31 protein-coding genes and 1 tRNA gene (1 of these 32 running past the window's edge) are annotated in these 42,038 nt (G+C 68.9%); 24 read left to right on the top strand and 8 right to left on the bottom strand.

Annotation, left to right across the window (positions count from 1 at the left end; all coding sequences use genetic code 11):
- The 4 genes from MFF06_RS20465 to MFF06_RS20480 form a co-directional block, all read left to right on the top strand.
- Positions 1 to 2,143, top strand: the 3' portion of a protein-coding gene (locus MFF06_RS20465) for a xanthine dehydrogenase family protein molybdopterin-binding subunit (RefSeq protein WP_238207511.1). 110 nt of this gene lie to the left of the window's left edge; 2,143 of the gene's 2,253 nt are visible here — the last part of the coding sequence; the start codon falls outside the window, past its left edge; the stop codon is at positions 2,141 to 2,143.
- A gap of 378 nt (positions 2,144 to 2,521) precedes the next feature.
- Positions 2,522 to 3,133 carry a carboxymuconolactone decarboxylase family protein gene (locus tag MFF06_RS20470; RefSeq protein ID WP_238207513.1) on the top strand — a complete coding sequence of 204 codons (612 nt, stop codon included), beginning with the start codon at positions 2,522 to 2,524 and terminating at the stop codon, positions 3,131 to 3,133.
- 34 nt (positions 3,134 to 3,167) lie between these two features.
- A complete protein-coding gene (locus MFF06_RS20475) occupies positions 3,168 to 3,599 on the top strand; it encodes an EamA family transporter (protein WP_238207515.1) in 432 nt (143 codons plus the stop codon).
- Positions 3,600 to 3,652: 53 nt separating this feature from the next.
- A complete protein-coding gene (locus MFF06_RS20480; RefSeq protein WP_238207517.1) occupies positions 3,653 to 3,805 on the top strand; it encodes a hypothetical protein in 153 nt (50 codons plus the stop codon).
- A 118-nt stretch (positions 3,806 to 3,923) separates the two neighbouring features.
- On the opposite strand, the gene cynS is transcribed toward MFF06_RS20480, so the two are convergent.
- Entirely contained in the window at positions 3,924 to 4,412 is a 489-nt protein-coding gene (cynS, locus tag MFF06_RS20485) for a cyanase (protein ID WP_238207519.1), read from the bottom strand.
- Positions 4,413 to 4,648: 236 nt separating this feature from the next.
- On the opposite strand from cynS, the gene tsaE reads away from it, so the two are divergent.
- From tsaE to MFF06_RS20505, 4 genes are all read left to right on the top strand, one after another.
- The gene (tsaE, locus tag MFF06_RS20490; RefSeq protein ID WP_370876764.1) at positions 4,649 to 6,238 is read left to right on the top strand and encodes a tRNA (adenosine(37)-N6)-threonylcarbamoyltransferase complex ATPase subunit type 1 TsaE; all 1,590 of its coding nucleotides are present in this window, start codon (positions 4,649 to 4,651) and stop codon (positions 6,236 to 6,238) included.
- A 150-nt stretch (positions 6,239 to 6,388) separates the two neighbouring features.
- Positions 6,389 to 7,126 carry a nucleotidyltransferase family protein gene (locus MFF06_RS20495; protein ID WP_238207520.1) on the top strand — a complete coding sequence of 246 codons (738 nt, stop codon included), beginning with the start codon at positions 6,389 to 6,391 and terminating at the stop codon, positions 7,124 to 7,126.
- Positions 7,127 to 7,154: 28 nt separating this feature from the next.
- The gene (locus MFF06_RS20500) at positions 7,155 to 7,937 is read left to right on the top strand and encodes an SDR family NAD(P)-dependent oxidoreductase (protein WP_238207522.1); all 783 of its coding nucleotides are present in this window, start codon (positions 7,155 to 7,157) and stop codon (positions 7,935 to 7,937) included.
- Positions 7,938 to 8,120: 183 nt separating this feature from the next.
- Positions 8,121 to 8,336, top strand: coding sequence for a hypothetical protein (locus MFF06_RS20505; protein ID WP_238207524.1), 216 nt, complete (start codon positions 8,121 to 8,123; stop codon positions 8,334 to 8,336).
- A 237-nt stretch (positions 8,337 to 8,573) separates the two neighbouring features.
- Here the strand turns inward: MFF06_RS20505 and MFF06_RS20510 are convergent, their stop codons facing one another.
- Positions 8,574 to 9,851: a polyhydroxyalkanoate depolymerase gene (locus tag MFF06_RS20510; protein WP_238207526.1), complete on the bottom strand. Its 1,278-nt coding sequence runs from the start codon at positions 9,849 to 9,851 to the stop codon at positions 8,574 to 8,576.
- Between the two features lie 235 nt (positions 9,852 to 10,086).
- Between MFF06_RS20510 and MFF06_RS20515 the strand changes: the two genes are divergently transcribed.
- From MFF06_RS20515 to purQ, 5 genes are all read left to right on the top strand, one after another.
- Entirely contained in the window at positions 10,087 to 11,481 is a 1,395-nt protein-coding gene (locus MFF06_RS20515; protein ID WP_238207528.1) for an ActS/PrrB/RegB family redox-sensitive histidine kinase, read from the top strand.
- A 36-nt stretch (positions 11,482 to 11,517) separates the two neighbouring features.
- Positions 11,518 to 12,117: an ActR/PrrA/RegA family redox response regulator transcription factor gene (locus MFF06_RS20520; RefSeq protein ID WP_238207529.1), complete on the top strand. Its 600-nt coding sequence runs from the start codon at positions 11,518 to 11,520 to the stop codon at positions 12,115 to 12,117.
- A gap of 95 nt (positions 12,118 to 12,212) precedes the next feature.
- Positions 12,213 to 12,440, top strand: a complete 228-nt coding sequence (locus MFF06_RS20525) for a hypothetical protein (protein ID WP_238207531.1) — start codon at positions 12,213 to 12,215, stop codon at positions 12,438 to 12,440.
- Between the two features lie 150 nt (positions 12,441 to 12,590).
- The gene (gene purS, locus MFF06_RS20530) at positions 12,591 to 12,830 is read left to right on the top strand and encodes a phosphoribosylformylglycinamidine synthase subunit PurS (RefSeq protein WP_238207533.1); all 240 of its coding nucleotides are present in this window, start codon (positions 12,591 to 12,593) and stop codon (positions 12,828 to 12,830) included.
- Complete coding sequence (gene purQ / locus MFF06_RS20535) at positions 12,830 to 13,510, top strand: phosphoribosylformylglycinamidine synthase subunit PurQ (RefSeq protein WP_238207535.1); 681 nt, start codon at positions 12,830 to 12,832, stop codon at positions 13,508 to 13,510. The genes purS and purQ overlap by 1 nt, the downstream gene beginning before the upstream one ends.
- A gap of 382 nt (positions 13,511 to 13,892) precedes the next feature.
- Here purQ and MFF06_RS20540 read toward each other — a convergent pair whose 3' ends face one another.
- The 3 genes from MFF06_RS20540 to MFF06_RS20550 form a co-directional block, all read right to left on the bottom strand.
- Positions 13,893 to 17,057: a multidrug efflux RND transporter permease subunit gene (locus MFF06_RS20540; protein WP_238207537.1), complete on the bottom strand. Its 3,165-nt coding sequence runs from the start codon at positions 17,055 to 17,057 to the stop codon at positions 13,893 to 13,895.
- A gap of 13 nt (positions 17,058 to 17,070) precedes the next feature.
- Positions 17,071 to 18,339 (bottom strand): efflux RND transporter periplasmic adaptor subunit, encoded by a 1,269-nt coding sequence (locus MFF06_RS20545; RefSeq protein WP_465263231.1) that lies wholly within the window; start codon positions 18,337 to 18,339, stop codon positions 17,071 to 17,073.
- 147 nt (positions 18,340 to 18,486) lie between these two features.
- A complete protein-coding gene (locus tag MFF06_RS20550) occupies positions 18,487 to 18,930 on the bottom strand; it encodes a hypothetical protein (protein ID WP_238207539.1) in 444 nt (147 codons plus the stop codon).
- A 184-nt stretch (positions 18,931 to 19,114) separates the two neighbouring features.
- Between MFF06_RS20550 and MFF06_RS20555 the strand changes: the two genes are divergently transcribed.
- The 3 genes from MFF06_RS20555 (at position 19,115) to MFF06_RS20565 (ending at position 20,616) form a co-directional block, all read left to right on the top strand.
- A complete protein-coding gene (locus MFF06_RS20555) occupies positions 19,115 to 19,675 on the top strand; it encodes a L,D-transpeptidase (RefSeq protein ID WP_238207547.1) in 561 nt (186 codons plus the stop codon).
- 122 nt (positions 19,676 to 19,797) lie between these two features.
- Positions 19,798 to 20,013, top strand: a complete 216-nt coding sequence (locus MFF06_RS20560; RefSeq protein WP_238207549.1) for a cupin domain-containing protein — start codon at positions 19,798 to 19,800, stop codon at positions 20,011 to 20,013.
- Between the two features lie 105 nt (positions 20,014 to 20,118).
- Complete coding sequence (locus tag MFF06_RS20565) at positions 20,119 to 20,616, top strand: ATPase (RefSeq protein WP_283207298.1); 498 nt, start codon at positions 20,119 to 20,121, stop codon at positions 20,614 to 20,616.
- A 10-nt stretch (positions 20,617 to 20,626) separates the two neighbouring features.
- Here the strand turns inward: MFF06_RS20565 and MFF06_RS20570 are convergent, their stop codons facing one another.
- Both MFF06_RS20570 and MFF06_RS20575 read right to left on the bottom strand, forming a co-directional pair.
- Positions 20,627 to 21,670 (bottom strand): MaoC family dehydratase, encoded by a 1,044-nt coding sequence (locus tag MFF06_RS20570; RefSeq protein WP_238207554.1) that lies wholly within the window; start codon positions 21,668 to 21,670, stop codon positions 20,627 to 20,629.
- A gap of 12 nt (positions 21,671 to 21,682) precedes the next feature.
- On the bottom strand, positions 21,683 to 21,985 hold the full coding sequence (locus MFF06_RS20575; protein WP_238207555.1) for a YggT family protein: 303 nt from the start codon (positions 21,983 to 21,985) through the stop codon (positions 21,683 to 21,685).
- A 122-nt stretch (positions 21,986 to 22,107) separates the two neighbouring features.
- Here MFF06_RS20575 and MFF06_RS20580 point away from each other — a divergent pair.
- Positions 22,108 to 22,183 (top strand) — tRNA-Ala (locus MFF06_RS20580).
- A 227-nt stretch (positions 22,184 to 22,410) separates the two neighbouring features.
- Here MFF06_RS20580 and MFF06_RS20585 read toward each other — a convergent pair.
- The gene (locus MFF06_RS20585) at positions 22,411 to 23,031 is read right to left on the bottom strand and encodes a phage protease (protein WP_238207557.1); all 621 of its coding nucleotides are present in this window, start codon (positions 23,029 to 23,031) and stop codon (positions 22,411 to 22,413) included.
- Positions 23,032 to 24,436: 1,405 nt separating this feature from the next.
- Here MFF06_RS20585 and MFF06_RS20590 point away from each other — a divergent pair.
- The 7 genes from MFF06_RS20590 to MFF06_RS20620 all read left to right on the top strand — a co-directional run bounded on the left by MFF06_RS20590 (position 24,437) and on the right by MFF06_RS20620 (position 41,860).
- Complete coding sequence (locus MFF06_RS20590; protein ID WP_238207559.1) at positions 24,437 to 33,610, top strand: peroxidase family protein; 9,174 nt, start codon at positions 24,437 to 24,439, stop codon at positions 33,608 to 33,610.
- A 69-nt stretch (positions 33,611 to 33,679) separates the two neighbouring features.
- Positions 33,680 to 35,446 carry a type I secretion system permease/ATPase gene (locus tag MFF06_RS20595; RefSeq protein ID WP_238207561.1) on the top strand — a complete coding sequence of 589 codons (1,767 nt, stop codon included), beginning with the start codon at positions 33,680 to 33,682 and terminating at the stop codon, positions 35,444 to 35,446.
- Complete coding sequence (locus MFF06_RS20600) at positions 35,443 to 37,983, top strand: calcium-binding protein (RefSeq protein ID WP_238207563.1); 2,541 nt, start codon at positions 35,443 to 35,445, stop codon at positions 37,981 to 37,983. The genes MFF06_RS20595 and MFF06_RS20600 overlap by 4 nt, the downstream gene beginning before the upstream one ends.
- Positions 37,984 to 38,001: 18 nt before the next feature.
- On the top strand, positions 38,002 to 39,348 hold the full coding sequence (locus MFF06_RS20605) for an HlyD family type I secretion periplasmic adaptor subunit (RefSeq protein WP_238207565.1): 1,347 nt from the start codon (positions 38,002 to 38,004) through the stop codon (positions 39,346 to 39,348).
- Between the two features lie 137 nt (positions 39,349 to 39,485).
- Positions 39,486 to 40,022, top strand: coding sequence for a methanogen output domain 1-containing protein (locus MFF06_RS20610; RefSeq protein WP_238207567.1), 537 nt, complete (start codon positions 39,486 to 39,488; stop codon positions 40,020 to 40,022).
- Entirely contained in the window at positions 40,003 to 41,193 is a 1,191-nt protein-coding gene (locus MFF06_RS20615; RefSeq protein ID WP_238207568.1) for a sensor histidine kinase, read from the top strand. The genes MFF06_RS20610 and MFF06_RS20615 overlap by 20 nt, the downstream gene beginning before the upstream one ends.
- The gene (locus MFF06_RS20620) at positions 41,186 to 41,860 is read left to right on the top strand and encodes a response regulator transcription factor (RefSeq protein WP_238207571.1); all 675 of its coding nucleotides are present in this window, start codon (positions 41,186 to 41,188) and stop codon (positions 41,858 to 41,860) included. Before MFF06_RS20615 ends, MFF06_RS20620 begins: the two co-directional genes overlap by 8 nt.
- Positions 41,861 to 42,038: the final 178 nt, after the last annotated feature.

Consider the following 42,038-nt stretch of genomic DNA (forward strand, 5'->3'; position numbering starts at 1 on the left):
GTTCACCGCCCCCGGCCTCACCCACGGCTATATCGTCACCAGCACCATCGCCCGGGGCCGGATCACCGGCTTCGACACGGCGGCGGCCGAGGCCGTCCCCGGCGTAATCAAGGTCCTCACCCACGAGAACCGGCCGGACATGGCCGAGGACCCGGACGGCTACAAGGACATGGTCGGCCCGCCCGGCGTGCCCTATCGCCCGCTCTTCGATGCCACGGTCATGTTCTCCGGCCAGCCGGTGGCCGTGGTGCTGGCCGAGGATTTCGAGACCGCCCGCTACGCGGCCTCCCTGGTGAAGGTCACCTACGCGGCCGAGACCCCGAGGACCGACATCGACGCGCTGCTCGGCGAAGCCTACGACCCGCCGACCAAGCGCGACGGCATCAAGCCGCCGCCCAAGCCCTGGGGCGATGCCGACGGCGCCTTCGACAAGGCGCCGATCCAGCTTCGCCAGCAGTACCGGATGGCCAACGAGCACCATAACCCGATGGAGCCCCACGCCACGACGGTCGTGGTCGAGGCGGACGACAAGTACACCGTCTACGACAAGATCCAGGGCGTCGCGAACACCCAGATGTACCTCACCGGCGCCTTCGGCCTGAAGCCCGATCAGGTGCGCGTGCTCAACCCGTATCTCGGCGGCGGCTTCGGCGGCGGTCTCCGTCCGCAGTTCCAGGCCTTCCTGGCGATGCTCGCGGCCCGCGACCTCAACCGCTCGGTGCGGATCGTGCTCACCCGCGAGCAGATGTGGAGCTTCACCTACCGGGCCGAGGCTGTGCAGACCGTGTCGCTCGGCATGGAGCGGGACGGCAAGCTCCAGGCGCTCAAGCACGATGCCGTGCACGGCACCTCGCATTACGAGGATTACCAGGAGAACATCGTCAACTGGTCGGGCACGCTCTACGCCTGCGACAACGTCAAGCTTACCTACAAGCTCGCCAAGATCGACACGGCGACGCCGGGCGACATGCGCGCGCCGGGTGCCGTCTCCGGCTTGTTCGCCCTCGAGAGCGCGATGGACGAGCTGGCCCACGACCTCGGCAAGGACCCGATCGAGCTGCGGCTCATCAATTACACCGACCGGGAGCCCATCGAGGACAAGCCCTTCGGCTCGAAGGCGCTGAAGTCCTGCTTCACGCAAGGCGCCGAGCGGTTCGGCTGGGCCAAGCGCACCCCCGAGCCCCGCTCCATGCGGGACGGGCGGGAGCTCGTCGGCTGGGGCGTCGCCTCGGGCATCTGGGAGGCGCTGATGATGCCCTCCAAGGTGCGCGCGGTGCTGACCGGCGACGGCAAGCTGGAACTCGGCAACTCCACCGGCGACATCGGCACCGGCACCTACACGATCCTCACCCAGATCGGCGCCGACACGCTGGGTCTCTCCATGGAGGACGTGACGACGAAGCTCGGCGACACCGACCTCGCCGAGGCGCCGGTGGCGGGAGGCTCGTGGACGGCGGCCTCCTCCGGCACGGCGGCGATGAAGGCCTGCCGCGAGATCGCCAAGCAGGTCTTCGTGCTCGCCCGGCAGATGGACAACTCGGCCCTGGCCAACGTCGATTTCGAGCGCGTGGTCTTCTCGAACGGGCGGATCTCGGTGGCCGACGACCCCTCCCGTTCGGTCGCTATCGTCGACGCGATGAAGGCCGGCGGCTTCGAGCGGATCGAGGTGACGGGCGAGGCCGGGCCGGATTCGGACTTCGCCAAGGAGTTCGAGTGCTTCACCCACCAAGCGGTGTTCGTGGAGGTGAAGGTCGATGAGGAGCTCGGCCAAGTGCGGGTGACGCGGGTGGTGTCGGCCATCGCGGCGGGCAAGATCCTCAACCCCAAGACGGCCCGGAGCCAGATCATCGGCGCCACCGTGATGGGCATCGGCTCGGCGCTGCACGAGGAATCGATGCTCGACCACCGCCTCGGCCGGTTCATGAACCGCAACTTGGGCGAGTATCACGTGCCGGCGCACGCCGACATCCACGACCTCGACGTGATCTTCGTGGACGAGGAGGACAAGGCCAACCCCCTCGGCGTGAAGGGCGTCGGCGAAATCGGCATCGTCGGCACGGCGGCGGCCATCGCCAACGCGGTGTACCACGCCACCGGCAAGCGCGTGCGCGACATGCCGATCACCATCGAGAAGCTGCTGTAGTCGTCCGCGACCTGCTCGCCTGAGGGGGACCGCCGGGCCCCCTCAGGCCTCGACCCTCGCCCTCGTCGTGAGAGTCTGGCCGGAACGGTCGTCGCCCCCTCCGTCTTTGCGAGCGCAGCGAAGCAATCCAGGGATGCGCCACGGTCGGAATCGGCCCGCTGCCCTGGATTGCTTCGCTGCGCTCGCAAAGACGAGGAGGGCTTCATGAGCCGCCACGACCTTTCCGGCTCGACACTCAGGATGAGTGAAGGGGGTGGGAGGACTTCCGCAACGATCACCTGACGGGGCGAGCCGATTCGTCCCGTGGCGACGGGTTTCCGCCCTCGCCTTGGGATTGTGCATCGGCCAGAAGCGCGGGTCCCCTCAGGAAGGTGCCCCATGCAGATCCGCCTCGCCGCCCTGCTCGTTCTGATCCCCGTCGCCGCCCACGCCCAGGACCGTCTGCCGACCATCCCACCCGCCCAGTACGACGCCGACCAGAAGAAGGCCGCGGAGGAGTTCGAGGCGGCCCGGAAGACGCCCGTCTTCGGCCCCTTCGAGCCGCTGATGTACTCGCCCGAGGTGATGACGCTCGCCCGATCCATGGGCGACTACCTCCGCTACAAGCCGAAGATCGGCACCAAGCTGTCGGAACTGGTGATCCTCGTGACCGCCCGGCGCTGGACGCAGGACTACGAGTGGTACGTGCACGCGCCCATCGCCAAGAAGGTCGGGATCGCGCCCGAGGTGATCGAGGCGATCCGCGACGGGCGGCGGCCCACCGGCATGGGCGAGGACGAGACCATCGTCTACGACTTCACGTCGGAGCTTCAGGAGAACAAGCGCGTCTCGGACGCGACCTTCGCCAAGGCCGAGGCCCGGTTCGGCAAGCCGGGCACGGTCGATCTCGCGGCGATCGGCGGCTACTACACCTTCCTGGCGATGGAGCTGAACGCCGCGCGCTACCCGCTGCCGAAGGACGGCACGCCCCTGCCGCGCCTGCCGGAGTGAGGCGGGGCGGGCGCCCGGATCGGAGGTTGCGGTGATGCTGCTTCAATCCTGGCGGTTCTGGGCGATCCTCTCCGCCATCTTCGCGGCCTCGACCGCGATCCTCGCCAAGGTCGGCGTGTCGGGCGTGGCGTCGGATGTCGCCACCCTCGTGCGGACGGTGGTCATCCTGGCCTTCGCCGCGGCCGTCGTCGCGGCGACGGGGCAGGGGGCCGCGCTGGGGGCGATCTCCGGGCGCAGCCTCGTGTTCCTGATCCTGTCCGGCCTCGCCACGGGGGCCTCGTGGCTCTGCTACTTCCGCGCCCTGTCCCTCGGCGATGCGGCGCGGGTCGCGCCCCTCGACAAACTCAGCGTGGTGCTGGTGGCGGTCTTCGGGGTGAGCCTGCTCGGCGAAACCCTCAGTCCCGCCGCCTGGACGGGCGTGGCGCTCATCGCGGCCGGCGCCGCCCTCGTGGCGTCGGGGTGGTAAGCCGGTTCGTAACCTTTCGGGCCGATCCTCGGGTCTCAACGCGGAGGATCGCCATGGAATGGGTCTATCGCGGCTTCGAGACGTCGCTCCTCGCCCTAACGCTGGGCCTCGGCCTCGCGGCGCTGGCCCTGCTCGGGCCCGTGAAGCCTCTGGAGGGCGGGTATTCCGTGACGCTGCCCATGCTGACCGTCACGGCGCCGAGGTAGGCGCGGGTCCCTCCGTGCCGTCATTGCGAGCCTCGACGAAGCAATCCAGGGTCGCGGGACGCTTCCGGCTGTGGCGGATCCCTGGATTGCTTCGCGTCGCTCGCAATGACGAAGAAGGCTACCCCTCCTTGAACCCATATTCCGGCGTGTCGTCGTCGTTGCCGTAGTATTTGTACGGCAGGAACTTGCCCGACATGGTGAGCTTCACCCGGTCGCCCTTGTTGTTGGCCTCGCGGGCCATGTCCATGTTGAAGTCGATGGCCGACATGATGCCGTCCCCGAACTCCTCCTGGATCAGCTCCTTGAAGGTCGTGCCGTAGACCATCACCAGCTCGTAGAACCGGTAAATCAGCGGGTCCGTGGGCGGCATGGAGGGAATCGAGCCACGATATGGCGCTTCATTGAGCATCCGCTGCTCCGCCTCGGTCAGTCCGAACAGCGCGGCCGCGCGTTGTGCCTGCGCTTTAGGCAGTTTCATCTGTCCCATGCACGCGGCCGTGATCAGGAAGGGTGAGAGGCCGCCGATCTCCTCGTGGATGTGCTTCCAGCTCCAGCCCTTCTCCCGTTTGATGTCGAGAAGCTTCTCGGTCAGGTGCTCGCGCTTCATTCTTGTTCTCCGCGCCATGGCGTGCCGATCATGCGATCGGGCGCCGTTCGGCAATCTGCGTGCCAGCGCGGCCAAGGCCACAACCTGCGGTCCTGCGATCCGGGCCGTGTCGCGGCGGCATCCGTCGGCGTGGTTTGCCTGCACCGCCCTGCGGCGATACGGCAGCGGAGGCGGGAGGGGGCTTGCATCGGCTTCCGCTTTACGGACCATGCGTTTCGGGGCGCGCGGAGGCGGTTTTGAGCGGCGACGAGCGGGATGGGCAGAGGGTGGACGAGGAGGGGGCCCCCGTGGCGGCGGCATCCCCGGCTCCCGCCTGGGAATTCGTGCTGCCCGACGAGGAGGCCACCGAGGATCTCGGCCTCTTCCTGTGCGAGCTCCTGCTGCCCGGCGACCGGGTGGCCCTGGCGGGCGAACTCGGTGACGGCAAGACGACGCTCGCGCGGGCGATGATCCGCGAGCTGACCGGCGAGCCCGGCCTGGAGGTGCCGAGCCCGACCTTCACCCTCATCCAGCCCTATACCGCCCGTGACGGCCGCGCGGTCATCCACGCGGACCTCTACCGCCTGCGCGACGCGGACGAGCTGCTGGAACTCGGCTTCGACGAGATGACCGAGGGCGCCATCACCCTCGTCGAGTGGCCGGACCGGATGCCCGCCCATCCCGGCCCCGTCCTCACCGTGGGCCTGTCCCTGCGGCCTGAATTCGGTGAGGGCGCGCGCCTCGCCCGCATCGCCGGCACGGGCGGCATGGAGGCGCGGATCGACCGGGCGCGGGCCGTGCGCAAGCTCCTCGCCCGCGCCGGCTGGGACGATGCCGAGCGCATCCTGATGCAGGGGGACGCATCCTCCCGCGCCTACGAGCGCCTGCGCAAGCCTGACGGGACCAGCGCCGTCCTGATGATCTCCCCGGCCAAGGCCGACGGTCCGCCGGTGCGCGACGGCAAGCCCTATTCGGCCATCGTCCATCTCGCCGAGAGCGTCCACGCCTTCGTCGCCCTCGACCGGGGCCTGCGGGCCCTCGGCTTCTCGGCGCCCAGGATCTACGGCGAGGATCTCGCCGAGGGGCTGCTGATCCTGGAGGATCTCGGCAGCGATCCGGTGGTGGAGGGCGGCGCCCCCCGGCCGGAGCGCTACGCGGAGGCCGTGCGCCTGCTCGCCAAGCTCCACGCCACCGACCTGCCGGCGACGCTCCCCGTCGCGGAAGGGATCGACCACGTCATTCCCGCCTACGACCGCGAGGCCCTTCTGTTCGAGGCGGAGCTGATGCCGGACTGGTACGCCCCGGCCATCCGCGGCGTGACCCTGGACGAGGGCGCGCGGGCGGAGTTCGTCGCCCTCTGGCGGCAGGCCCTGGAGGCGGCGATCCCCGCCCGGCCGACCTGGACCCTGCGGGACTACCATTCCCCCAACCTGATCTGGCTGCCGGGCCGGGAGGGGCTGGAGCGGGTCGGCGTCATCGACTTCCAGGACGCGGTGATGGGCCATCCGGCCTACGACGTCGCCTCGCTGCTGCAGGACGCCCGGGTCGATGCCACCGCCGACTTCGAACTGCGCCTTCTCGGCCTCTACGTCCGCGAGCGGCGGGCGCGGGATGCGAACTTCGACATGGGCGCCTTCGCCACCGCCTACGCCCTGCTGGCGGCCCAGCGGGCGACGAAGATCCTCGGCATCTTCGCCCGGCTCGACAAGCGGGACGGCAAGCCGGGCTACCTCGCCCACCTGCCGCGGATCGAGGGCTACCTGCTGCGCAACCTCGCCCACCCGGCCCTCGCCCCCCTGCGGGACTGGCACGCGAGGCATCTCCCCGGCCTCCTGCCGGAGGCCTGAGGGTGTCCAGGGGACGAGTCCTCTGGTGGGTGCGGGGCAGCGCCCTGCAAGTGGCCAGGGGCTTCGCCCAAGATGCGTCCATTGGACCCCGCCAAAGGACTCGTCCTTTGGGATCCCCGATTGTCTCGAACCAAACCGGACTGCTCTGCCATGGGTGAGGCTTCCTCGATCACGCGTGCCTTCGTGCTGGCGGCGGGCCTCGGCACGCGGATGCGGCCGGTGACGGCGACCCTGCCGAAGCCCCTCGTGCAGGTCGCCGGCAAGGCGCTCCTCGACCACGCCCTCGACCGGGCGGCGGAGGCCGGGCTCACCGAGGCGGTGGTGAACGTCCACTGGCTCCCCGACCAGATCGAGGCGCACCTCGCCCGGCGGGGGCGGGCTCCACGCATCACCGTCTCCGACGAGCGCGAGGCGCTGCTGGAGACCGGCGGCGGCATCCGCAAGGCGCTGCCGCTCCTGGGCGAGGCGCCCTTCGTGGTGCTGAACTCCGATTCGTTCTGGTTGGAAGGCCCGGTGCCGAATCTGTCGCGCCTGATCGCCGGGTGGGACGGGGAGCGCATGGACGCGCTCCTCCTCGTCGCCCCCACCACCACCAGCCTCGGCTACGAGGGGGCGGGCGACTTCGTGATGGACCCGGACGGGCGCTTGGAGCGCCGGGGCGAGCGCCGGATCGCGCCCTTCATCTACGCGGGCGTCGCGATCCTGACGCCGGCGCTCTTCGCCGGCACGCCCGAGGGCTCCTTCTCCCTCAACCGCCTGTTCGACGAGGCCATCGCGCGCGGCCGGCTGTCCGGCATGCGGCTCGACGGGCAGTGGTTGCATGTCGGCACCCCGGAGGCCATCCGCGCCGCCGAGGAGCGGGTGCAGGCCAGCACCCAGACCCCCTGAGACCCCTCATCGCGACGGAGATCGCACCGTGCAGGACACCCACCACCGCACCGCCCTCGTGACGGGGGCCGCCCGGGGCATCGGCCTCGCTGCCGCCGAGCGCTTCCTCGAGGAGGGGTGGCAGGTCGCCCTCCTCGACATCGACGGGCCGGGCGTGGAGGCGACGGTCGCCCGCCTCGGGCGGCCGGAGGCGACGCTCGCCCTCACCGCCGACGTGTCCGATCCGGCGCAGGTCCGGGCGGCCGTCGAGCGCACGGCCACGCGCTTCGGCCGCCTCGACGCCCTGGTGAACAATGCCGGGATCGCGATCTTCAAGCCGCTGCTGGAGACGACCTTCGAGGATTGGTCGCGGGTGCTCGCGGTCAACCTCTCCGGCCCGTTCCTCTGCACCCAGGCCGCCGCGCCCCTCATGGCAGCGAACGGCGGCGGGGCCATCGTGAACATCACCTCGATCTCGGGCCTGCGCGCCTCGACGCTCCGGGTCGCCTACGGCACCAGCAAGGCCGGCCTCGCCCAGCTCACCAAGCAGCAGGCGATCGAACTCGGCGAACTTGGCATCCGCGTGAACGCCGTCGCCCCCGGCCCCGTCGACACGGCGATGGCCAAGGCGGTCCACAGCCCCGAAATCCGCGCCGCCTACCACGACGCCGTGCCGCTCGGCCGCTACGGGCTGGAGAGCGAACTCGCCAACGTCATCGTGTTCCTGTGCTCGGAGCGCGCCAGCTACGTGACCGGGCAGGTCGTGGCGGTGGATGGCGGCTTCGATTCCACCGGCATCGGCCTGCCGGCGCTGCGGGCCACGAAGCGGTAGGACGGTCGCCGGGTTGGGGGCGGGCACTCCCGTCCCCACCCTCATCCTGGGAGCCCTCTACCCATCGCGGTGCGGTGCGAATTCCGCAAAGATGGTGCGGTGCCACCGGCCGGACAACGTCCTATCAAGGTTCGGCCGTTATTGAGGATGATCTAACCAGTATCGTCCGACCAGGATTATTCCGTGAATTACACCGTCACCGCCCGTTGCGCCGCCGGCCGCCGCGCGCATGGCCATGCCTCGCTGCTGGCGGCCCTCGATCAGGCGCTGAGCCTCGCCGCCGCCGGCCTCGCCGAGGTCGCGATCATCGACGGGGACGGCCGCTCGCGCACGCCTAGCGCCCTGTACCAAGCCCTCTTCGGGCCGCAGGTGGCGCAGCCTCAGGCGAAGGTGGCTTGAGAGGCTTCTGACCCTCTCCCCGCTTGCGGGATCCTTGCGAAATTCCCGCCGCTCTCGACCTCATCCTGAGGTGCCGGAGCAAAGCGGAGGCCTCGAAGGAGAACTCCAGGGATCGCGGCGCGCTCTGGAGACCTCCTTCGAGACGGCTTCGCCGCACCTCAGGATGAGGTTGCGGGCAGGATCAGAAGGGATGACCGGGTCTCGCGACGGTTCCCGGCTGCGGGGAAAGGCGGACCCTCACCCCACGCTGCGCAGGTACGGCGTGCGCCGCCCGGCCTCGGCGCTCATCTCGCGGATGAAGCTCGCGATGCGCGGGGCGATGATCGCCCGGTAGCGGGACCCGTTGAACACGCCGTAATGGCCGACCTTCTCCTGCAGGTGGTAGGCCTTGCGCGCGGGCGAGAGGTTCGGCGTCAGGTCGAGGGCCGCCTTGGTCTGGCCGACGCCGGAGATGTCGTCGTTCTCGCCCTCGACCGCCAGGATGGCGCAGCGGCGGATGGCGGCGGGGTCCACGGGCACGCCGCGCCACGTCATCTCCCCCTTCGGCAGGGAATGGTTCACGAACACCGTCTGGACGGTCTGCAGATAGTACTCGGCGGTCAGGTCCATCACCGCGAGGTACTCGTCGTAGAACTCCCGGTGCTTCTCGGCCGAATCGCCGTCGCCCTTCACCAAGTGCTCGAACATGTCGGTGTGGGCGGTGACGTGCCGGTCGAGGTTCATCGCCATGAAGCCCGACAGTTGCAGGAAGCCGGGATAGACCCGCCGGAAGGCGCCCGGATAGATCCCGGGCACGAGGCTGATCGTGTTGCGCTCGAACCAATCCTGCCCGCGCTCCTGGGCGAGGCAGTTCACGGCGGTGGGCGAGCGGCGGGTGTCGATCGGGCCGCCCATCAGCGTCATGGAGGTCGGGATGTGGGGCTGGTCGTCGGCCTCCATCAGGGCGACGGCGGCCATCACCGGCACGGCGGGCTGGCACACGGCCATGACGTGGAGGTCGGGGCCGAGTTCGGCGAAGATGTCGCGCAGGTAGTCGATGTAGGTGTCGAGGTCGAAGGCGCCTTCGAGCAGCGGCACCATGCGCGCGTCGATCCAGTCGGTAATGAACACCTGGTGGTCCGGCAGCATCGCCTCCACCGTGCCGCGCAGCAGCGTGGCGTAGTGGCCGGACATCGGCGCGACGATGAGCAGCTTCGGCTGCGGCTCGGCGGGCGGCTGGCGGAAGGCCCGGTCGAAGGCGATCAGGCGACAGAAGGGGCGCTCCCACACGATCCGCTCGGTGACGGGCACGCGGCTCCCCCCCACCACGGTCTCGGAGAAGCCGAAGGCGGGCTTGCCGTAGCGGCGGGTGACGCGCTCGAACATCTCGCAGCCCGCCGCGATGGAGCGGGCATAGGGCGAGTAGGCCAGCGGGTTGGCCGGGCTCGTCATGCTGTGGCGGGTGAGGTCGGCGGCCAAGCGCGCCGGCGCCATCATCATCCGGGCGCCCTCGAACAGTCCGTAGGCCAGCAGCATCGCAGTCTCCCTCGCGGCGTATCGCGGCGCCGTAGAACGGGACGCAACGGCCCGTCCAGAATGAACGTTCCGCATGAACCTTGGCGGAACGGCGCGGCGCAGCGTCCCGCCCCCGCGGCGGGACGGCAAGGCGCACTGGAGCCACAGCCGCCGCCCCGCGTTCGACATCCCTCCGCCTACGGTGTTTCCGCACAGGCGGATTTCCGATTTCCCGATCCGACCCTAGAGTTTGGGGATGCATACGATTCAGGAGCGCATTGCAGGGCTTGACGGACGCGCCCGGCAGCTGCGCCTCGACACCTTCGTGCGGCTGCGCTGGCTGGCGATCACCGGCCAGAGCGCGGCGGTCGTCGGCGCGCAGTTCGGCCTGGGTCTGAACCTGCCCTTCGGCTGGTGCTTCCTCGTCATCGCCGCCTCGTCCTGGCTCAACCTCGCCCTGCGCATCCGCTTCCCGGCGAGCTACCGGCTGAACGCCGATTCGGCGGCCCTGCTGCTGGCCTTCGACATCGTGCAGCTCGCCGCCCTCCTCTTCCTGACGGGCGGGCTCCAGAATCCGTTCTCGCTCCTGTTCCTCGCGCCGGTGCTGATCTCGGCCACCGCCCTGCCGCCGGAGCGGACGCTGGCCCTCGGCCTCCTGGCGATCGGGCTCGCCACCCTGCTCGCCCTGGTGCACCGGCCCCTGCCGTGGTTCGCCGACGGGCGGATCGAGCTGCCCTTCCTCTACGTCTCGGGGGTGTGGACGGCGATCCTGCTCGGCACCGCCTTCACCGGCGTCTACGCGTGGCGGGTCGCGGAGGAGGCGCGCCAGCTCGCCCAGGCGCTGGCCGCCACGGAACTCGTCCTCGCCCGCGAGCAGCACCTCTCGCAGCTCGACGGGCTGGCGGCGGCCGCCGCCCACGAACTCGGCACTCCGCTCGGCACCATCATGGTGGTCTCCAAGGAGCTGATCCGGCAGCTCGGTCCGGAGGCGTCGCCCACGGTCGCGGAGGATCTCGCCCTCCTGCGCGAGCAGGTGGACCGGTGCCGCAGCATCCTCGGCAAGCTCACCTCCCTCGACGGCGACGACGGCGGCGGCTTCCTCACGACGGTGACCTTCAGCCATCTCGTCGAGGAACTCGTGGCCCCCCAGCGGGCGATGGGCGTGGTCATCGATGCGACGAGCCGGGGGGAGGGGCCGGAGCCCTCCTGCCGCCGCAACCCCGGCGTGATGTTCGGGCTCGGCAACATCCTCGACAATGCGGTCGACTTCGCCAACGCGCGGGTAGTGATCGACGGGAACTGGAACCACGAGCGGGTCTGGATCGAGATCCGCGACGACGGGCCGGGCTTCTCGGCCGAGGTGCTGCTGCGGGCGGGGGAGCCCTACGTCTCCACGCGCAGCGCGCCGCAGACGCAGCCGGGGGATTCGGCCCCCGTGGGCCTCGGCCTCGGCCTGTTCATCGCCAAGACGCTGATCGAGCGCTCGGGCGCGCAGATCGCCCTCTCGAACGCCGTCGGACCGGACCGGCACGGGGCCATCGTCCGGGTCTCCTGGGCCCGCCACATCTTCGAGCGGGGGGCAGTTCCGTATCTTTCGCCCGACGATACTGCCGTCGAGACCCTGCCGCCGCGCGACATCGTGCCTATATAGTGGTCTGAACCCACAACGTGGTGAAAGGAGCTCCCGATGCTCACGCACTCCGGGACTGCCGCGGCCGCGGAGGCCGCTTCTTCGAACGACACCGATCCGCTGGCCGCCTTCACGGATCGCTCCCTGCTGATCGTCGATGACGACAAGCCGTTCTCCACCCGCCTCGCGCGGGCGATGGAAGGGCGGGGCTACCATGTGCAGGTGGCCGAGAGCGTGGCCGAAGGGGTCTCCGCCGTGGAGTCCCACGCCCCCGCCTTCGCCGTCATCGACATGCGCCTGGGCGACGGCAACGGCCTCGACGTGATCGCCCGCCTCAAGGAGCGCCGCCCGGAAGCCCGGGGCGTCATCCTCACCGGCTACGGCAACATCGCCACGGCGGTGACGGCCGTGAAGCTCGGCGCCTTCGACTACCTCGCCAAGCCCGCCGATGCGGACGAGATCCACGGCACGCTCATGGCGCAGCCGGGCGAGCGGGCGGACCCGCCGGAGAACCCGATGTCCGCCGACCGGGTGCGATGGGAGCACATCCAGCGCGTGTATGAGTTGTGCGGTCGCAATGTCAGCGAGACGGCGCGGCGGCTCAACATGCACCGCCGGACGCTGCAACGCATCCTGGCCAAGCGGGCGCCGCGCTGAGGCGGTTCCTCGCACGGGGGCGCGGCTTGCGCCCCCGCCCCCGCCTGGGTTAGCAGGCGGCACGGACCCGCAGAGCGGGCGGGAAGGGCGCTACAGTGAACGCACGCAACGCGGTCACCATCCTGAGCATGATGGTTCTGGTCGGCACGGAGGTCTTCGCCGTGGCCATCGCCGCGGGCTGGGCGCTTGCCGGCCTCTTCGACCTCGGCGACCGGGTTGGGCACGTCCTCATGGGGGTCTTCAGCCTCTTCGCCCTCTGGATCATGGTGCAGCTCTGGCGCCGTGCCACGAGCATTGAACCCCTGACGACCAAGCGAACCTGAGACGCGGCGGGGGCGTCGTCCCCACCGGGACGGGGTCCGTGCAGGACGGATCATCGTTCGACAAGCTGGACCGCCTGCTCTAATAATCGCAGGTGCCATGTGCGACGCGCCGAAGCGGTGAGCTGTCGGCCAGTGATGAGTTACATCGCGATGAAAGCCCGAATCACCGTCACCCTGAAGACCGGCGTGCTGGATCCCCAGGGAAAGGCGATCGAGGCCGCGCTGAAGTCGCTGGGCATTTCCGGCGTCGAGGGCGTCCGGCAGGGCAAGGTCTTCGACCTGGAGGTGGCGACCTCGGACGCCGCCTCGGCCGAGGAGACGCTGCGCGCTGCCTGCGAGAAGCTCCTGGCCAACACCGTCGTCGAGAATTACGCGATCGAGATCGCCTGATGCACGCCGCGATCGTCGTTTTCCCGGGCTCGAACCGTGAGGGGGATGTCGCGCGGGCGCTGCGGCTCTCGGGCGCGAAGGTCTCGATGGTCTGGCACGCCGACACGGCGCTGCCGCCGGGGACCGACCTTGCCGTCCTGCCGGGCGGCTTCTCCTACGGGGATTACCTGCGCTGCGGCGCCATCGCCGGCCGCGCGGCGGCCATGGACGCGGTGCGCGCCCACGCGGCGCGGGGCGGCTTGGTGCTCGGCATCTGCAACGGCTTCCAGATCCTGTGCGAGTCGGGCCTCCTGCCTGGCGTCCTGATGCGCAACGTCGATCGTCGCTTCATCTGCCACCGGCAGGCCCTGCGCGTGGAGCGGACGGATACGCGCTTCACCCGCGCCTACGCCCCCCATCAGGTCATCGACGTCTGCGTCGCCCACGGCGAGGGCAACTACTTCGCCGATCCCGAGACCCTCGCGCGTCTCGAGGGCGAGGGCCGCGTCGCCTTCCGCTACTGCGATGCGGCGGGGAACCTCACGGTCGAGGCGAACCGCAACGGCTCGCTCAACAGCATCGCCGGGGTCTTCTCCGAGGGGGCCAACGTGCTCGGCATGATGCCCCATCCGGAGAATTTCGTCGAAGGGCTCATCGGCGGCACCGACGGGCGCGGCCTGTTCGACAGCCTCGCCGCCTGACGGGTCTCCGGCCGGTCGCATCGTGGCGATCCCCAAGGGTCGCGCCGTAGGATTCGCGGAAGGGCCGACCGTCTCGATTCCGGTCGGCGACTGCCTGAACTGATCGGCCGCGCTTAAGTGTGCATTAAGGTTCCCAATTCATAAAGAGCGCATCCAGTTTTCTGGATGTCGAGTGCGACGCGTCTGTCCACTCTGTTTGATGCCTCCCTGATGACTCTTCCAGCCGCCCTTCGGGGCGGCTTTTTTCTTTTCAGACCGTCGCCTCTCCCGTCTTTGCGAGCGAAGCGAAGCAACCCAGGGCAGCGGGACCTCCCACAAGGAGGCGCGTCCCTGGATTGCTTCGCTGACGCTCGCAAAGATGGGCAGCGGAACTCCGCTCCCCTCACTCCGCCGCGGTCGCGTGGGCCCGGGGGGCGGAGGCTTCGGCCGCCGCACCCTGCTCGCCCGCGATCACCGCCTTCCGGCGGAAGATCCGCATCACCACCACGAAGAAGACCGGCACGAAGAACACCGCGAACACGGTGGCCGTGATCATGCCGCCCATCACGCCGGTGCCGATGGCCTGCTGGCTCTTCGAAGCGGCGCCGGTGGCGATGGCCAGCGGCACCACGCCGAAGATGAAGGCGAGCGAGGTCATCACGATCGGCCGGAACCGCAGGGTCGAGGCATCGACCGCCGCCCGGATGACCGAGGTGCCGGGCTTCCACAGGTCTCGGGCGAATTCCACGATCAGGATGGCGTTCTTGGCGGAGAGGCCGATGATCGTGATGAGCCCTATCTTGAAGTACACGTCGTTGGGCATGCCCCGCAGGTACACCGCCGCCACGGAGCCGATGACGCCCAGCGGGATGACGAGCAGCACCGAGACCGGGATCGCCCAACTCTCGTAGAGGGCGGCGAGCAGCAGGAACACGATCAGCACGGACAGGGCGAGGAGCAGGCTCGCTTGGCTGCCCGCCTGCTTCTCCTGATAGGATTGCCCGGTCCAGGCGTAGCCGAACCCCTTGGGCAACTGGAGCATCAACCGCTCCATCTCGTTGATCGCGTCGCCCGAGGTGTAGCCCGCCTGCGGCTCGCCGGTGAAGCGCACCGATTGGTAGCCGTTGAAGCCCACGATCTGGCTCGGGCCGACGCCCCATTTCAGCTCGGCGATGGAGGACATCGGCACCATGGTGCCGGAGCTGTTCTTCACCGCGTAGTTCAGGATGTCGGCCGCGTTGAGCCGCTGCAACTGCTCGGCCTGGACGTAGACGCGCTGCATCTTGCCCCGGTTCGGGAAGTCGTTGGTGTAGACCGAGCCGAGGTTGACTTGGATGGCGTCGTTGATGTCCTCGAACTTGACGCCGAGCGCCGCCGCCTTCTCACGGTCGATCACGAGCTCCGCCTGGGGCGTGGCGGGCAGGCCCTCGATCTTCACGTTCTTGAGAACCGGGCTGCGCCGGGCGAGCGACAGGAGCTGCGCCTGCGCGGAGGTGAGCGCCGCGTAGCCCCGCTGCGCCCGGTCCTGCAGGCGGAAGGAGAAGCCCGACGCGTTGCCGAGGTTGTCCACGGGCGGCGGCTCCTGCGCGTCGATCAGGGCGTCGCGGTAGCCGGAGAGGGCGTCGTTCGTGCCCTTCACCAGGGCACTCGCGGAGTTGGCCGCGTCGCGCTCGCTCCAGGGCTTCAGGGTCACGAAGGCTTGGCTGGTGTTCGGCCCCTGGCCCGAGAAGGAGAAGCCGTTGAGGATCGTCACCGTGGCGACGCCGGGTTGGGCGAGGAGATGCTCCTCCACCTTGCGCACCGCCGCCATGGTCCGGTTGAACGAGGCGCCGGGCGGCGTCTGCACATCGACGGTGAAGAAGCCCTGGTCCTCCACCGGCAGGAAGCCCTCCGGCAGGTTCACGAAGGCGTAGGCCGTGCCCGCGACCAGCGCGAGGTAGACCATCATCACCCGGCCCGACTTACGGATGAACCACGCCGTCCCCCGGCCGTAGCGGGCGGTCTCCCGGTCCACGAACCGGTTGAACATCCCGAACACGCCGCCCTTGGCGTGGCCGTGGCCCTTCTCGATGGGCTTGAGGAAGGTCGCGCAGAGCGCGGGCGTCAGGGACAGGGCGAGCAGCGCCGAGAAGGCGATGGACGTGACCATCGCGATGGAGAACTGCCGGTAGATGATGCCCACCGAGCCGGGGAAGAACGCCATCGGCACGAACACGGCCATCAGCACCAGGGTGATGCCGATGATCGCCCCGGTGATCTGGTCCATGGCCTTCCGGGTCGCCTCCTTCGGCGGCAGCCCCTCCTCGTTCATGATGCGCTCGACGTTCTCGACGACGACGATGGCGTCGTCCACGAGGATGCCGATGGCGAGCACCATGCCGAACATGGTCAGCACGTTCACGGAGAAGCCCGAGAGCCACATCACCGTCACCGTCCCCATCAGGGCGATCGGCACGACGATGGTCGGGATCAGGGTGTAGCGGATGTTCTGGAGGAACACGAACATCACGATGAAGACGAGCACCACCGCCTCGACGAGGGTGTGCATCACCTTCTCGATGGACGCCTTCACGGCGGGAGTGATGTCGTAGGGGATGTCCCACTTCAGCCCCGGCGGGAAGAACTGGGACAGCTCCTCCATCTTGGCGCGGATGGCCTTGGCCGTTTCCAGCGCGTTGCCGTCGGGGGCCAGCGTCACCGAGATGCCGGCCGCCTGGCCGCCGTTGAGGCGGGTCGAGAACTGGTAGGCGTCGCCGCCGAGTTCGATCCGCGCGACGTCGCGCAGGCGCACGTTCGAGCCGTCCGGGTTCGCCCGCAGGACGATGGCGCCGAAATCCTCCACGGTGGAGAGCTGGCCCTTCACCACGATGGGCGCGGTCAGCGCGTTGGTGGAGGGGCTCGGCTGCGCGCCGACGGCGCCCGAGGCGATCTGGATGTTCTGGTTGCGGATCGCGTCGCTCACGTCGCCGGGGGTGAGCGACAGGCCCCGCAGCTTGTCGGGATCCACCCAGACCCGGAGCGAGCGCTCCGTCGAGTAGAGGGTCGCGCGGCCGACGCCGGGGATGCGGCGGATCTCGTTGATGACGTTGCGGATGAGGAAGTCGCCGAGGCCGACCTCGTCCATCCCGCCGTCCGTGGAGACGAGGGTGATGATGTTGAGCGTCGCGGCGGAGGCTTCCTCCACCAGAATGCCGTTCTGGCGCACCTCCACCGGCAGGCGGGCTTCCACCCGCTTCAGGCGGTTCTGCACCTCCACCGAGGCCAGCGACGGGTCGGTGCCCGGCTGGAAGGTGGCGGTGATGTTGACCGAGCCGAAGGAATCGGTGGTCGACTCGAAGCTCATGATGTTGGCGGCGCCGTTCAGCTCATCCTCGATGAGCCGGGTGGTGCCGGTGTAGAGGCTCTCCACCGACGCGCCGGGGAAGGCGGTCGAGAGGGCGATGGAGGGCGGCGCGATCACCGGGTACTGCGCCACGGGCAGGTTCGGAATCGCCAGCGCCCCGCCGAGCATGATGAAGAGCGCGACGACCCAGGCGAAGACCGGCCGGTCGATGAAGAAGCGAGCCATGGACCGAGGCTCCTCAGCGACGCTGCGCGGCGGCTTGCGCCCGCTGCTGGGTGTCGGCCTTCTCGGTCGCCTCGTCGGCGTCCGGCTTCGGGGCCTCGCCGCCGGTCTCGGCATGGGGGGGCGTCTGGTCCTTGGGCTTCACCGTCATGCCGACGGTGACCTTCTGGAACCCGTCGACGATCACCCGCTCCCCGGCCTTGAGCCCCGAGCGGATCAGCCAGTCGTTGCCGACCACCGGCCCGACCTCCACCGGCTGGCGCATCACGGTCTGGTCGTCCCGGATCACCCACACCTCGGCGCGGCCGTCATCCGTGCGCTGGATCGCCTGCTGCGGCACGGCGATGGCGTCCGAATCGATGCCCTGCTTGATGCGGGCGCGGACATACATGCCGGGGAAGAGCTCGTCGTGCGGGTTCGGGAACTGCACCCGCAGCGTCACCTGCCCGGTGCTCGGGTCGGCGGTCACGTCGGAGAACAGCAGGCGGCCGGCCAGCGGGTACAGGCTGCCGTCGTCCATGATCAGGTGGACGTTGGCGGAATTGTCCTCCAGCCGGGCGAGTTCGCCGCTGGCGAGGTCGCGCCGCAGGCGGTTCAGCTCACCCACCGACTGGGTGATGTCCACGTAGATCGGGTCGAGCTGCTGGATCGTCGCCAGCGCCCCCGTCTGCCCCGGCTCGATCAGGGTTCCCTCCGTGAGGAGCGCCCGGCCGATGCGGCCGGTGATCGGCGCCCGCACATCCGTCCAGTGCAGGTTGAGCTGCGCCCGGTCGCGGGCGGCCTTGGCCCCGGCGACCTCGGCCTCCGCCTGCTTCTTGCCGGCGAAGGCGGCATCGTACTGCGCTTGGCTCGCCGTGGCGCGGGAGAGCAACTGCTCCAGCCGGTCGGCCGACTGGCGGGCCAGCACCAGGGCCGCCTCCTGGCGGGCCAGCGCCGCCTCGGCGCTGGCCAGCTCCACCTCGTACGGGGCCGGATCGATCTTGTAGAGGATGTCGCCTTCCTTGACCTGGCTGCCCTGCTCGAACAGCCGCTTGATCACGAGCCCCGACACCCGGGAGCGGACTTCCGCGATCCGCATCGGCGCCACGCGGCCCGGCAGGTCGCGGAGATAGGGAATGGCCTGCGGATGCACGCTGACGAAGCCGACCTCGGGCACGGGCGGCGTCGGCGCGGCGGCCTCGCGCTTGTTGCAGGCCGAGAGCGACACCGCGAGGGCCACCGCCGGCAGGACGGCCAGGGCGGAGCCGAAGGGGCGGCGGAGGCGGAAGGGGCGGAGGACGGGCAAGCGAATCACAGGTTTCAGCGCTCCTGACTGGCGTCTCGCCGGGGCGGACGACGTCTGACGGGCGGGCAAGCCGGGAATGAGGCGGAACGGGGCGAGGGGCAGGGGCGGACGACGCGGACCGCGGCTCGCGCGTCGCACCTCACCGGATCACGCCGCCCGGGGAGGCCGCAGGGGCGATCCCGCCGGCGCCGCCGGGGGCGGCGACACCGGCGCCTCGCGGAAGCCGGCGAGACCGAACCGGCGGGGCGTGGCCGCGACGGAGGCGGGGCCGGGCATGGCCGGGTCCGACACGAGTTCGACATCGGCCGCGACGGCCGTGGTCTCGCGCTCGATCTTCAGGACCGCCGTGGCCTTGTCCTGCGTAGCCTTGGGCGCCGCGGCGGAGACCACCGCGAAGACGGGGCGAAGCGAGGGGACCTGGGACGGCGTCCGCCCCCCGCCCACGCTAGACACGAGGCCGGCGGCGGCGACGCCGATCACCAGAAGGGCAAACACCGCGAGGCCCGGGGCGAAGGCCGCGAGGATGCGGCCAAACCCGAAGGCCGGCAAATCCGCGTCGCGGCGGTCCGGTAAGGCATGCGGACTGATCACGTCCCTGTGATAAGCATCCCGCTGGCCGGATTCAATGGAAGCGGCGCCGCATGGGTGTGGCTGTGAGCGCACACCCGGCGGGAAAGGCGCGGGGCGGTCCGTTCCGCCTCATCCCTGCCCCGAACGGGATGCCCGTTCCGATAGAGGGCCACGAGAGCCTGTAAGCAGAGGTTGAGGATACCGCATGTCGGGACGTATCGCGGCGCTGGCGATCGCCGGAATGATGATGGGGGCCGTCCCCGCCCAGGCCGATTTTCTCGACCGGGGACCGATCGCCGACTTCATCAACGGGTTCAAGACGCAGGCGATCCCCCGGGAGACCGTGGCGTGGTCGGGCAAGGAGAAGCCGGGCACGGTGGTGGTCTCCACCAAGCAGCGGCGGCTCTACTACGTGCTCGGCGGCGGCGCGGCGGTGCGCTACGGCGTCGGCGTCGGCCGCGAGGGCTTCTCGTGGTCGGGCGTGAAGACCGTGACCATGAAGAAGGAATGGCCGGATTGGCGCCCGCCGCAGCAGATGCTGGCCCGCCGGCCCGACCTGCCGCGCTATATGGCCGGCGGCCAGGACAACCCGCTCGGAGCCCGGGCGATGTATCTCGGCTCCTCCCTCTACCGCATCCACGGCTCGAACGAGCCGGAGACGATGGGCGCGGCGGTCTCCTCCGGCTGCATCCGCATGACCAACAAGGATGTGACGGATCTCTACGACCGGGTGAAGGTCGGCACCAAGGTGATCGTGCGGGATTGATCGTCCTCCGCCGGGGGCGCCCGATGCCGTGCGGCCCCTGGCGGCGCGGCATCGGGATCGTTACATCGGCATCCTAGCGAGGCGGGCTCCCGAACGGAGTGGGGCCGGCACGGAGCGTCGCCATGATGCTGTTCGAGCAGGTCCGGAAGAACGAATCGGCCGTCAGGCAGGTTGGAGCCCGTGCCATCGATGCGGCCCGGCGGGCCGGTGTCGCGGCCTATTACATGGATCCCTCCCTGGGCGAAGGCATCATCAAGGAGATGCCTGACGGGTCTCGTCATCGCCTGAAGCCCGGAACGACGGATGAGGTCGTCGAGAGCTTTGGTCCCCGCGCCTGAAGGCCGCCTCCCGGTCTGTACGGTCATTGCCGGACCCAATGGATCCGGCAAATCGAGCATCTTCGGTCTGCTGCAGCCGGCCGGTGAGTTCATTAAGCCGACGAGATCGCCCGCGCCACCGGATGCGGCAAGGCCCGGGCGGCGAGGCTTGCGATTTCCCGTCTCGATCGCGTGGTCTCGACGCGCGGCGATTTCGTGTTCGAGACCACCCTGAGCAGCCACCACGCGATCGCCCTCCTGCGTCGGGCGCGGGCCTGCGGCTACGAGGTCGGCCTCGTCTTCGTCGCGCTGGCGACGCCGGATCTGAACGTCCGTCGCGTCGCCGAGCGGGTCGCCCGCGGAGGGCACGATATTCCCGAGAGCGATATCCGGCGGCGCAGCCCGCGGTCCTTCGCCAAACTCGCGAGTGCCCTGCCGCTCGCCCACGGCTCCCTCATCTACGACAACAGCGAACGCGTTCCGACCGTGGTGCTTCGCGTCGAGGACGGCTGCATCGTGGAGAACCGGTTCGAGGAGGACCGACCGCACCACCGAGCGATCGCAGCCGCCGTGGCCGCCGCGTTCGGAACCGGCGCTTTCCGGTACCCTCGGTCGGCGCCGTGAGGGCTCAGACCTACTTCGGCACGAAGGCCCAGTAATCCAGATCGAGGATCACGGCGGGGTCGTAGCCGTCGTTGTGCTTGTCGGGGAAGTCGGTGCAGGGCTGGTTCTTGGTGGCCACGGTGCGCAGGCGCAGCAGGCCGACATCCGGCCGGCCCACATCGGCCGTCTCCAGCACCTCGCTCCAGGCATAGACCGTGTCGCCGGCGAACAGCGGGCCCACGTGCCGCCCGGCATTGATGCCGGCCAGCGCGAAGGCGTTGGCCAGCCCGTTGTAGCTGAGCGCCCGGGCGAGGGAGATCACGTGGCCACCGTAGATCAGCCGCTTGCCGAAGCGGGTGTCCTTCGCGGCGAGCCCGTCGAAATGGACCTTGGCGGTGTTCTGGAACAGGCGCGTGGCGATCTGGTGCTCGGCCTCCTCGACGGTCATGCCATCGACGTGGTCGATTCGTTCGCCCGCGGCGTAGTCGCCGAAGCGGTGGGGGCTGCCGGAGAGCGCGGTGTCGTAGGCCCCGGCCTGGAGGGGGGGGAGGGCGTTGGCGAGGTCCTTGGGATCGACCGCCTTCGCCAGCGTCGGCACGTGCTCCTGGGCGATCGCCGCCTCTGGGTCGCGCTTTCGCACCAGCACCCAGCGGCAATAGCTCAGCACGGTCTCGCCGCGCTCGTCCGCACCGGTGGAGCGGACATAGACGACGCCGGTCTGGCGGTTGGAACTCTCCTTCAGGCCGATCACCTCGGAGACGGTGGAGAGCGTCTCGCCCGGATAGACCGGGCGGCGGAACCCGCCCTCGGCATAGCCGAGATTGGCGAGCGCGTTCAGGGAGATGTCGGGGACGGTCTTGCCGAACACCACGTGGAAGACGAGCATGTCGTCCAGCGGGCTCTGCGGGTAGCCGATCGCCCGGGCGAAGGCGTCCGAGGACTGCACCGCGAAGCGCGGCCCGTAGAGGCCGGTGTAGAGGGCCACGTCCCCGGTCGTGACGGTGCGCGGCGTGGCGTGGCGGATGGTTTCGCCGAGGCGGAAATCCTCGAAGAAGCGGCCGGGATTGGTTTTCACGACGGCTGCTCCTCAGCGGGTATAGATGTAGGTCTGCGGCACGGCATATTCGTGCAACAGGCGGCTGATGAACAGCAGCAGGAGGATGAGGATGATCGGCGAAATATCCACGCCGCCGAGGTTCGGGAGCAGGTTGCGGATCGGCCGCAGGGCGGGCTCGGTGATCCGGTAGAGCACCTCTCCGATCTGGGCGACGATGGGATTGCGCACGTTCACGACGTTGAAGGCCACGAGCCAACTCAGCACCGCGCTCGCGATGAGCACGTAGATGAAGAGCTGGACGACCGTATCGAAGAGCCAGATCAGGGCGTTCATGCGGGCTGCGCGATGTCCGGAAGGGCACGCCCGCCTGCCGATCCCGACAGAAGACGGGACAGACTTGCGAGACGGGAATTGACAGGCTGAAGCGACCGCGCCTACAAGGCCGTCGCCTCGACGGGGCTGTAGCTCAGATGGGAGAGCGCCGCAATCGCACTGCGGAGGTCAGGGGTTCGAATCCCCTCAGCTCCACCAAGGTTTCTTACGCAATCGGCGTGAGCCTGGTGGTCGTCGAAGGTTTCGTCTTAACAATGACTTAGCTCGACCGCTTTGAGGCGGGTGTGTCGTTTCGTCTTGTGAGATCACTGGCCATTCCGGCCCCGGTCTCCCCAGGCCTCATTTCCGTTACCTGCGATGCTACCCGCGGCGCTCGATTGGTTCTTCCGCAACCGCACGAGCGAGCGCATCTGTAGCGCGCAAAATCACATGGCACCGCGCGCAGCTTCACCTGTCATCACCTCCACGCCGCGCCCCACCCGCGTGAAGCGCGCTTGAACCGCCCTCTCACGGCCCTCGGGCGCGTGGCGTCCGTCGAGGCCGGAGGGCTGGAGGCCGGGCGCGGTGGCCGCGGGCATGGCGGTGACGCCCGCGAGCCCCTCATCGGTCGCGCAGAGTTTTTCCAGGTGCTCCCGCTGGGCGGGGACGATCTTGCGCTCCTTCAGCGCGCCCTCGATCAGCGTCGCGATCTCGCGGCCCCGGTCGAGCCAGTCGACCTTCAGCTGGAGCCCGCCGTCCCGCTCGCGCAATTCGACGCCCCAGCCGACCGCCGGGGCCTCGCCGCCGAACAGCCCGGCGGCGTCGGTGGCGTGGTTCACATCGACGGGGATCTTGATCGCGTCCTCGGTGAAGGCCGCCATCAGGGTCGCGGCGGAGACCTCGAAGGCCCGCCCGTCGCGGGTCTCGACCCGGCCGACCTTCGGGAACACCGTCACCCACTCGGGCGCGCTGCCGTCCTCCGGCAGGGCCACGGCGGCGGCGAACAGGGCGACGCCCGCAGCGTCGGCGTGTTCGATGAGGCCGGGGAAGGCGTGGCGCGGCGGCATGACCGCGTTGTGCTGCAGTCAACGGAGGATCGCACCCGGAAGCGGTTCCGGGGGGAGATCGGGGGCGGTGCCTACCGGTGTGTCGCTTATGGCAGAGTGCGGTCGGCTTGACGATGGGCGGGGCCGGTTTCGACCCAACTCAGCCGCCAGGATCACTGTCGGAGCTTCTCCAAAGCGGCCGGCCTTCAGCCATCCGGTAATTTCGGCTCGGGGTGGGCATCGGGCTTTGGATGCGATGCCCACGCCGGTTTCCCCGGCCGATGGTCGGGACCCGAGGTTTTGGGTCTGGTGTCGACCCATTTCCACCGTCGCGAGAGTTGTTGCTTCCTCCCGAAAGCGGTCCCTCTCGGTCGTTGGGCGATGTTAGTTGAGATCGCGCGGGTATCGAACGTCAGGCTAGGATGCGGACGTACTCTTGTCCACGCTGATAACCTCGCGTGAGAATCCTATGGACTTGGAACTCTCCGATCTTCGCGAACGTCGCGCGCACATCTGCGACCAAGGCCAGTGGGTTTTCCGTGGCCGCGAAATGGCCGCCCTTCGGGGGCTCGTTGTGATGACGCAGGTCCGCGAAGCGCTTTTCCGCCCATCGCCGTGACAACCGCATCACCTCGCCGGGGAACACTGGAGGCCGGGGAGCGCCGGTTGGACGGCGATCCGCGGGCCATGCGGGTCCGGCGCCAGACGGTCGAGCACCTCTTCGGCACGCTGAAGGCGCTTTTCCGAAGCGGCCGTTGGTCCATCCTTTGCCAATCTAATCCAAGGTAGTCGGCACCGGCTGGGAAGGCGTCATGACCTTCTCGAACTGGAATGCATCGTTCTCGCCAGGCAGATCATTCTGCCCGTCTGGCGACGCGGTGGCGAGGTTTCAACCTGTCCTCGACCGGCAGCTCGACGAAGGAAAAACCTACACTCGCATGCTTTTTCCGGAGCAGCGGGGGTTAATTTTTCCTTACTTGCGAGTGCTGATGTGCATGATGTCCCGAACGGTCAGGGTTCATCCAGCCGGGCACAGTCGAACCCCAGTCTCATCTTACGGGATGCGTCCGATGGGTAATCGATCAGGGAATTCGCCGCGACCGACGCCACGCTCGCTCAAGCCTCCGTCGAGGCCGGCCATCGTGCCGGATCGAGCCGAGGGCAGTGGCCTGCATCAGCGCGGTAAGCCGCCACCTTCCGAGTGCATCGATCCAGTCGAAGGCATCCGCCGAGACTGGAAAAATTGATGCAAAAACAATGATCTAGTGCAGTCACGCATAAACGAAGTGAGTGCGTCACTGCACGAGAGATACCGGCAGATCGACCCGGCAAGCCGAGCGTCGACGCTTGATCCGAGGTCCTCCCCCTTTTCCGGGGCGCGCGAGCGCTGCGTCCCGCCCTTCAGCCATGGGCAATGGAGACGATCATGTCCGTCACGTTCACGGTCGACACCAACGACCTCCGCCACATCCTCAAGCAGATCCAGATCGCCGAGGAGTTCACGGCACCCGGGAACACCCGGACCCTGCAGGACATCATCGGCCAGTCCGCCGCCCTGCTGCCGTTCGGGTTGCGGGCGGTGGACGGCAGCAACAACAACCTGTTGCCGGGCCAGAGCTCGCTGGGCGCGGCGGACCAGCCGTTCCCCCGACTCCTGCCGGCGCAGTACACCACCGGAAGCGGCTCGTTCGACACGAATGGCCCGGCCCCCGGCGGCAGCGTCTCGAACAACGACTATTCCAAGCCCGGCACGGTCATCGACACCAGCATCCGGACCGCCAGCAACCTCATCTCGGACATGAGCCCGCACAACCCGGCGGCCATCGACGCCTGGAGGTCCAACCCCATCGCTCAACAGGCGTATGCCGACGCCCACAACGGCGAGGCGCCGCCTCAGGGCTACGTCCCGACTGCGGCCGAACTGGCCTTCATCCCGAACCAGTCGCCGGACATCGGACTGTCGCCCCCCTTCAACGGCTGGATGACCCTGTTCGGGCAGTTCTTCGACCACGGGCTCGACCTCGTCACGAAGGGCGGCAACGGTTCGGTCATCGTGCCCCTGATGCCGGACGACCCGCTGATCGCGGGCGCGGACGGCACCTTCGGCACGGCGGACGACCTGCCAGAGGCCCAGCGCTTCATGACGCTGACGCGGGCGACCCCGGTGCCCGGGCCAGGTGCCGACGGCGTCATCGGCACGGCCGACGACACCCGCGAGTCCATGAACACCACGACCCCATGGATCGACCAGAACCAGACTTACACCTCGCACCCATCCCACCAAGTCTTCCTGCGCGAGTACGTCCGCGTCGACCCGACCCCGAACGACGGCATCGCCAATCCGCTCATATTCGCGACGGGCCGGCTCCTGAACGGCGGTGCGGACGGCAAGGCCATCGCCAACTGGGCGGAGGTGAAGGCGCAGGCCAAGGCGATGCTTGGCATCGAGCTCGTCGACACGGACATCCACAACGTGCCGGTGCTGAAGACCGACCCCTACGGCAAGTTCATCCCCGGGCCGAACGGCTACGCGCAGATGCTGATGCAGCCGGATGCGACCCACGCGACCACGTGGTTCAAGGAGGGCACCGCCGAGGGCATCCGTACCACCGGCGCCGTCATGACCGGCCACGCCTTCCTCGACGACATCGCCAACACCGCCGATCCCGTGGTGCGCGGGCGGCCCGTCGCGGCGGATGCCGACACCGACATCGGCAACGCCATCCCGGTCGGCCCCGACGGGACCCGCGCGACCTACGACAACGAGCTGCTCGACCGCCACTTCATCACCGGCGACGGGCGCGGCAACGAGAACATCGGCCTCACCGCCGTCCACACGATCTTCCACTCGGAGCACAACCGGCTCGTCGAGGCCAACAAGGCGACGATCCTCGCCTCCGGTGACCTCGCCTTCATCAACGAGTGGCTGCGGGTCGACGTCACCTCTCTTCCCACCACGCCGGAACAGGTCGCCGACCTGCAATGGGACGGCGAGCGTCTGTTCCAGGCGGCGAAGTTCGTGACCGAGATGCAGTACCAGCACCTCGTGTTCGAGGAGTTCGCCCGGACGGTGCAGCCGAACGTCGATCCGTTCGTCTTCACCAACAGCGCCGATCTCGATCCGGCCATCACCGCCGAATTCGCGCACGTCGTCTACCGGTTCGGGCACTCGATGCTCGGCGATACCGTCGACCGCCTCGGCTTCGACATGCAGCCGGTGGATGCCGACCCGAACGCGCCGGGCAACCAAGAACTCGGCCTGATCGAGGCGTTCCTGAACCCGCTCGCCTTCACCGCCAGCGGCATCGACACCGACGCCGCCGCCGGCGCCATCATCCGTGGCATGACACGCCAGATCGGCAACGAGATCGACGAGTTCGTGGTCGACTCCCTGCGCAACAACCTGCTCGGGCTCCCCCTCGACCTCGCCGTCCTCAACATGGCGCGGGCGCGTGAACAGGGAGTGCCGTCCCTCAACGAGGCGCGCGCCGAGTTCTACGCGATGACCTCGGACGTGAAGCTCAAGCCGTACACGAGCTGGGTCGACTTCGCGCAGAACATCAAGAACCCAGCCTCCGTCATCAACTTCATCGCGGCCTACGGCCAGCACGACCTCGTCACGCAGGAGACGACGCTCGCGGGCAAACGGGCGGCGGCGACCGCCCTGGTTTTCGGAACCCCGGTCAACGTGCCGGACGACCCGGCCACCCCCAACGTCAACGAGGCCCACACCATCCAGCCGGCCGCCGACCGCCTCGACTTCCTGAACGGCACGGGCGCGTGGAACGCCGCCAATTCCGGCCTGAACAAGGTCGACTTCTGGATCGGCGGCCTCGCCGAGGAGAAGATGGAGTTCGGCGGTATGCTGGGCAACACCTTCAACTTCGTCTTCGAGACGCAGATGGAGAACTTGCAAAACGGCGACCGTTTCTACTACCTCAGCCGTACGCAGGGCATGAACCTCCTAAACGAACTGGAGGCCAACACGTTCTCGGCGCTCGTCCAGCGCAACACCGACCTGGGCACCGAGGGGTCCTCGCACCTGAACGGTTCGCTGTTCGACCGAGCGGACCACATCCTGGAACTCAACCAGTCCAAGCAGATCGGGGACGACCCGACGCAGGACGACGCCCTCCTCCAGATCATCGACCCGAAGGTCGTGCGCGTGGCGCCCGGGGCCGATGTCGACGGCGACGGCCATGCCGACGGCGGCACGCTCAAGTTCAGCGGCGGCGAGCACGTCGTACTCGGCGGCACCGAAGGCAACGACCGCCTGATCGGCGACAAGGGCATCGACACCCTCTGGGGCGACGGCGGGGACGATTACCTCAACGGCGGGATGGAATCCGACCAGATCTTCGGCGGGGACGGCGACGACGTCATCGAGGACCCGTTCGGCGACGAGTTCATCCGCGGCGGCGAGGGCAACGATGCCATCTCCAGCGGGCCGGGGCTCGACATCCTGTTCGGCGGCGGCGGCAAGGACTTCATCACCCACTCGACGGACCCCGTCGAGGTGTTCGCCGGGCGCGGCGACGACTTCGTCCTCGGCGGCAGCGCCGGCGACGGCCTGATGGGCAACGAGGGCGACGACTGGATCGAGGGCGGCGAAGGCTTCGATAGCCTCTCGGGCGAGAACTCGCAGCTGTTCTTCAACAGCATCATCATCGGCCATGACGTCCTGAACGGCCAGGGCAACGACACCGACTACGATGGCGAGTCCGGCGACGACATCATGGTCCAGGGCCCCGGCATCCAGCGCAACAACGGGATGCTCGGCTTCGACTGGGTCATCCAGAAGGGCGACCCCAACGACGGGGTGATCGACCTCGGCATCTCGCAATTCGCGACGCAGCCTGCCCTGATCCTGCGCGACCGCAACGACTCCGTGGAGGCGGCCTCGGGATGGAAGCACGACGACACGCTGATCGGGACCGACAGGCCGACGGGGGCGAACGGCCCCGGCCTCGCCGGCATCATCAACGCCCCTCCCACCGACAGCATGCTGCTGTCGCAGAACGTCGCCCTGATCGACGGGCTTGAGGCGCTCCTGAAACTGACGCCCGCCGCGCTCCGGGGACAGACGACGGGTGGCGACGCGACCGCGTTCGCTGCCCTCCCGCCGGACACGACGGTATTCGACCCCCAGACCGGCAACGACATCCTCCTCGGCGGGGCCGGCGGCGACACGTTCACCGGCAAAGCCGGCAACGACATCATCGACGGCGACCGGTGGCTCAACGTGCGGATCAGCATCCGCGACGCCGCCGGCACCGAGATCGCGACGGCCGACAGCCTTGCCGGCAAGATGTTCACGACCCCTGCCGGGCTCGCGAGCGGGACAGGACCCCTCTACCTCAACGGAATGACCCTCAAGGAGGCCCTGATGACGAGGGCCGTCAATCCGGGGCAACTCAACATCGTCCGCGAGATCGTCGACGCCGGCCAAGGTCAAGACGTCGATACGGCGGTGTTCTCCGACGTGCGCGCCAACTACACGTTCACGGATATTGGCGACGGCAGCCTCCGCGTGGAGCATACCGGTTTCTCGGCTCGCGCCGTGACCAAGCTCTCCGATGGAACGGACACGCTCCACAACATCGAGAGACTACAGTTCGCGGACGGCACGATCGATGTGAAGCTTGTCCTCGACCAGCCCTTCGCACGGTTCAACCTCGTCGCCCCGGACGGGGACGTCGGGGCGTTCAACGCTGCCTTCACCGGCTTGGCCGCCGGCCGGCCGGTGACGGTCGCTTGGCAGGTTCTCAATGCCGACGGGACCTGGCGGGCCGCCACCGCAGGGGACGGGACCGTCGCGGACGCGCCCGGGGGCGTGCCGGGCGACCGATTCGTGCCGATCGTCCCGAACGTCGAGGTCCGAGCCGTCGCGACCTGGACGAGCACGCTCGCAGGCGTGACGGGGCCGCAGCAGACGCCGACCGCTGAGACCGGCCTCGTCGGCACCGCCGGCAACGAGAACCTCGACGGCTCGACGGGTGCCAACGTGATCCTGGGCCTCGCGGGCGACGACAGGATCAGGGCCGATGCGGGCAACGACGTCGTCGACGGCGGCGACGGGAACGACCGACTCGACGGGGGCGCCGGCAACGACGTCCTGCGCGGCAACGACGGCGACGACATTCTCGTCGGCCGTACGGGTGACAACACGCTCCAGGGCGGGACGGGGGACGACCAACTCTCGGGAGGAGCCGGCAACGACGTCGTCGACGGCGGTGCGGGGACCGATACGGTGCTCGTCACCGGCCCGGTCGAAGCTTACGCGTTCGAGCGCGCCGGCGCGGTCATCACTGTGACGGACAACCTCGGCGCGGCGGGTGACGGACGCGATACCCTGACCGGGGTCGAGTTCCTGCAAGACGGGGGGGGAGACGTGTTCGCCATCGGCGCGGCAGGGACGGCCGGGGCCGACATCGTGGTGGGCTCCGCCGCCGGGGAGACCCTCGCCGGCGGAGCGGGGGACGATCTGGTCTTCGCCGGCGGCGGTGCCGACACGGTGACGTGGGGACCGGGCGGCGGCCGGGACTTCGTCGATGGCGGTGCCGGGGTCGACACATTCCAGGTGAATGGCGGTGCCGCGGCCGAAACCTTCCGCGTCTACTCGCGTGCTGCGTGGGTCGGCGTCGCGGGGAACGTGGCGACCGCCCTCAACCCCAACACCGAGATCGTGATCACCCGCAACGGGACGGACGCCGCAAGCATCGTGGCGGAACTCGACAACGTCGAGGAGATCCGCGTCAACACCCTTCAGGTGACCTCGCCCGGCGGGGCCGCCGGGGGGACGAGCGCCGGCGATGCCATCCGGGTGATCGGCGATTTCACCCCGACAAGCCTGAACTTCAACACCATCACCATCGACGGCACCGTGGGCGACGACACCGTCGACATCTCCGGCCTCACCTCGGCCCACCGCATTGTGTTCCGCTCGGGCGGCGGGGTCGACACCCTCGTAGGCACGCTGCGCCCGCAGGACGTGATCGAATTGGCGCCGGGCACGACACGGGCCGACTACACCGAGAGCCATGCCAACGGCATGACGACGCTGACCCACGGTACGCACAGCGTCACCTTCGCGAGCACGGGGACGCCGACCTTCGGCACTACGCCCGCCGCTGGTGGCGGGGGCGGCGGAAGCGGCGGAACCGGGGATGGGGCCGGCGCGGTTGCCAGTTTCACGCTGACGGCCACGGACCTCGCCGGCCTCAAGGGTCTCGTCACCGGGCAGCCGGTCGGTGGGGGCGACGATGCCGAGGGTGCGGCGGGCGTCCGCCAGCTCTCCGGGGCTGGCAACAATATCGCTCATCCCGAATACGGATCGGCCGACCAGCCGTTCATCCGGCTCACGCAGGCGCATTACGGCGACTACGATCCGGCGACCAATAACGGTAAGGTCAACCCGATCTTCGCCGGCCTCGACCCGCGCGCCATCAGCAACATCCTCGGCACCCAGGAGGCCAACCTCCCCAAACAGGCCGACGGCGCGAACATCTTCTTCATGGCGTTCGGCCAGTATTTCGACCACGGCCTCGACTTCCTGCCGAAGTCCGCAACGAACGGCACCATCGAGATCGGCGGGCCCGGCTCGCTCCGGAGCCCGACCAGCGACAACCCGGTCGACTTGACCCGCGGCGCGGTCGCCTCCCTCGACGCGAATGGGGTGCCGCGACACCTCAACAAGACCTCGCCGTTCGTCGACCAGAACCAAGCCTACGGATCGCACGAGCTCGTGGGCCAATTCCTGCGGGAGAGCGACGGACACCAGGGCGTGGGGGCACACCTGCTGGCCGGGCCACCGGACCCGTCCAATCCCACCTTCAGCCTACTGCCGACGCTGCGCGCGGTGATCCAGCACCACTGGGACGCGAACACGGTGTTCCACGACCCGTCGCTGCCCGGGGGCTCGGTAAGCTTCCGGGACTACTACTCGAACTACGTCGCGGCGGGTCAGCCCGCCGCGTCCTTGGTCGATCCGGCGACCGGCGCATTCAACGCCGGGATCGTCAAGGCGATGGCCGCCGACTTCATGGGCAGTGGCCATGCGCTCCTCCTCGACGCGAACCCCTTCGTGAACCTCCTCGACCATTACGTCGCCGGGGACGGTCGCGCGAACGAGAACGTGTCTCTCACGGCCATGCACACGGTCTGGGCGCGGAACCACAACTTCCACGTCGAGAACCTCCTGCAGTCGGGCTTCCAGGGCACGGACGAGGAGGTGTTCCAGGCTGCGAAGATGATCAACGAGGCGGAATACCAGCGCGTCGTCTTCACGGAGTTCGCGGACCACCTCATCGGCGGCATCAAGGGAAGCGGCAGCCATGGCGACGCCGGGTACAACCCCTCGGTCGACGCCCGCATCTCGGAAGAGTTCGCGTCGGCGGTCTACCGCGTCGGCCACTCGCTGATCGGGCAGACGCTCACCGTGATCGGCGCGGACGGACAGCCTCACCAGGTCGCCCTCGTCGACGCCTTCCTCAATCCGACGAACGAGGCCGGCGCCTTCACGGGCCCCCTGCCTCCCGGCTACGTGCCGCAGCCGGGCTACGCTCAGCTCGGGGCGGGCGCCATCCTCGCCGGGGTGGCGACGCAGCCGGCCGAGGAGGTCGATTTCAATATCGTGGACGCGGTGCGCAACGACCTCGTGCGCATCAACGCCGACCTCTTCGCCTTCAACGTGGCGCGGGGGCGCGACGTCGGGCTCGGCACCCTGAACCAGGTCAGGGCCGACCTGAAAGCATCGAGCGACCCCTACGTCCGCGAGGCCGTGGGCTATGCCGGTAACCTCGACCCCTACACGTCCTGGGAAGACTTCCAGGCCCGCAACGGGCTGAGCGACGCGGTCATCGCGCAGTTCAAGCAGGCCTATCCCGATCTCGCCCTCGCCACGGCGGCCGAGCAGGCATCCTTCGCGGCGGTGAACCCGGACATCATCCTGCATGACGGGCCGAACGGGACCAAGATCGTCTCCGGCATCGACCGGGTCGACCTCTGGGTCGGCGGCCTCGCCGAGAAGCACATCAACGGCGGCATGGTCGGCCAGACCTTCTGGGTCGTGCTGCAGGAGCAGTTCGACCGCCTGCAGGAGGGAGACCGGTTCTACTACCTGGAGCGATTCGACAACTTTGACTTCTACCAAAACATCGTCGATGGCCAGAGCTTCTCCGACATCGTCGCCCGCAACACCGGCCTGACGGGACTGCAGGAGGATATCTTCGCCGTCGGAGCCGGGGACGGTCAGGCCGCGGGCGGGGACGGCGCGGGCGCCGGTGCGGGCGCAACCCCCGATCACGGGACCGGAACCGAGGGCGAGGGGACCGGTGCCGGTGCCGGTGCCGGTGCCGGGGCCGGGGCCGGTCAGGGCACCTCCACCGAACAGGGAGGCGTTGACGATCATTCAGCCGCCGGCGGCGGCACAGGAGCAGGCACCCCCGGCGGGACATCGGGGGGGCACGGCGCATCCGGGGACGGCACCAATTCCACCGTCCACGGGGACGACCTGTCCGGCGGGCACGGCGGTGGCGTCCATGCCGGGAGCGGCGGCACGTCGGGGTCGGGTGCCGGAGGGTCGGAAGGTACGGGCGGCCATGACGACCACGGCGGTGACGGAGGCCAGGCGGGCACCGGCACGGCCGGCGAGCAGCAGGCCGGCGGCGGGGTGACGCCGCCCCCGTCCTCGACCGATCCGCATCTCGTCACCGGCACGGCCGCCGACGACGTCCTGGTCGGCACGTCCGGCGGCGATACGATCCTCGGCCTTGCGGGCGACGACAACGTCCTGGCCGGCGACGGGGCGGACGTGGTCAGGGCCGGGGCGGGCGACGACTTCGTCGATGCCGGGGCGGGTCGCGACGTCGTATTCGGCGGTGCCGGCAACGACGACATCCTCGCCGGTGACGGCGCGGACATGGTCTACGGCGACGCGGGCGCGGACCGCATCCTCGCCGGGGACGGCAACGACCTCGTGACGGGGGGCGCCGGGGACGATCACGTCATCGGCGGTGGGGGCGACGACCTGTTCGTCGCGGAGACCGGCGACGGCAACGACACCTATTGGGGGGACGAGGTCGGCGGAGGAGGCGGCAACGACACGCTCGACATGTCCGCCATCATGGACAACATCGCGGTGAACCTCGGGACCGGGCTGGGTGGACGCGGCAGCGCCGCCAGCGGCCAAAGCGGAAGCGACGTCCTCTGGGGCATCGAGAACGTCGTGACGGGCTCGGGCAACGACCACATCACCGCCAGCGACGCGGTGAACGTGATGGATGGGGGCTCCGGGGCGGACACCTACCACTTCGGTTCGGCCGCGGCGGCCAACGGCGACACCATCGCGAGCTTCCAGCCGGGCGACAAGATCGACCTCAGCGGCATCGACGCGAACCAGGGCGTGGCCGGCGACCAAGCCTTCACCCTGGCGACGGGGGCCGCCTTCACGGGCGTGGGGCAGCTGCTCATCACCCAGGAGCACTGCGCGGATGGCGACTACACCGTCGTGGCGGGGAACACCGCGGGCGATGCAACGCCGGAGTTCAAGTTCTCCATCAAGGGCGCCCCGGCCGCCACGGCCGCGGACTTCACGCTCTGAACGCTCTGACGGCGGTCGGGCCCCGCGCGGGGCCCGACCCTCCCATCCGTCCGCAGGGGGACCATCGCCATGCGACCCAGGGACCGCAAACACCTGGCCAAAGCCCGATCCACCGAACGGCTCACGCGGCGCCTCGCGATGCCGTTCGTATTCCTCGGCGGGATGTCAGGCATCATCAACGTCCTGGCCCTCACGGGCTCGTTCTACATGCTCCAAGTCTACGACCGCGCCCTGCCGAGCGGCAGCCTGCCGACCCTCGTCGGCCTTTCCACGCTCGCCATCGGACTGTACGTCGCGCAGGGGCTGTTCGAGGTTCTGCGGCTGCAGATCCTGGTCCGTGTCGGTGCGCAACTCGACCGGCGCGCCGCCCCGCTGGCCCATCGCGTCGCCATCGACATGCCCCGCTTCGGCTACTCGACGTCGGAGGCGATGGAGCGCGGCCGCGACGTCGACACCCTCAGGGGATTCCTCGGCAGCCCCGGGCTGGTGGCGCTCCTCGATTTGCCGTGGACGCCGGTCTTCCTCGTCTTCGTCTACACGCTCCATCCCTGGCTCGGGGCGCTGACGGTCGGCGGCGCGATCCTGCTGACGTTCATCACCATCCTGACCGAACTGTTCACGCGGCGCTGGGCCGGCGCGACGCAGGAGGCGATGATCGTCCGCAACGCGGTCGCCGACACCAACGCACGCAACGCGGACGTCCTGAAGGCCATGGGGTTCGCCGGGCGGGCGGTGGACCGGTACCGCGCGGCCAACGACGAGCATCTCGTCCTCCAGACCCGGACCGCGGACGTGACCGGGACGTTCAGCGCCCTGTCCCGCATCCTGCGCATGATCCTGCAATCGGCCGTGCTGGGGCTGGGCGCCTACCTCGTCATCGGAGGCGAACTCTCGGCCGGCGCGATCATCGCGGCATCCATCACCTCGGCGCGGGCGCTCGCACCCATCGACCAGACGGTCGGCAACTGGAAGGCCATCGCCGCGGCCCGCCGTGCGTACGCCCGGCTGAAGGAGACGGTGACGGTCCTCGCCAACGTCGAGGAGCCCATGCCGCTCCCGCCGCCGCGGATGTCCTTGCGGGTCAATTCGGTGACCGTCGCGGCACCGGGCTCGGGGCGGGTGCTTCTGTCGGACATCAACTTCGAGCTCAAGGCCGGGCAGGCCGTGGGCGTCATCGGCCCGAGCGGCGGCGGGAAGACCACGCTGGGCCGTGCGTTGACCGGCGTGTGGCCCCTCCTGCGGGGCGGCATCCGCCTCGACGGCGCCGACCTGCCGCAATGGGACGAAGAGAGCCTGGGGCGCACCATCGGCTATGTGCCGCAGGAGGTCTGCCTGATGGACGCGACAGTCGAGGAGAACATCTCGCGCCTCGCCGGCGACGCCGACCCCGCCCAAGTGGTCGCGGCGGCACGTGCGGCCGGGGTCCACGAGATGATCCTGCGCATGCCGGACGGGTACCGGACCGAGCTGGGTCCGTTCGGGACCGCCCTGTCGGGCGGGCAGCGCCAGCGGATCGCGCTCGCACGGGCGCTCTACGGCGACCCCTTCCTGCTCGTGCTCGACGAACCGAACTCCAATCTCGACGGCGAGGGCGAGGCGGCGCTCGCCAAGGCGATCCTCGACGTCCGTGCCCGCGGCGGCATCGCCGTCGTCATCGCACACCGCCCGAGCGTCCTTGCCGCCGTCGATACCGTCGCAGTCATTCAGGACGGTAAGCTCACCGCATTCGGTCCGAAGGAAGCCATCCTCGGCAAGGCGAACCGCGAAGTCGCTCAAGGCACCGTACCGGCCAAGGTCACCAGGGAGCGCTCCCTTGAGGAGCGGGCTATGGCATGATCATCACGAAAGGCACCAAGACCGAGGAAGCCGCGCATGACGAGGGGCGCGAACGGTCCCGGCAACCCTGCGAAGCCAAGTCCCGCTTGCCGTACTACCTCGGCCTCGCCGTCGCGTCAGTGGCCGCGTATCTCAAGTCCCTCTTCCATGAGCCGGCCCGCGCCGAGCCCGAAAGCGAGGGCGCCGGAGGAGAGCCGCCGGGAGCGTCGTTTCCCAAGCCAGCCCTCCAGCTCGTTTCCGACAACCGGCAGGACGAGGAGCTCCCCGATCCACGCGCGAGGGGATCCTCGACTTCTGTCGAGGAGGCGCAAGGCGTCTCCGCGGCGCTGGAGTTCGAGGCGCTTGAGTTCGAGGCGCTGGAGTTCGTCCGCGTGCGATCCCTGCGGTTCGCGGCCCCCGAGGCGGGGCCGGATCTCGCCGACTTCAAGGCGTCGCCGGTCATCCCGAACCCGATCAACGACAACCGGGGCGTGGCACCTGCCGGCGGTGGAGGCGGCGGTGGCGGGCATGGCGTCCGACGCGGAACCCCTTCCCATGAGGATGCCGGTTCGCGTCCGTCCCCCCACACCAGCGAACTCGCGCCGCCCCGGAACAAGACCGACGGAGGCCCGCTCGAACCCGGCGGGCCGACCGGGGACGGGCCGAAGTTGCCCGGGCAGCCGCAGGACGGGGACAGCGGAGGCGGCCCGTCGACCACCGACCCAGCGGGGCCGGGCGAGACGACGGGTGGACGCCGCAACCGTGCCCCGGTCTCAACCGGAACGTTGCATCTGGCGGACACACTGCGCTGCGCGTCCCTCCCCATCGCGGCGCTCGACCTCCTTCGCAGCGTCTCCGACCCCGACGGCGACGCACTGTCCATCCGGGGCGTGACCGCCTCATCCGGAACGCTGGTCCGCGATGGTGACGGATGGCTCTTCGAGTGCGACGCAATCGGCCTCGTGACGCTCACCTACGAAGTCACGGATGGCGAGTTCGCCATCACGCAGACGGCGACCTTGAACGTGCTCGACCGTGCGCTGAACCCCGGCTCGGTCGGCGACGGCGGCATCCACGATGAAACGACAGGGACGAACGGCGACGACCTGATCCTGGGCACACCGTATCCCGACCGGATCGGCGGCGGCGGCGGGAACGACAACATCGATGCCCGTGGCGGAGACGACCTGATCCACGGTGGACCGGGCGACGACCACATCGTCGGCGGCGCCGGAAACGACACGATCATCGGCGGAATGGGGCATGACGTGATCTTCGCCGGCGCCGGTCGGGACGTGGTGTCGGGCGGCCCGGGGAACGACCGAATCTTCGGGGAGGACGGGGACGACACCCTCTTCGGCGATGAGGGCGACGACCTGCTGGACGGGGGAGCGGGTTCCGATGTCCTCGCGGGCGGCACCGGTGACGACACCCTCGACGGCGGTGGCGGCGACGACCGTATCGACGGCGGCGATGGAAGCGACCTGGTGCTCGCCGGTTCCGGGCGGGATGTGGTGTCCGGCGGCGCGGGCGACGATCGGCTGGAAGGCGGCGAGGGCGACGACCTGATCTCGGATGGAACCGGGAACGACGTCGTGCTCGGACAGGAAGGAGACGATGTGCTCGTCGCCGCCCTGGACCGCGCGGACGACGTCTTCGACGGCGGGTCCGGCGTGGATACACTCGACCTGACGGGCACCGGCGGCGGCGTCGCCGTCGATCTGGGCGGCGGCACCGCGATCAGTGTCGAGATAGGCCGCGACGTATTGAGGTCCCTCGAGGTCGTGCTGGCCGGCTCGGGCCCGGACAGCCTCGTCGGTAGCGCGGGGGCGGATAGGCTCCACGGCGGCGACGGGAACGACCATCTCGCCGGCCTTGGCGACGACGACGTCCTCGAGGGCGGCTCGGGCCACGACGAGATTCGCGACGGCTCCGGGCGCGACGTCGTCCGGGGCGGCGGCGGGGACGACCTGATCGTCATGGCGATGGACGGGGACGATGACCGCGTGGACGGCGGCGAAGGCATCGACACGCTGGACCTCGGCGATGCGAACGGCGACCTGCTCGTCGACCTCGTCCGCCATGTCGTGTCGGGGACCGAACTCGGGGACGACCAGATCGAGTCCGTCGAGCGGATCGTGGCCGGCGCGGGGCGGGACCACTTCGTCATCGGCGACGAAGACGTCGTCCTGACGGGAGGCGACGGGGACGACCACTACGAATTCGCCACGCATGGCGGGGACCGGGAACCGACCCGCGCCGTCCAGATCACCGACTTTTCGGTCGGAGACCATATCGACCTCCTGAAATGGTCGTTCTTCGAGGCCGCACCCGGAGCGACGGGCGTGTCGCTCGACGAGGCGTTGGAGCGCAAGGACGGCTCGGTGTCCGGCATCCGGTACAAGTCGGCCCACCTCGACGACGGCGACGTCACCGTCATCACCGCAGACTTCGACCACGACGACACCTTCGAGACCACCATCGTGCTCGACGGACAGCACACTCTCCTGTTCGTGGAGGCCGGCCCCGCGTCGCCGCCTCCGACCTCCATCACCTGACGAACGGAAGGCTCGAACATGCCAACGTTGCCTGCCCGCACCCGAAGCCCGCGCTACCTGGCCGAGATCGACCATGCGCCGCCACCCACCTTCTCGGTCGTCCCTCGCGTCGCCATGAGCCTCGCGTTGTCGGCCGCGCTGCTCGGCGGCCTCGGGGGTTGGGCCGCGACGACGAGCCTCAACGGTGCCGTGATGGCCCCCGGCACGGTCGCGGTGGAGCATCGCGCCAAGGCGGTGCAACACCGGGACGGCGGCGTCGTCGGGGCCATCCTCGTCCATGACGGACAGTCCGTGACGGCGGATCAGGTCCTCATCCGCATCGACGATGCCCAGACCCGCGCGGAACTCGCCATCGTGAAGGGGCAGATTGTCGAGATGGCGGCGAGGAAGGCCCGATTGCTCGCGGAACGCGACGGCCTCAGGGTGCTCGTGTTCCCGCCCCTCCCGCTCGGGGACATGCCGGAGGCGCGCTCTGTCGTCGAGGGCGAGATGCGCCTGTTTCAAGGCAACCTCGCCAGCCGTGACAGCCAGCGCCAGCAACTCGAACTCCAGATCGGGCAGGTGAACGAGGAGATCGCCGGCCTGGTCAAGCAGAGGGACGCCAAGCGCGAGGAACTCACGGTCCTGACCAGCGAGCACTTGAAGCTGCAGGGCCTCGTGGACAAGCAGCTCTTCGAGGGATCACGGTTCCTGCCCATCAACCGCGACCGCCATCGGCTCGCGGGGGAGCAAGGGTCGCTCGAAGCGTCCATCGCCCGCGCCAAGGTCCGGGCGAGCGAGATCCGGGTGCAGGTGCTTGCCATCGCGGACACCGCCCGTACCGAGGCGCAGCGCGAGCTCGCGACCGTCGACGCCAAGCTGTCCGAACTGTCCAATCGCCGCATCGCGTTGGAGGATCGGCTAACGCGCACGGACATCAAGGCGCCCGCCACCGGCATACTGCACGAGCTGAAAACCTTCACGGTGGGCGGGGTCATCACGCCGGCCGACGTACTGGCGACCGTCGTCCCGCACGATGCCCGGCTCAAGATCGAGATCCACATCGCGCCGTCGAGCATCGACCAAGTCGTGGTCGGGCGCCCGGCGAAGGTCAGGTTCACGGCGTTCAACCAGCGGACGACGCCCGAATTGAAGGGGCGGCTCTCCTACGTATCCCCGTCGACGACGAAGGGTGCCCGTGAGGAAGCCTTCTTCGTCGGACATGTCGAGCTCGACGAGGGTGAGTGGGAGCGCCTCGGACAGGGGAAGCGCCTCCTCCCCGGCATGCCCGTGGAGGTCCATGTCGCGACCGAGGAGCGGACGGCCCTGTCATATCTCGTGAAACCGCTGCAGGATCAGTTCAGTCGAACTTTCCGGGAACGATAGATTGAAATCTGTCACGCTTCTGCTGAGGTGACGATAAGTACGTAAGAAAGATATATTGCAATTCATTTCGCGGGAATTATTGTTGCGCTCGAGTTTTTGTGAGCATATTGAGACTATCTGCCGACGAGGAATCGGTGATGGTCGAGGCGATTGGGGAGCATAGTAATCTGACGGCCGAAGTCTCTATCGGCCGGGAGCGATTTCTCGCCATGGTGGTGGGCTCCTTGAACGATGTACTGAGCGATACGGTAGGTCCCAGGGAAGTCGAAGGCTTCGTCAACCTCGTTGGAATGGCCGTCGCGGAACAGATCCTCGCCCGTTACCTAGCGGCCGCCGGCACAGCGCGTCTCGATCTCTCGGCGACCCTGGACGCGTTGCTCGATTGGAACAGGGACCTGGGCGGGGATATCGCGATCTCCGAGAGGTCGGAAAAGAAGGTGGTCCTGGACGATAGGCGCTGCCCGTTCCTCGGTTTCGGCCTCGACTCCCGCGCGATGTGCAGGATGACCTCTCACGTGATCGGGCACATGGTTGCGGAGAGCCAGGGTTATGGGCGCGTCACCCTCGCCGACCGGGCATCGCGCGGCTCACGCGGATGCCGCATCGTCATCGACCTCGAACCCAATGCCTGCGACGGCGGGGGACAGTCCTATTATGCTAAGGGCGACCGTTAAGTCCGACTTCGAGACCCTGCTCGATCTCGTGTCGAGCCCGACGGTGCTCACCGACCGCCGTGGCGGCGTCGTGGCGGCGAACGCTGCCGCCCATGAAACCTTCGGAAGCCTCGGGATCGACTGCCACTTGCCTTTCCCGGACGCGGCCCGCGCCGGTTTCGAGCGCTATCTCGACCGCTGCCTCACGACTGCGACCTCGATCCCCGGCTCACTGTTCCTGTGGCATGTCGACGGTCGGCTTGAACGACATCCCTGCCGTGGCGTCCGCGCGCAATTCTCGGCTTTCGGCGAGAAGCCGCTGGTCCTCCTGCAATTCGACGGGATCGCGTTCGACCGCCGCTTCAAGGCCCTCGCCGCGAAGCTTCACGACGCCCGCCGCGTGATGCGGGAGCGACGGTTGCAGGCGCAGCGGCTGCAATCGCTGATGGAGGAGCGCGAGTGCCTGCTGGGTCAACTGAAGCGGGATGCTGCTGCCCGCGCCGAGGCCGAGGGCGAGCGCGACGCGGTGCTGGCCCAACTCTACAGGGCCGGGCAGGACGAGCGGAGGAGGCTCGCCCGCGACCTGCACGACCATGCCGGCCAGCATCTCATGGCCCTGAAGCTTCAGCTCAGACGGCTTCAGTCACACCTGACGACCCTTGAAGGCAGAGGCGAACTCGCACGGTTGTTGAACCAGGCGCAGGCCGTCGGCGACGCTCTGAGGCGCGTGACGCTGGCGCTTCGCCCCGCGGCCTTGGAGGAGTTCGGCTTCGTCACGGCACTTCGGTACCTCGTCGAGGAATGGGGCCGCGTCACCGGATGTCCCGTCGAGTTCCAGGTCGGCAACGTCGAGGTGGAACTGCCGCCGGATCACGCGATCACGTTGTTCCGACTGGTCCAAGAGGCGCTGACCAACGTGGCGAAGCATGCGGGCCAACCGAGCGCCGTCTCCGTCGTGCTCATCTTCGGCGAGAGCCACCTGACCTTGTCCGTCGAGGACGACGGCAATGGCTTCGAGGCCGGCGAGGCGTCCGTCCATGCCCTGGTGGCGCAGGGCAAGCTCGGCTTGGTGGGGATGCGGGAGCGCATCTCCCTGGTGGGCGGCACGCTGGACATCGATTCGACCCCCGGCACCGGCACCTCGGTGACGGCCAGGGTCAGGCTTGAGAGGGATACCCCATCCGATGGCTGACGACACCGCGGTCCGCGTCGTGCTCGCGGACGACCATCCGGTCTTCCGCCACGGCGTGGCGGACCTGCTCAAGAGCACCGGCGAGTTCGACGTCGTCGCCTCGGTCGACAGCGGCGCCGCCGCGATCCGGGCGGTAACCGACCTTGGCCCGGACGTCGCCATCCTCGACCTCGCGATGCCGGACCTGAACGGGGTCACGGTGATCCGGAGGCTCGCCGAGGGAAAGTGCCCGACCCGGTCGCTGATCCTCAGCGTCTACGAGAACCGCGTCTACGTCGAACAGGCATTCGAGGCCGGCGCGTGCGGGTACGTTTTGAAGCGCTCCGCCTTCAACAACATCGCCCAGGCGGTCCGCGCCGTCCGGGCCGGGGGCATCTATGTCGATCCGTCGTTGCCTGGGCAAGCCGCCGGCATCGGACGGGTCCACCCCGATCAATCGGCCCGCGATGCTTCGGCGCCCTTGGCGGAGCGGGAGAAGGAAATCCTCCGCTTCGTGGCGTACGGCTTCACCAGCAAGGAGATCGCCAGCCGGCTCGCGACCACGCCGAAGGCCGTGGAGGCTCAGAAGGCGCGGGCATGCGGCCGGCTCGGCATCGGCAGCCGGGCGCAGGTCGTCCAGTTCGCGATCCTCCAGGGTTGGCTCCAGGGGGAGCTCGCCGACCGGTGAACGGACGTGAGGCCCCGGACCGAGGTCCCTCATCCGAACATGCAGCCGGTGGCGGACAGGCAGCGCCGGTTCGATCAATCCCCCATTTCGCCAGCCGTCGCCCCGCCGTTCCACCACGCTGACCCAGTTGCCCTCGAACTTCTTCTTGGCACCGCCTTAGGGTGTGAACCGAACCAAG

The sequence above is a fragment of the Methylobacterium aerolatum genome, assembly GCF_022179085.1.
GTDB lineage: Bacteria > Pseudomonadota > Alphaproteobacteria > Rhizobiales > Beijerinckiaceae > Methylobacterium > Methylobacterium aerolatum.

What these genes read in the sequence shown, in the direction of transcription:
- MFF06_RS20470 (WP_238207513.1), top strand. Translation starts at nt 2,522, where the DNA reads ATGCAGATCCGCCTCGCCGCCCTGCTCGTTCTGATCCCCGTCGCCGCC.
- MFF06_RS20475 (WP_238207515.1), top strand. Translation starts at nt 3,168, where the DNA reads ATGCTGCTTCAATCCTGGCGGTTCTGGGCGATCCTCTCCGCCATCTTC.
- MFF06_RS20480 (WP_238207517.1), top strand. Translation starts at nt 3,653, where the DNA reads ATGGAATGGGTCTATCGCGGCTTCGAGACGTCGCTCCTCGCCCTAACG.
- cynS (WP_238207519.1), bottom strand. Translation starts at nt 4,412, where the DNA reads ATGAAGCGCGAGCACCTGACCGAGAAGCTTCTCGACATCAAACGGGAG.
- MFF06_RS20495 (WP_238207520.1), top strand. Translation starts at nt 6,389, where the DNA reads ATGGGTGAGGCTTCCTCGATCACGCGTGCCTTCGTGCTGGCGGCGGGC.
- MFF06_RS20510 (WP_238207526.1), bottom strand. Translation starts at nt 9,851, where the DNA reads ATGCTGCTGGCCTACGGACTGTTCGAGGGCGCCCGGATGATGATGGCG.
- MFF06_RS20515 (WP_238207528.1), top strand. Translation starts at nt 10,087, where the DNA reads ATGCATACGATTCAGGAGCGCATTGCAGGGCTTGACGGACGCGCCCGG.
- MFF06_RS20520 (WP_238207529.1), top strand. Translation starts at nt 11,518, where the DNA reads ATGCTCACGCACTCCGGGACTGCCGCGGCCGCGGAGGCCGCTTCTTCG.
- purS (WP_238207533.1), top strand. Translation starts at nt 12,591, where the DNA reads ATGAAAGCCCGAATCACCGTCACCCTGAAGACCGGCGTGCTGGATCCC.
- purQ (WP_238207535.1), top strand. Translation starts at nt 12,830, where the DNA reads ATGCACGCCGCGATCGTCGTTTTCCCGGGCTCGAACCGTGAGGGGGAT.
- MFF06_RS20540 (WP_238207537.1), bottom strand. Translation starts at nt 17,057, where the DNA reads ATGGCTCGCTTCTTCATCGACCGGCCGGTCTTCGCCTGGGTCGTCGCG.
- MFF06_RS20555 (WP_238207547.1), top strand. Translation starts at nt 19,115, where the DNA reads ATGTCGGGACGTATCGCGGCGCTGGCGATCGCCGGAATGATGATGGGG.
- MFF06_RS20560 (WP_238207549.1), top strand. Translation starts at nt 19,798, where the DNA reads ATGATGCTGTTCGAGCAGGTCCGGAAGAACGAATCGGCCGTCAGGCAG.
- MFF06_RS20575 (WP_238207555.1), bottom strand. Translation starts at nt 21,985, where the DNA reads ATGAACGCCCTGATCTGGCTCTTCGATACGGTCGTCCAGCTCTTCATC.
- MFF06_RS20585 (WP_238207557.1), bottom strand. Translation starts at nt 23,031, where the DNA reads ATGCCGCCGCGCCACGCCTTCCCCGGCCTCATCGAACACGCCGACGCT.
- MFF06_RS20590 (WP_238207559.1), top strand. Translation starts at nt 24,437, where the DNA reads ATGTCCGTCACGTTCACGGTCGACACCAACGACCTCCGCCACATCCTC.
- MFF06_RS20595 (WP_238207561.1), top strand. Translation starts at nt 33,680, where the DNA reads ATGCGACCCAGGGACCGCAAACACCTGGCCAAAGCCCGATCCACCGAA.
- MFF06_RS20600 (WP_238207563.1), top strand. Translation starts at nt 35,443, where the DNA reads ATGATCATCACGAAAGGCACCAAGACCGAGGAAGCCGCGCATGACGAG.
- MFF06_RS20605 (WP_238207565.1), top strand. Translation starts at nt 38,002, where the DNA reads ATGCCAACGTTGCCTGCCCGCACCCGAAGCCCGCGCTACCTGGCCGAG.
- MFF06_RS20610 (WP_238207567.1), top strand. Translation starts at nt 39,486, where the DNA reads ATGGTCGAGGCGATTGGGGAGCATAGTAATCTGACGGCCGAAGTCTCT.
- MFF06_RS20615 (WP_238207568.1), top strand. Translation starts at nt 40,003, where the DNA reads ATGCTAAGGGCGACCGTTAAGTCCGACTTCGAGACCCTGCTCGATCTC.
- MFF06_RS20620 (WP_238207571.1), top strand. Translation starts at nt 41,186, where the DNA reads ATGGCTGACGACACCGCGGTCCGCGTCGTGCTCGCGGACGACCATCCG.